Raw genomic sequence first — 56,508 nt, 5'->3', positions numbered from 1 at the left:
GGTACCACGAACCACTCACCGCTGACGATATTGTCGGCGACGCTGCCCTGGTCCTGCAGCAGGAAGGTGCCCGCCCGGCCGGCGATGGTGCCGGTGACCCGCTCGATGCCGACGAAGCTGGCGGTGCCGTCCGCATTGGCGGACTGCAGGAACTCCACCACGCCCTCACCGGAGATGTCGCCGCTGAAGCTCTCCTCGACGTGGATCCGGGTCAGCACCGGGCCCTCGGCCGGCTCCTCGTAGGCCGCCGGCTCGTACTTGTGGACGGTGATCCGGCCGGTGGCATGGGTGGTTTCGGGATTGCTCATCAATTTTCTCCTTCGTTTCTCGGAATACGGATCAGCGGTAGCCGTATTTCTGCCAGTTCGACAGCACGCGCTGCTGAATCTCTGCGGGCCAACCGTTTTCGAAGCTGCCCTTCACCGGGCGCTTGCCCTCCGGGTAGAGGTCGGCGAGCAGGCAGTTGTAGACCACCTTGCCCGCCATGAAGGTGTGCTTCTCCTCGTCGTCGAGGTACACCGGCAGGTCGTCGCTGAGCTTGTGCGGGAAATGGAATTCACCGCGCTGCACGTCGGGGTGCGACCGGGTCGCGAACGCCCACACCACCTCGTCGACGTTGGTGATGTCGACATCGTCCTCGACCAGCAGGATCTTGGGTGCGTTGACCGATGCCTTGCCGGTGAACGCCACATCGGCGACCCGCTGTACCAATTCGGCCGAGGAGATCCCGAGAGTCCGGTGCCAGTCCTGGCGCACCGACAGGGTCAGCCAGTGCATGGCGGCCTCGGGGGTGTGCCAGGCCGAGGAGATCGGCAGCCCGGCCTGACGCAGTTGGTAGAGCAGTTCCGCTCCGTGCATGGTGGCGGTGCAGGTGTGATCTTCCTCGACCGGCGGGCCCGCGGCGACCACCGGCAGGATGGCACCGTCGCGATAGGTGATCGCGGTGACATCGAAACGCGCCTTCGGAGAGGCGACAGTGGCGTTGTAGCCCGGGAATTCGTTGAACGGGCCCTCCATGACGGTTTCGTCGATCGACACGAAGCCTTCGATCACGATCTCCGCGGTCGCGGGCACCAGCAGATCGACCGTCTCGGCGGGCACCACCTCGATGCCCTCGCCGAAATAGCCGCCGATGAAGTCGCACTCGGATACGCCCTCCGGCAACGGCATTCCGCCGACGAACGGCAGTCCCGGCTCCACGCCCAGCGCCAGCACGATCGGCATCGGCTTGCCGAGCTCGGCCCACTTCGAGCGGACGATGCCCAGATGCTGCACCGGAGCGATCAGACAGGCCAGGCTCTTGCTGTCGTGGATCATCATGCGGTTGACCGACCAGTTCGTCCACGACCCGTCCGGGGTGCGGGCGATATTGATGCCCCAGGTCTCGATGTAGCGACCGCCGTCATTGCCGTGAATGCGCGGCGTCGGGAAAATCGTCAGGTCGACATCGTCACCGAGCAGGATGTTCTGCTTGCACGGAGCGCCCTCCCTGGGCACCTCCACCGGCGGAATACCCGGCTTGCTGCGGGCCTCGACCAGCGCCTCCATCAGCTCCTGGCCCTTCGCCTCGGCGGGTAGCCCGAGCGCCATCGTGATGCGCGCCAACTGATGTTCGGCGCTGCTGAATGCGCCGGGGGCGCCCAGCACCCGGAACCCGGTATCGCCGTATCCGGTGACGTTGGTGAAAAGCGGTGCGGGAGCCCGCAGATCGTAGGAGCGTCGGGTGACCGCACCGATTTCCAGATCCCAGTCGACCTCGTGATCGATGGTCTGCAGCTCGCCGATCTGCTCCAGCTCCGAGAGAAATTCGCGCAGGCTCTTCAGATGTTTCACGATGATTCCTTCGAGCAGGTGTCATTCGCCCCAGCGGGGCATATCCGGTAAATCGATGCCGAACAGATCCAGCGCCCGGCCGACGGTGTGGTCGACCAGTTCGTCGATGCTGTCGGGGCGCAGATAGAAGGCGGGCACCGGCGGCATCACGATGCCTCCGGATTCGGTGACCGCGGTCATCGCGCGCAGATGGCCCAGTGTCAGCGGGGTTTCGCGCACCATCAGCACCAGGCGGCGCCGTTCCTTGAGAGTCACGTCCGCCGCGCGGGTGAGCAGGTTGTCACCGTTGCTGTAGGCGATGGCCGACAGTGTTCGAATCGAGCACGGCGCCACCAGCATTCCCGCCGTCCGGAACGAGCCCGATGCGATGGCCGCCCCGATGTCGGCGGGACGGTAGACCACGTCGGCCATGGCCGCGAGATCCTTTGCGCTGAACCCGGTTTCGTAGGCCCGGGTCTGCTGCCCGGCGGGAGTCACCACCAGATGGGTCTGCACCCCGGCCTTGCGCGCAAGTTCCAAGGCCCGGATGCCATAGGCGATTCCGGTCGCTCCGCTGATTCCCAACACCAGCCGCCGCGGTTCCCCGGTCGTATTCTCTGACACCGCCTCAGCGTTGCCGACCACGGGCGACTCGCAGAAGGACCGTTCATGTCAGGTAGGGAACCGAACGCGTCATCCTCGACCGGCCGCCGCAGCGAAGGCGATCCACCACCGATTTCGCCGAGAGCGTGACCCGAGCGTCGGATTCCGGTCAGCGCTTACGATGACCATGTGTTCGATTCGGTGCCCGCCTATAGCGCAGTACTGGCCCGATGCGTACTGAACACAGCCGGCGAAGGAGTCGACACACGCATGCTGCTGCGTGACGCCGGCCTGCCGCAGTCGGTGCTGACCACCGAGCACGGCATGGTGTCCAGCGGCGCCTACCTGCGGCTGTGGGAGAACGCCGAATTCCGCCAGGAAGCACCGGAAGTCGGATTGCGGATCGCCACGACGTACCGGATCGGCCGGTTCGGCATCTTCGACTACCTGTTCAGCACGGCCGCCACCGTCGCCGAAGGGCTCGCCGCGGTGCGGCGCAGCAGCGCGCTGATGGCCACCACCAATCACCACTACAGGTCGGCTCCGGACTCGAGCGACAGCGAGCACACCATGGTGCTGGAGATGATCGACGGCGATGGGCGCGGCGCCGATCTGACCATCCAGGCCGCCTACGCCAGCACGCTGGCTCGCATCCGGCACGCCAGCGGGGCATCGATCACGCCGACCCGAATCACCTTGCGACAGAAACCACCTCGGGCCATGGGCGCGTTCGTCGACGCCTTCGGTACTGCGGCCATCGACTTCGACGCCCCGTTCGACAGCGTGACGCTGCGGGCCTGCGACCTGGCGTTGCCGCTGCGCACCGCCGATCCGGTACTCGCGGAAATCGTGCGTGGGCACGCGGAGTCGCTGTCGGCTCCGCTGCTCGACGAGCTCTCCTGGCCGGAGCAGGTGCAGCGGGCGCTACGGGAGATGCTCGGCGGGGACGACGTCTCACTGAACGCCGTCGCGCGATGCCTGACCGTGAGCCCGCGAACCCTGCAACGCCATCTGGCCGAATCCGGCACCACCTGGCGGCGCGAACTGGACCTCGCCCGGCAGACGGTGGCCCGGCAGGCCGCCGAGACCACCACCAAGTCGTCGCTGGCCCACCGTCTCGGCTATTCCGATGTGCGCGCACTGCGCCGCGCGGCTCGCCGCTGGGACTCCGGCGAGGAGGAGCAGCAGGCGAGCTGACAACCCGGGTTTCCGATCCACCTCACCTACCGCCCGCCCTGCCACTGATCCACACAGCCGACTCCCAGGGAACCCGCAGTGATCATGGAGATTCGCCGCTGATCATCGACAACGGCCCGCGCAGCGTGCCGCAGATTTGGGCAGGATCGCGGGGAGAACAATGCAGGGCGCACGGGTACTGACGGCTGTCGCGGCAGCCGTCGGATACGCAATGATCACAGCACACGCGAGCGCGGCCTACGCGCCGCACGAGAAAACCTATTCGACGGCAAGCGGATTCGCGTTCACCGTCGGGCAGCGGGACCTGGACGCCCGGCCGATCGCGCCCTTGAACGGCATGCCGACCAATCGAGAAGTGTTCCTGGACAGCACCTCCTACGGGACCGTGCCCGCCGGAGCCACCGGACATCTGAAGACCGGGTACTACGTGGCCTGCCAGGCGGACATCGACGCCAAGCTGCACATCGACCCGGAACTCGACCTCGATCCCACCGTCACCGCCACCGCCGGGCTCGACACCTCGCTCGGCCCGCACGCCGGCGTCGACCTCAGCGTCGGGCCCACGGTCACCGGCGGCGTCGGCGTCGACATCTCCATCGCCCCGGGCAAGATCGCCGACGTGGTCGCCGGGGAGAAGGACCTGCCGGGCAACGGCGGCACCGGGACACTGCTGATCCAGGACTTCCACCTCATGGTCGGCGACTGCGGCGGACCACTCACCATCCGGCCCTACACGCTCATCAGCGCCGACTCCGGACCCGACGGCGGCAGCGGCGCGGTGTACGGCGACCCCATCACCCTGTAGGGCCCGGGACCGCACCCATCGCCGCCGGTAGGGCACGGCTCCGGGCCGAAGTTCAGGTACCCATTCAGGGTGATCCCCGATGCGCCCGGACAACGCCGAACAGCACGATGGAAGCCATGACGAGAACGAGCGACTGGTCCAAGAGCGCCGGGCGTACCGGCTTCTCCGATCAGCTTCACGATCTGTGGCAGACCCGGCCGATGCGCTTCCCGAAGGACGGACCGCTCGCGGGCGTGGCCGTCGGCTTCGGCCGCCGCTACAACGTGGACCCCGTCCTGGTGCGGGTGGCGTTCGTGGTGTCGGCGCTGTTCGGCGGGGCGGGCATCGTGCTCTACCTGCTCGGCTGGCTGCTGCTGCCGCAGGCGGGCGACCAGTCCTCGCCGGCGGAATCGCTGTTCGGCCGCGGCCAGTCCTCGCAGAACTCGTCCCGGACCATCGTGCTCATGGTGGCGTTGGGGATCGCCGTGAGCACGATGGGACCCGTCGGCGTCGGGCTCGGCGGGTCCGGCGTCATCAGCTTCGCGCTCATGCTGGCCGGCTGGTGGCTGCTCTACCAGCGCCAAACCCAGCCGCCCGCAGCCTATTTCGACCAGACGGCCGCCGACAGCCTCCTCAACACCGGCTACCCCGGCACCACCAACCCGTACTGGACCGGCTACCCGGGCGCCAACGCCGTCACCTTCCAGACCTACGGCCCGTACACCACCCTCCCGGACCACTACGAGCCCGACCCGAACCAGCCGCCCGCGCCGGAATCCGCTGCCGCCCAGCCCATGTCGCAGCCCGGCACGGAACAGCAACCCGCCCCGAGCGGCGATGCCGACACAGCGGTACTCCGCGCCAACCCGCCCGACGCCGACACCGCCGTGCTGCACCCGGAATCACCTACCCCGCAGCACCTTCCGGACGCCGCTGTCACCGAGGTGCTCGATACGCGCTACGCTCCAGCATCCTCTGTGGCCGACACCGTGGTGATACAGAAGTCCGGCTCTCCCTCGGGCCCAGGCACTTCCGGAGAGCCGACCGACGCCGCCCGGACCGGGACCCCGGATCAGAGCGCGGCCGCGGGGAGCCAGGCGGCGGATTCCGGGCAGCCCGGCAGCGCAGCTCCGGCGGCACCGGTCGACATGAGCAAGCCCGGAGCCCCTGCCACGCCTGCCCCGGACAACCCCGCCACACCGGCCGACGACGGGAATACCGGCGGAAACGAGACGCCCGCCCTTCCCGAGATCGGCGAACCCCGTGTGCTGCACCAGATTCCGTCGGCCGCCGATCGCCCGCGGACCGGATTCGGGCCCGCGCCGATCTCCCCCGACTTCGGGCCCACCCCGCCCGGCTGGGATCCACTCGGCGTGGCCCCGCTGGCCTGGGCGCTCCCCGAGCCGGGCATGCCGCCGCAGCAGACCGCCGTGCAGGCGCCCCCGCGCCGCCCGCGCTCCCGGCTGACCGCGGTCACCATCGGCCTCGCGATCCTGGCCGCCGCCGCAGCGGGTGCCGTGGCCGCCTCGGGCGTGGACTGGATGACCCCGGCCCGGATCGGGTCCGCGGCCCTCGCGGTGATCGCGCTCGGTCTGATCATCGGCGCGTTCCTGCGCCGCGGCCACGGCCTCATGGTGCTCCTCGCGCCACTGGCCGGATTCGTCATCCTGGCCTCGCTGGTGGGTCCCATCGAATTCGATCAGGGCGCGATGGGCGACCACCGGTGGGCCGCCGCAACAGCTTCCGAGCTCCTGCCCGAGTACCACGTCACCATGGGTTCGGGCACCCTCGACCTGAGCAGGCTGCAGCTGACCGAGGACCGCGACGTCGCGGTGAAGGTACGCATGGGCGATGCCCGCGTAGTGCTGCCGCCCAACCTGCGCGTCAATACGACATGCACTGTCCGCATGGGCGATTCGAACTGCCTGAGCGGAATGTCCGGCCCGGCAACGGGTCCCGTCCTGAACCTGACCGTCGATGTGCAGATGGGAAATGCGGAGGTGAACCGTGGCTGAGAACCAGAACAAGAACCGTCGTCCCTCGTTCGGACTCCTGCTGGCCGGCCTGCTGGGCCTGGGCGTGAGCGTGTGGGCCTTCGTCGGCCCCCACTTCTGGCCCGTCTCCGGCGGCCTGTCCCTGGGCTGGATCGTGGTGATCGCCGCCATTGTCGTCGGCATCGTCCTGGTTCTCACCCCGAGAAAGAACCAGGATTGACCGACCGCGCTGCCCCTTCCCCTCGCCGGGGTAGCGCACACTCCTTCTGGGAACTGCCCTTCCGAGAAGGCCGAAGGCCCCGCACCCATCCGGGTGCGGGGCCTTCGCGTGGTCACCGGGAACTCACTCCCATTCGATGGTCCCCGGCGGCTTGCTCGTCACGTCGAGCACCACGCGGTTGACCTCCGCCACCTCATTGGTGATGCGGGTGGAGATGCGCTCCAGCACCTCGTACGGCAGGCGGGTCCAGTCGGCCGTCATGGCGTCCTCGCTGGAGACCGGGCGCAGCACGATCGGGTGGCCGTAGGTGCGGCCGTCGCCCTGCACGCCGACGCTGCGGACATCGGCCAGCAGCACCACCGGGCACTGCCAGATCGACTTGTCCAGACCGGCGGCCGTAAGCTCCTCGCGCGCAATGGCATCCGCCTGGCGCAGCAGCTCCAGCCGGTCGTGGGTCACCTCGCCGATGATGCGGATGGCCAGACCCGGACCCGGGAACGGCTGGCGCGCAACGATTTCCTCCGGCAGGCCCAGCTCGCGGCCGACGGCGCGCACCTCGTCCTTGAACAGCAGCCGCAGCGGCTCGACGAGCGCGAACTCCAGATCGTCCGGCAGACCGCCGACATTGTGGTGGCTCTTGATGTTCGCGGTGCCCGCACCGCCGCCGGATTCCACGACGTCCGGGTACAGCGTGCCCTGCACCAGGAACTCGACCTTGGTCTCGCCCTGCTCGCCGACCACCTCGGAGACCGCGTCCTCGAACGACCGGATGAACTCCCGGCCGATGATCTTGCGCTTCTCCTCCGGATCGGTGATGCCCTTCAGCTCACCCAGGAACTTCTCCACCGCGTCGACGGTGACCAGCTTGGCCCCGGTCGCGGCGACGAAATCACGCTGCACCTGCTCACGCTCACCCGCGCGCAGCAGACCGTGATCGACGAACACACAGGTGAGGCGATCACCGATGGCCCGCTGCACCAGCGCCGCCGCCACCGCGGAGTCCACGCCGCCGGACAGACCGCAGATGGCGTGCCCGTCCCCGACCTGCTCACGCACCTGGGCGATCAGCGCGTCGGCGATATTGGCGGGCGTCCACGCGCCCGGAATCTCGGCGATCTCGTGCAGGAACCGGCTCAGCACCTGCTGACCGTGCGGCGAGTGCAGCACCTCCGGGTGGTACTGCACGCCCGCCAGCTTGCGCGCCCGATCCTCGAACGCGGCAACCGGTGCGCCCGCGGAGGTCGCGGTCACCTCGAACCCGGCGGGGGCATCGGTGACGGCATCGCCGTGGCTCATCCACACCGGCTGCCGGGTCGGCAGGCCACCGTGCAGGATGCCGCCGTCCACGCTCAGCTCGGTGCGCCCGTACTCGCGAGTCCCGGTGTGCGCCACAGTCCCGCCGAGCGCCTGCGCCATGGCCTGGAATCCGTAGCAGATACCGAAGACCGGCAGTTCCAGATCGAACAGCCGCGCGTCCAGCTGCGGCGCGCCCTCGGCGTACACGCTGCTCGGCCCGCCGGAGAGAATCACCGCGAGGGGGTTCTTCTCCGCGATCTCCTCCACGGTGATCGTGTGCGGAACCACCTCGGAATACACACTCGCTTCGCGCACCCGGCGCGCGATCAACTGCGCGTACTGCGCGCCGAAGTCGACGACAAGGACTGGTCGCTGGGTTTCTGCCACGGCCACAGTCTAGTGAGCGATACACATCACATTGACCACGCCTCCCCAGGCTTCGGTATCCGCTGGGCATACCTGCGGATCGGTAGGTGACAACTGATCTTGTGAGGTGCGGGTAACCACCGGGTACGTCCGAATTCGGTTCGGCACCCAACCGCCGGCACGGGTGCGCCGGCAGTCAACGGCACTGAGCCGCCCGCTGAAGTCCCGGGGAGGCGGGATGGACCTCCACCCCGGGCCGAGGTGCGCCGCGGCAGCGGCAGCGGCGGTCCGCCCGGCCCGGAAGTGGTGGCATCGGGACGGTATTCGCGTCGGGTGGGTCACCGATAGGGACTTCCGGCCCATTCCTGACGAATCTCGGCCAGTCGCCTCGGAACACGGCCGACCCGTCGCATCGAGCGTCGCGGTGAGCAGGAAAGCTCGCCGCATTGTCACCGGTGCTGGCTATCCTCTACCTCGTGCCATTCGCCCGTGCGATCGATGCCGAGATCCACTACGAGGACAGCGGGGGCGGAGGCCCGGTGGTGCTGTTGGGGCACGAATTCCTCATGGACCGAACGATGTTCGCGTCGCAACAGGCGGCGCTGACACCCGAGTTCCGGATCGTGACCTGGGATGCGCGCGGGCACGGCCGCACTCGCGACGAGGGGCTGCCGTTCACGTACTGGACCTCCGCCCGGGACGCGCTGACCGTACTGGATCAACTCGGCGCGGAACGCGCCGTGGTGGGCGGGATTTCGCAGGGCGGCTTCATCGCCCTGCGCACCGCACTGCTGGCCCCCGGCCGCGTCGCCGCCCTCGTCCTGCTCTCCAGCGAGGCGCACGAACCCACCCCGGCCGAACTCACCAACGCCCGTAGGTTCCTCGACAAATGGTATGAGGACGGGCCCCGCCCCGCCCTCGCCGAATACCTCGCCCGCTGGCTCATCGGCGACGACGACTGGTACCGCGCCGTCTGGGTGAAACGCTGGCTCGCCCGCGACCCCACTGCCACCGAGGTGGCCGCCGGCGCCCTGCTGGGCCGGGACTCGGTCCTGGACCGACTATCCGAAATCACCTGCCCCGCTTTGGTCATCCACCCCACCCGCTCCGGCATCCCCCGTTCCCACGCCCGCGAACTCGCCGACCGCCTCCCCAATGCCCACTACCTCGAAATCGAGGGCGCCCGGCAAACGGTGAACATGACCCATCCCGTGGCCGTCAACACTGCGGTCCGAGAGTTCCTCCGCGGCATACCCGCCGCTCCGCGCCTTCAGCGCGCGGCTTGGGAGCCGTAGAAACGATTGTGGACGTACCCGACGAGATATCCGGATCGGTACGAAATCAGTTGTCACCTTTGCGAACGAAACCGCCGATCCAGGACTTCGACAGCGGCCGAAGTCAACCGGTGGCGCGGACGTCGGATACAGTTCGCGCCCTTGCACATTCGGGCGAATGCACAAGGGCGCGAGGACACGGTCTCCGCTCAGGCGCGGACGTTCAAACCGACCTTTTGGAATTCCTTGAGGTCGCTGTAGCCGGTCTTCGCCATCGAACGACGCAGGCCGCCAACCAGATTCAGCGAACCGAACGGGTCGTTGGAGGGGCCGTAGAGGACCTGGTCCAGCGGGACGCGCTCCTCGTCGACGGCGTACGGCAGCACCGCGCCGCGCGGCACCGACGGGTGCGCGGCGGCCGACGGCCAGTACCAGCCGTTGCCCGGGGTCTCCCGGGCCATGGCCAGCGGCACACCCAGCATGACCGCGTCCGCGCCACAGGCGATCGCCTTGGCGATGTGGCCCGAGGTCAGCGTCTCGCCGTCGGCGATGACGTGCACGTAGCGCCCACCGGTCTCGTCCAGGTAGTCGCGACGCGCGGCCGCGGCGTCGGCGATGGCGGTGGCCATCGGCACCCCGATACCGAGCACCTCGCCCGTGGTGGTGGCGCCCTGCATGGAGCCGTAGCCGACGATGACGCCCGCCGCGCCGGTGCGCATCAGGTGCAGCGCGGTGCGGTGATCGGACACGCCGCCCGCCACCACCGGCACGTCCAGCTCGGCGATGAAGGTCTTCATGTTCAACGGCTCACCGTCGCCCACGTGCTCGGCCGAGATGATGGTGCCGTGCACCACCAGCAGGTCGATGCCCGCCTGCACCAGCGCCGGAGTCAGCGCCCGCGCGTTCTGCGGGCTCACCCGCACCGCGGTGGTGACACCGGCCGCGCGCACCTGCGCGACCGCGGCCGCCAGCAGATCGGGCTGCATCGGCGCGGCATGCAGCTCCTGCAGCAGCGCCACCGCGGCCTCGGTGCCCTCCTTCTCGCCGACCTCGGTCAGCTGCTGGATCTTGGCGGCCACATCAGCGTGCCGAGCCCACAGGCCCTCACCGTTGATGACGCCCAGACCGCCGGCCTTACCCAGCTCGATGGCGAACTCCGGCGACACCAGCGCGTCGGTGGGATGCGCCAGGAACGGGATCTCGAAGCGGTAGGCGTCCAGCTGCCAGGCCAGCGACACCTGCTTGGACGAGCGGGTCCGACGGGACGGAACGATGTCGATATCGTCCAGTTCGTAGGTGCGCCGGGCGGTCCGGCCCATACCGATCTCGACCATATCGCGCATCGTCAGTCCTCCTGTGTCTAATTTGCCCTCCGCTTCGCTCCGGGCGGGTTCGCGGCGCTGGAAGTCTCGTTCTTCCCTCCTCCGCTCCTCCGCTTCGCTCCCCCGCTCCGTCAGTCCAGAACGAGACGCGCCGCGAACCTTGTGGGCGTTGGTATTTGCCGGCTATGTCCGGCTACGAACGGGTGGTGTAGTTGGGAGCCTCGACGGTCATCGTGATGTCGTGCGGGTGCGACTCCTTCAGGCCCGCCGCCGTGATCTGCACGAACTGCGCCGCCTGCAGATCGGTGATGCTCTGCGAACCGGTGTAGCCCATGGCCGCGCGCAGACCGCCCACCAGCTGGTGGATGACCTGATCCAGCGGGCCGCGGAACGGCACCCGGCCCTCGATGCCCTCGGGCACCAGCTTCTTCTCCGAGAGCACGTCGTCCTGGAAGTAGCGGTCCTTGGAGTACGACTTGGCCTCGCCGCGACCCTGCATGGCGCCCAGCGAACCCATACCGCGGTAGCTCTTGAACTGCTTGCCGCCCACCAGGATCAGATCGCCGGGCGATTCGGCGGTACCGGCCAGCAGCGAACCGAGCATGACGGTCGAGGCGCCGGCCGCGATGGCCTTGGCGATGTCACCGGAGTACTGCACACCACCGTCGGCGATGACCGGAACACCGTGCGGCTTGCACGCCGCCACGGCCTCCAGGATCGCGGTGATCTGCGGCGCGCCGACACCGGCGACCACGCGGGTGGTGCAGATGGAGCCGGGGCCCACACCGACCTTCACCGCGTCCACGCCCGCCTCGACCAGCGCCAGGGCGCCCGCGCGGGTGGCGACATTGCCGCCGACGATCTGCACCCGGTCGCCGACCTCGGCCTTGACCTTGGAGACCATCTGCAGCACGCCCGACTGGTGACCGTGCGCGGTGTCCACCACCAGCACGTCCACGCCGACCTCGGCCAGCGTCATGGCCCGGACCCAGGCGTCCTCGCCGACACCGACCGCGGCGCCGACCAGCAGGCGGCCGTCACGGTCCTTGGTGGCGTTCGGGTACTGCTCGGTCTTGACGAAGTCCTTCACCGTGATCAGGCCGCGCAGCTTGCCGCTGCCGTCCACGATCGGGAGCTTCTCGATCTTGTGGCGGCGCAGCAGGCCCAGCGCGGCCTCGGCGGTGACGCCCTCCTGGGCGGTGATCAGCGGCGCCTTGGTCATCACCTCGGCGACCTTGCGGTCCTGATCGACCTCGAACCGCATATCGCGGTTGGTGATGATGCCGACCAGCATGCCGCGCTCGTCCACCACCGGCAGACCGGAGATGCGGAAGCGGGCGCACATGGCGTCGACCTCGGCCAGCGTGTCATCGGGGCGACAGGTCACCGGATCGGTCACCATGCCCGCCTCGGACCGCTTCACCGTCTCGGCCTGCGCGGCCTGCGCCTCCACCGACAAATTGCGGTGCAGCACACCCATACCGCCCGCGCGCGCCATGGCGATGGCCATGCGCGCCTCGGTGACGGTGTCCATGGCCGAACTCACCAGCGGGGTGCGCAGCGAGATCTCACGCGTCAGCTTGCTCGAGGTGTCGACCGAGCTCGGAATCAGATCCGAGGCCGCGGGCAACAACAGCACGTCGTCGAAGGTGAGACCGAGCATGGCGATCTTGTCGGGATCGTCGCCGCCCGTATGGGGGCGGCCAGCGTTTCGTTCGCCCGTCACGGGACTGCTCATTCGGATCGACCCCTCCTGGACCTCGGCAACATCCACCGGACCGGGCACCGGTGAATGCGTGGATGAATGGCAATGCCGGCGTTTGCTACCCGGCCTCTGGTCAACCATGGTATCGGCTCGACAATTCCATGCCGCACCCCGCCCGACCCCGCGTCAGTGGGCCTGACAGCGCCGTATCGACGGCCACAACCGCTGCGGTTTGTCGGCCGTGCCATTACTGTGTCGGCAGCCACGACGTCACTACGCCTGCCCAGGACAACCACTGTGCCTGCCCAGGACAACACCCCGCGCCACACCGAGAGCGCACTGTGCGCCGCACCACCAGCGAAGTGAGGGCAAATCCCCTTCAGCGCTGGCGCACATGGGGTGGTTCTGCGTACCGTGGGACTGTGCGTGACCATCTACCACCTGGCTTGCCGCCGGATCCGTTCGCCGGAGACCCCTCCGACCCGTCGGCCGCGCTCGATGCCATCGAGCCGGGGGAGCCGCTGGATCCTCACGAGCGCCTAGCGGTCGAAGAGGATCTCGCCGACCTCGCGGTCTACGAGGCGCTGCTGGCCCACCGCGGCATCCGCGGTCTCGTGGTCAGCTGCGAGGACTGCCGGCAGGATCACTACCACGACTGGGACATGTTGCGCGCCAACCTCCTCCAACTACTGGTGGACGGCACGGTGCGACCGCACGAGCCCGCCTACGACCCGACGCCCGAGGCCTACGTCACCTGGGACTACTGCCGCGGTTACGCGGACGCTTCCATGAACGAGGCACTGCACGGCGACGGATTCGACGGGTTCGACGTCTGATTCACCGAAAAGGGCCTGCATCCCAAGGATGCAGGCCCTTTTCGCATGTCCCGCGAAGGCCGTTCCGCCCCGCTGACGTGAAAACCCGATCGGCGCACGACGATCGGGTGAAGCGGGTGTCCTAGTGCGTCCCCGGCAGCGGAACCGGCGGCAGCAGGCCGCCGCCGGTCGGCAGGACGATCGTGGACGGAACAGGCGCGACGGGCGAGGGCTTTTCGACCGGCGGCGGCTGCAGGCCACCACCCGTCGTACCGCCACCGGTCGTACCGCCACCCGTCGTACCGCCACCGGTATTGCCTCCGCTCGGAACCACGACCGACGTCGAGTTCCCGCCACCACCGGTCGGCGGCACCACCGGCGGTTCGGATTCCTGCGGCAGGGACGGCAGGGTGGTCACCGGCGGAACGGTCGGCACCGTCGAAACTCCGCCTCCGGTGCCCGGATTCGGGCTCGGCGCGGTTTCGATCGGCCGCGAATCGATGGTCGTCGACGGGCCGCCATCCGTCTTGGTCGGCGGATTCACCGGCGGCACCGGCTGATTCGGCGTGGTCGTCACGACCGGTACCTTGGTGGTGCTGCTGGTCGGGGCGATCGCCGCCAGCGAGCTGGCCACCTCGGGCGCCTTCTGCTGCAGCACCGCGTACAGCTGCTGCCAGCGGTCGGTCAGGTTGTCCTTCTTGCCGGAGTCGTTGACCTGGGAGGCATTGTCGGCAGCACGCTCCATCAGCGGCTTGGCCTCGTCGGCCTTGCCCTGCGCGATGAGCTGTTGCGCCTGCACCAGATCACTGTCCGCCCGCGAGACAACCGTTGACTGGGCCTGTTCGCTGAACACGACCTCCTTGACCCGCCAGAGCGGATCGCCGGGACTCGCGTTGTAGGAGAACGCCGTCAGACCTCCGATGACGAGTGCCATGGCCGCCGCCGCGCCCAGGATGGGCCGGACGAGCCTGAGTCGCCCGCGATTCGACGCGCCGATTCTGGCCTGCCGTGCGCCGATCTCCTGATTGACCGCGGCGACAATGGCATCCAGGTCCGGTCCGGCCGGCAACGGCTCGGCCATGATCTCCGCGCGCCAGTCCGCCAGCAACGCAGCGAGCTGATACTCCTCCGAAGTACCCGTCTGCACGGGGCCATCGCCGGAGATGGCGTCGATCAGTGCATCGTCGCGTCGCACCGCGGCAATGTCCACCGGCCCGGTATCACCGGACGCCTCGGCGTAGGGACCGCTGTTCTGCGATCCAGGTCGCGCCTTCCAGTCGCCCCGACCGCGCTCGCCATCCCTAGCCATACATTTCACCTGCCCTCGCCACTTGAGACTTGAGTTTCGCGAGTGCCCGGTGCTGGGCGACTCGTATAGCACCCGCCGTACTGCCCACGGCGACTGCAGTTTCTTCAGCCGACAGACCCATGACCAGGCGAAGGATCAGGATTTCTCGATGCTTTTCCGGCAAGGTCGCCAGCAGAGCGTTCATCTGCCGGCTCGTTTCGGATTCGAGAGCTCGCTGCTCCGGTCCCTGGTCGGTGGATATGACATCCGGTACTTCGGCCATGGCGTCCGCCTTGTTACGGGCGGAATTTCTGTGGGCGTCTGCGACCTTGTGCGAGGCGATGCCGTAGACGAAAGCCATGAACGGCCGACCCTGATCCTGGTACCTGGGGAGGGCGGTCATGACGGCCAGACAAACCTCCTGCGCGACGTCGTCAGCGGAGAGCTGGCCACGTTCGGCCGATCCGATGCGCGCACGGCAATACCGCACCACGAGGGGGCGGATGCTCACCAGTACCTGGGAAAGGGCCGCCCGGTCGCCCTGCGCTGCGGCAGCGACGACTGCGGGATCCAACTCCTCACCCGTGTTGTTCATCGTCAGAGCTGTTCCTGGCGTTTTCGAGAGTGGCACGGCGGCGGGAGAGCCGGTGCTTCCGCCGATGGGGGCGGAACGGTCCAACAATAGCGGCTGGCGCATTCATGCCAGCCGTTACGGGGTCCTTCTCCGGGACGACTCAGGGAAGTCCCGGGGGCCACTCAGGGATGGCCGAGAAGACCGCTGGCCGAACGCAATCGCCCGCCGCGAGCGTCCAGCAACCGCGCGCACTCGGCGGCCACGATCGCGCCGTCACCTCCGGGTTCGACTCCGGAGCGGAGCATGGCGCAGGCCCAGCGCAGCGGCAGCAGCTCATGTTCGGCGCAGGCGCGATCGACTTCGGTTGCGAGAGCCCGGGATCGGTCGAGGTCACCCGCGGCGGCACTGGCGGCGGCCAGAAGTAGCCGGGATTTCACTCGATGCCGCAGCGAGGGCGAGTTTTCCGCGAGGGCGAGGGCGGCCTCGGCGTGGGCCAGGGCGGGATCGGCCGGAGCCGGGCGACCGCCGGCCGCGAGGTCCGCCGCGGGGGCGGAGATCAAACCGGAGCCGGGGGCCGACAGCGCCGTCTCGGCAGCCACCCAGTGCAGTCGGACACGCGGGCGCCACGCACTCGCGGCATCGGTCAGATGAACGTCGAGGTATTTGCGGCAACGATCCAGCAGCCGGGCGGCAAGCGCCGGGCGGAGGGTGCCGAGAGCATCGGCGGCGAGTCCGGTCAACGCATCGCAAACCGCTTCGGCGCGCCTGATTTCCGCCGGGGTCGCGGCCGGCGCGGCCAGGAGAGCAAGATCGCCGGCGACGGCGGGCAGGGCGAGGGCGGCCGCGCGGCCGTCGGCGACGGAGGCGTCGCCGTGCCAGCCGAGCTGGCGCAGCAACGAGGCCTCGGTGCTGTGGGTGAGCGACAGCAGCGCGGGGTCGGTGGTGGCGCGGCGGGCGCGGCCGAGCTCGACGCGCGCGGCGGCGTAGTGTCCGATTCCACTGAGCGAGACTGCTCGCAACCAGGATCCGGCGGCATCGGCGGCCGCGGGCAACCCGGCAGCAGCGCGTTCTGGCGTGGCGCCGAAAGCGGCGTCGGCGAGTTCGGAGTTCACTTCGAGCACAGGCACAGCCGCACTGTAACCAGTGCCGGGGCAAGTGAGGGCAGCCGCCATACCACAGGCCCCCAGCTATCGATCAGCATTCACAAGCGCCTTTGTGTTTCCACTCCGTAAATCTGTTCTCGCTATCGTCCAGCACGCCCGTAAGGAATTCGTATAGCGTTTCGCGCTATTAACCTGACGGCCGCGAATCGGCCATCTCTACCCTACTCAGCGCGAGATGTCCAATGGCTGAGATCACTCTGATCGAGACTCTTGCATAGATCGAGTGACAGGTATCGACCCTCGAAAAGCTGCTGCTACCAGGCGTTTCGACCAGTCCGATGGGCTATCACAGGTTGGTCACGGTACTGGGCAACCGATCAGTATCACCGCAGGGAGGCGGTTTTGTAAATAGCGAGGATGTTAATTCTCTTGTATGCACGTATTCGGCTTGAGTCGAATGAAGCTATTGACTCGAATTCATTGTCCGACCTAACGTACGTCATCGCCGTCGTTGGCGTCGTGTCGAATTGCGGAGCCGACGAAGTGCGATCGCCGGGCCACGGCGATGCGGCCACCTGTTTGCCACCAGCACCGCTCGACAATGCCGACGAGCTCGCACCTTGAGGAGTTCACCATGCCTATGCCGACCCACCTCCCAGGTCCGAACGCCGATGTCTGGGATTGGCAGATGCGCGGATCCTGCCGCGGCCAGGACTCCGCGGTGTTCTTCCACCCGGACGGCGAACGCGGCCGCGCCCGGGCTCAGCGCGAGCTACGCGCCAAGGAGATCTGCAAGTCCTGCCCGGTGCTGCTGCAGTGCCGGTCGCACGCGCTGAAGGTCAGCGAGCCCTACGGCATCTGGGGCGGCATGTCCGAGACCGAGCGCGAGCTACACGCCCGCCGCAACCGCCGGCGCATCGTCGCCTGACCCACCCGTTCTGCGCTCCAGGCAAACTCGCGTGACTGGTGTTCACCAGCGGTATCGCTGAGGCCGGCGACCGAGTGGGCTCGAGATTCCTCCCATCCGACAGCGATGGCGTGCCGAATGTCTAGCAAACACCCGGCACCGCTCGAGAGGGTCGGCGACGACCGGCGTCACGTCATGTCTCGAATGTCATGTATGCGACGTTCGGCGCAACTGGAAAGCCACTCTGCCACAGTCTCTTTGCCGATACCCCCACGCGAGAGGAGGTTATAGCGGCACGCTACCCTCGTGGCCGATGACACAGAACGGAGCGTTGTGACAGCGCGGCCGCCTGCCGCAGAGGGCAACTCGTTCCAGAGCTCGAGGGACGGAGGGGCGGAAACGCCCAGCGTTGACTCTGCGGTGACGGCGCGCGCAGCCGAAAGTCTGGAACTAGCCGCACTCCTCGAGCGTTGCGGGCAGTCGGATCAGCAGGCGTTCGCCGAGCTGTACGACCGCACCAGCGCGAGAGTGTTCGGGCTGGTCCTACGCGTGCTACATGATCCGGGCTATGCGGAGGAGACCACGCAGGAGGTCTATCTCCAGATCTGGCGCACGGCAGCCAACTTCGACCCGTCCAAGGGTTCGGCCGTTACCTGGTTGATGACGCTGGCCCATCGGCGCGCGGTCGACCGGGTTCGGGCCGAGCAGGCGCACGCCCTGCGCGAGGTCGCGTACGGCACCAGCACCCTCGGCAACGAATTCGACGAAGTCACCGAGGAGGTCGGGCGCCGGCTGGAACAGCAGGCGGTGCTCGCCGGCCTGGCGACGTTGACGGAGACGCAGCGGGAAGCCATCTCCCTCGCGTACTTCGGCGGACGCACGTACGCCGAGGTCGCAGCCCATCTGGGCGTGGGGTTGCCGACCGTTAAGTCCCGTATACGGGATGGATTGACACGACTCAAGAAAAGTTTGGGAGTGACGTGAGATGAAAGAAAGCCAGATCGATCTCGCGCACACTGTCGCGCTCGGATCGATCGGCGACGAAGATCAGCGCGCAGTGGCGGACCTTTTGGATACCGACGATGCTGTACTGCGCGCCGCCTTCACCCAGGAAGTGCAGCAGACCCGAGAAGCCATCATGCTGGCCGCGTCCGCGGTGGCCGTACCGCCACCGCCCGCGCTCCGCGATCGCCTTCTCGCCGCGATAGCCACAGACCAGGCACCGCCGAACACGATCCACCGCTCCCACCACGGTCTCCACCACGGAAACGGCCGCTCCCCCAGTCCGATCCACGACTGAGAGCTCATTTCCCGAAGTAAGAGGTCCAGAACCCGTCACGCCCGCGAGGCCAGTTTGCATGCCGCCAATTCAGGTCGCCTGACCGGTTTCGGCTGCATGCTTTGCCGGTAAAGACCGATTCGTATGCGACTCCTCAGCATCTTCATTCGCTCCTACCGCCGCGGCCTCGCGGGACTGGCCGCTGTCACCCTGGTCATCGGGGGCCTCTACGCCTTCACCGACTCCCATTCGGGGGATCTCCGGGACCCATCCCCCGCCATCCCGCTCCCGCCCTTCTCCGGGCCACTGGGCCCGAATTGGCTGACGCCGTCACCGACCGACCCGTACCCCGGGCCCACGCCGACGATCTCCCCGGCGCGCTGACTCCCGCGCGGATTCGAAAACCGCTGCGGGCCCGTATACCCGGACCGATACCTCGCGGCGATCGGATTCGGTTCGGGCATTGGAACTTTCATGGAACGAGGCCGGCACCGTGGACAGGGCGCGGGCGGCCCGAAAATGACAGTGGCGCAATGCAGTCCGGGCAAGACCACGGCAACCCGGGCATCACCATGGCAGTGGGCGGGACCATGGCGGTGCGGGCGTCACCATGGCGGTGCGGGGCGTGGCGCAGTCGCGCCGACGGCCGGATCGCGCCGGAGGAAGTCGGGTCGCGCGGTTGGGGTTCGGAGACGGCGAGGCCCCCGGACAGCGGGCTGTCCGGGGGCTGAGCTGACGTCAGCGGGGCTGGGTCAGTGGGCGTGGCCGTGGTGCGCGTCGGCCGGTTCGTCGACCGGCTTCTCGACGATCGCGGCCTCCGTGGTGAGCACCATGCGGGCCACCGAGGTGGCGTTCTCCACCGCGGAACGGGTGACCTTCACCGGGTCGATGACGCCCTCGGCGACCAGGTCGCCGTAGGTGAGGGTGGCGGCGTTGAAGCCGTCCTTGCCATCGGTCACCTTGGACACGACAACCGCGCCGTCGACGCCGGCATTGCTGGCGATCCAGAACAGCGGCGACAGCAGGGCCTGACGCACGACCTCGACGCCGGCCGCCTCGTCACCGGACAGCGAGTCGCGCAGGGCGTTGAGCGTGGACGCGGCCTGCACCAGGGCGGTGCCACCACCGGGGACGATGCCCTCGGCGACCGCGGCCTTGGCGGACGCGACGGCGTCCTCGACGCGGTACTTGCGCTCCTTGAGCTCGGTCTCGGTGGCCGCGCCGACCTTGATGACGGCGACGCCGCCGGCCAGCTTGGCCAGGCGCTCTTCCAGCTTCTCGCGGTCCCAGTCGGAGTCGGTGTTCTCGATCTCCTTGCGCAACTGGGCAACTCGCCCGTCGATGTCGGCCTGCGAGCCGGCACCCTCGACGATGGTGGTCTCGTCCTTGGTGACCACGACGCGGCGGGCCTTGCCCAGCACGTCCAGGCCGGCCTCACGCAGGGTGATGCCCAGGTCGGGGTTGACCACGGTGCCGCCGGTGACGATGGCCAGGTCGTCCAGGAACGCCTTGCGGCGGTCACCGAAGAACGGGGCCTTCACGGCGACGACCTTGAGGGTCTTGCGAATCGCGTTGACCACCAGGGTGGACAGCGCCTCGCCGTCGACGTCCTCGGCGACGATGACGACCGGCTTGCCCGACTCCGCGATCTTCTCCAGCAGCGGCAGCAGGTCCGGCAGGGAGCTGATCTTCTCGCGGTTCAGCAGGATCCACACGTCCTCGTAGACCGCCTGCATGGTCTCCGGGTCGGTGACGAAGTACGGGGACAGGTAGCCCTTGTCGAACTGCACGCCCTCGGTGATGGCGACCTCGGTCTGCAGACCCGAGGACTCCTCGATGGTGACGACGCCGTCCTTGCCGACCTTGGTCAGCGCCTCGGCGACCAGCGCGCCGATCTCCTCGTCCCGCGAGGACACGGTGGCGACCTGCGCGATGGCCTTCTCGCCGTTGACCGGGGTGGCGGCGGCCTGCAGGGCGGCGGTCACCGCGTCGGCGGCCTTGCTCATGCCCTTGCCCAAGGTCATCGGGTTGGCGCCTGCGGCAATGTTCTTCAGGCCGCCCTTGATGAGGGCCTGCGCCAGCACGGTGGCGGTGGTGGTGCCGTCGCCGGCGACGTCGTTGGTCTTGGTGGCGACGCTCTTGACCAGCTGCGCGCCCAGGTTCTCGAACGGGTCCTCGAGGTCGATGTCGCGGGCGATGGTCACGCCGTCGTTGGTGACCGTCGGGCCGCCGAACGCCTTGGCGAGCACCACGTGCCGGCCGCGCGGGCCCAGGGTGACCTTGACGGCGTCGGCGAGCTTGTCGACGCCGCGCTCCATCGCCCGACGAGCCTGCTCGTCGAACTCGATCTGCTTTGCCATGTACCTACTCCTGAAATGAGTTGGGTCGGAACGCACTCCGCCCCGGGCCGGTTGCTGTATTGGCAGCTGCGACTCCGGGGCGGTGTCTCTCGATGGGGTTTCAGGGGGAAGCCCCTGAGAGCCCCGAGAGTTGGAGCGTTCTTACTTGGTGACGACGGCCAGCAGGTCGCGAGCCGACAGGATCAGGTACTCCGCACCGTTGTACTTGATCTCGGTGCCGCCGTACTTGCTGTAGATGACGACGTCGCCTTCCTTGACGTCCAGCGGAATCCGCTTCTCGCCGTCCTCGTCCCAGCGACCCGGGCCCACGGCGATGACGGTGCCCTCCTGGGGCTTCTCCTTCGCCGTGTCGGGGATGACCAGGCCGGAGGCGGTCGTCGTCTCGGCCTCGTTGGCCTGGACGAGGATCTTGTCCTCGAGCGGCTTGATGTTCACGCTCGCCACGTTGAGCCCTCCACTTTCAGGGGATTCGTCGCGTCCGGGGCTGTTCCCCGGACTCACGGTTTCGGTCATGTGTGACCCCTGCGCAATCAGCCCCGTCGTCGCGGGTGCCGGGACCCCTGCTCAGTAGTCATCAGCTGGCACCTCAGCACTAACCCAGTGCCAACTAGCACTCTATACACGGGAGTGCCAGCGCTCAAGGCCGGGCACTGCTACTCGGTGCCCGGGGTTACCTGTAACCCCGCTGGACAGCACGGCAACACCGCTGGACAGCGCGACTCGCCGACACGACGGCCCGGGAATCTGAGGTCTTCCAAAGAAATCCGAAAATCTGTAACGTTCGGATAACGGATTGTGACACCATTGACGTCGGCCACGCGACGAGACCGAATCGGTCCCGCCACGTGCACCGTCGAGAGTTTCACAACTGCTTCACCCCGCTAACCGCGCGGCAACCCCTGCGCGCGGGCTCGAGAAGAGAGCTAGACCGCAAGTGATCAGTGGCAGGTCCGGATGCCCCATCGGACAAGGGCCCGCTGCGATCCGAAGCTCGGCGACGTCCGCTACCCATTGGGCGCGTCCGGAGTCCGTTCGAGATGGTCGTCTCCACCCGGACCATCCGCTCGAAGGGAGGTGAACATGCGAACATCCCTCGGCATCTCCGCCGGGAGCGAGGTGGTGTGCTCGGCGACGGTCGCCACCGCGCCCAACGGCGCCCAGAACTTCGACTACCGCGTCGTGACGGCCGATACCGCCCACTCCGACCTCGGTGATCTGGTGGCCTCCTCGATCGAATTGATGACCACCCAGATTCCGCGCGACAGCGTATATCCGGTCGGCGCCCATCCGGTCGCCCGCGGCAACGGCCACCGCGAGCCCGACTCGGCCCCGCCCGGTGACATCGCGGTCGCCTACCGGGACCGGGAGCAGGCCCAGATCATCCGCTCGGCGATCGGCCGGCAGCGGCACGGCGTCCAGCTCATCCCGGAGAGCACCGCGGCCCTGGCCTATCTGCGGCACACCGGTCTGCTGGACCGCTGGAACACGGTGGCACTCATCGACATCGGGGCCACCGGCACCACGGTCACCGTGGCCGACCACGCCGACGACACCGTGCTGCGCACCGAGCGCACCAACGCCATCAGCGGCAACGCCATCGACGAGCTGATCCTGCAGCATCTGCTGGACTGCCACCTGTCCCGCCGCGGCATCCGCCCCAACCGGGGCATCCTGCTCAACCGCAGCCGCGCCGCCAAGGAGCACCTGTCGGTGGTTCCCGCGGTCACCATCGACCACGTGGCCGGGCAGCCGCTCAAGCTGACCCGGGTGGACTTCGAGGAGATCGTCGCCGACCTGCTGCGCGAGCTGGCGGTGTTCTCCCGTGCCGTGTTCGCGCGCGCCCCGAAGTTTCCGGAGGCGGTCGCCGTGATCGGCGGCGGCGCCAATGTGCCGATCATGGTGGTGGGGCTGGAGCGCGAGCTCGACGTGCCGGTCGTCACCGTGCCGGAGCCGGAGGCCGCGATCGCGAAAGGCGCGGCGCTGGTGGCGGATTCGACCACGCCGAGCAGCACCTTCCCGGTGATCGGCCTGGGCTCGGACGCGCCGATCGGCACCTTCACCAAGCTCGCGGGCACGCTGGCGGGCGCGATCGTGGTGGTCGGACTGATCGTCGGGTACGGGGTCAAGGAATTCGTGGTGCCCGAGCCGCAGAACACCCACTACTCGCCGTCCACGACCGGCCCGCAGCAGCCGGTCCCGCAGACCACGCCGACGGGTCCTTCGGGCGGCTCCACCAGCACCACGACCCCCCAGCGCCGCACCACGGCCGCGGCTCCGACGCCCCTGACCGGTTCGGCCGGCGGCGCGCCCATCGCGCCCAGTAGCACCGCCCAGCCGCCGCTGCGCCCGGATCCCGACCTACCCCAGATCCCGTTCCCCGCGGATCTCCCCCGCCTGCTCGGGCCGCTGCTGGGCACCTCGCTGCCGCCAGCCGAGCCAGAGTCGCATATCTCGGTCACGGCCGGCACGCCCACTGATTCGGACTCCGCGAACGGCGGTGGCACGCTCCCCCGCCTCCCCGAGACTTCAGCGGCCGGCTGAGAGCCGTCGACGGTCGCGTACCCGTGCCGGCGGTTGGGTGCCGAACCGAGTTCGGACGTACCCGATGAGTTACCCCGAACGTCACGAAATCAGTTGTCGCCTCGGCATTCGCCAACCCACCCACGACCTGTTGCAGGCGGCGTTTACAGGTGGCTGGTGGAGACGGGGAGGCCGGGGTCGGTGGCGACGGTGAGTTCGGAAGGCTCTGCGCCGCCGGCGATCACGTGGGCGCCGAGGGTGGCGATCATGACGCCGTTGTCGGTGCACAGGCGCGGCTTGGGGACGCGCAGGGTGATACCGGCTGCGGTGCAGCGTTCTTCGGCCATCGAGCGGATGCGGGAGTTGGCGGTCGCACCGCCGCCCAGCACCAGGGTGTCGACGCCGGTGTCCTGGACCGCGCGCACCGCCTTCATGGTGAGCACATCCGCCACGGCCTCCTGGAAGGACGCCGCGATATCCGGGATGGGCAGCTCGCGGCCTTCCCGTTGCGCCGCTTCGACATAGCGCGCGACGGCGGTCTTCAGTCCGGAGAAGGAGAAGTCGTAGCGCGGGTCGCGGGGGCCGGTCATGCCGCGCGGGAAGGCGATGGCGCTCGGATCGCCCTCGGTGGCAATGGAATCCAGCACCGGCCCGCCCGGGTAGCCGAGGCCGAGCAGACGGGCCACCTTGTCGAAGGCCTCGCCCGCGGCGTCGTCGACCGTGCTGCCCAATTCGGTGATGGGGTGGGCGAGATCGGTAACCTGCAGCAGGTGGGTGTGCCCGCCGGACACCAGCAGCGCGACCGCCGGAGGCATGGGACCGTGTTCGAGGGTGTCCACGGCCACGTGCCCGCCCAGGTGGTTGAGCGCGTAGAACGGGATATCCCAGGCCGCCGCATAGGCTTTCGCCGCCGCGACGCCCACCAGCAGCGCGCCCGCGAGTCCGGGGCCGATGGTGACGGCGAGGGCGTCGGGCTTGCTGATGCCGGCCGTGGCCAGCGCCCGGCGCATGGCGGGCACGATGGCCTCGAGGTGTGCGCGGGAGGCGATCTCGGGCACCACGCCGCCGAATCGGGCGTGCTGGTCCACGCTGGAGGCGACCTCGTCGGCGAGCAGTTCGCAGCTGCCGTCGGGCAGTCGGCGCACGATGCCGACTCCCGTTTCGTCGCAGGAGCTTTCGATACCCATGACGATCATGACGAGACCTCGGCGTCGGTGGTGAATCCGTCCTGCGGGAAGCCGGCCATGGCGGGTCGCCGCATGGTGTACGCGTCGGCCCCGCTGGGCTGGTAGTAGTTCTTGCGCAATCCGATGATGTGGAAGCCGTGCTTCTCGTAGAGCGTGATGGCGGGCGCGTTGTCGGTGCGGACCTCGAGGAACACCGGCCCGCCGCGGCGCCCGGCCTCCACCAGCAGCGCCTCCAGCAGCAGGGTGCCGATGCCGCGCCGGTGCTCGGCGGGATCGACGCCGATGGTGTGGACCTCGGCCTCGGGATGTTCGGCGGTGCCGAGCAGCGCGATGCCCGCGTAGCCGATCATGCGGCCGTCGGCGTCGCGCGCGGTGATGTAGCGGTTGTGCGGTCCGGCCAGCTCCGACAGGAACGAAACCTCGTGCCAGGGATCGTCCTCCGGGAACAGCACCTGCTCGAGTTCGGCACAGCGGGTGACGTCGGCAGGCCGCATCGGTTCGATGCGGATGGTCATCGGCCCACCTGCGCGTAACTCTTCTCGACGGCATCGGGGCGGCGCAGGTACAGCGGCACCAGCGGCGCGGGCACGACGCCGGCCAGGATCTCGGCGGCGGCGCAGCGCACCAGACCCGCCGGGGACGGCGTCTCGACCGGCAGCACCGGCAGATCGAAATAGTCGACGTGCGAAGCGGATCCGGCGATCACGGTGGCGGCGGCCTGATCCAGATCGGCGGGCTTGCTCACCTCGGGCCCCTCGGACCGCGTCAGGATGCGGCCCCCGGCCGCGGTGCGGTAGCGCGCCCAGTACACCTCGCGGCGGCGGGCGTCGGTGACGACCAGCAGCTCGATCGGGTCGGCGCTCTCACGCAGATAGCTCTCGGTGTCGGCGGCGATGGCGTCCAGGCTGCACACCCCGTGCACCGGAACGCCCAGTGCGTCACCGAAGGCGGCCGCGGTGGCCATGCCGACGCGCAGTCCGGTGAACGGCCCGGGCCCGACACCGGCCACGACCGCGGCGATATCGGCACGGGAGCGGCCGGATTCGGCGAGGCAGGCCAGGATCTGCGGGGTCAGCACCTCGTTGTGCGCGCGAGCGTCCACGGTCACCTTGGCGGTGATCGTGGTGATCTGCGGTGCGTTCGACCCGGGTTGCGCCGGTTCCAGTTCCACCAGTCCCGCTGTGACGGCGGGGGTCGCGGTGTCGACAGCCAATATCAGCATGATTGTCTTTACGATACCGGGTGGTACAGCCCACTCGGCGTGGTGTCTGCCTGCGGGAACTTACCGGCGTATCCGGGACTTTTCCGGTCCGGTTTCAATTCGCGGCGACCCACTCCCATTCGGCGGTGCGCACATCGGACTCGGGTTCGCGGCGCAGCTGCACGCGCAGATGGCGATCGGACAGGTGTTCGGCCACGCCCAGCCCCCATTCGACCACCACCACGGCGTGGTCGAGATCGGTGTCCAGGTCGAGGGCGTCGAGTTCGTCGAGGTCGCCGCCGAGCCGGTAGGCGTCCACGTGCACGAGCGCCACCGCACCCGGGTGGGTTCCGGCGCGGTGCTGGCGGGCGATGATGAAAGTCGGTGAGCTGACCCGTCCTTCGACACCCAGCCCGGCGGCGATGCCGCGGGTGAGCGCGGTCTTGCCCGCGCCCAGCGGGCCGTCGAGGATCACCAGATCCCCGGCATGCAGTTGTTCGGCGAGCTCGCGGCCCAGCGCCTCGGTGTCCTCGACGGTGGCGAGCATGCGGTGATCGGTCACCGGTCACCGCCGACGTGGGTACGGACCACGCGGCCGCGGGGGTAGCAGACGATCTCGTAGTTGATGGTGCCGAGCGTGTCGGCCCACTCCTGGGCGTGCGGGTGACCGGACTCACCGCCGAACAGCACCGCGGTGTCACCCGCCCGGACCCCGGCTTCGTTCTCGCCCAGGTCCACCACGATCTGATCCATGCAGACCCGGCCGATCTGCGGGTAGCGGACGCCGCCCAGCGCCACCGAGAATCGGCCGCCCAGCAGGCGCGGCACGCCGTCGGCGTAGCCGGCCGGAACGAGGGCGACCGTGGTGTCGCGGTCGGCGGTCCACTCGTGGCCGTAGGACACGCCCTCCCCCGCCGCGACCCGCTTCACCCGGAGCACCCGGGCGCGGAAGGTCATGGCCGGGCGCAGGCCGAAATCGGACAGCTCCGGGATCGGTGACAGGCCGTACACGGCGATGCCGGGGCGCACCATGTCGAAGGCGAGGTCCGGACGGGTCAGTGCGGCAGCGGAATTCGCCAGGTGCACCAGTTCCGGCTGCAGGCCGTGCTCCTTGGCGGTGGCGATGAACTCCAGGAACCGTTCGCGCTGCATGTCATTGACCGGATGCTGCGGTTCGTCGGCGAGCGCGAGGTGGGAGAAGATGGCGCGGAAGCGCACTGTCTCCTCGGCCACCAGCCGCCCGAGCAGGTCGAGCACCTCGGGGAATTCGGCGGTGGGGATGCCGTTGCGGTTGAGCCCGGTGTCCACCTTGAGACTCACGGTGGCGGTCCGGCCGAGCTGCCGCGCCGCCTGCGCCACGCCCGCGAGCTGTGTGAGCGCGGAGACGCCGATTTCGATATCGGCGGCGATGGCGCTCGCGTAGTCGGTGTCGGAGGTGTTGAGCCAGCACAGGATCGGTGCGGTGATCCCCGCGGCCCGCAGCCCCACCGCCTCGGCGACCGTGGTGGTGCCGAGTTCCCGCGCGCCCGCCGCCAGGGCCGCCCGCGCCACCTCGGCCGCACCGTGGTTGTACCCGTCCGCCTTGACCACGACCATGACCGCGGCGTCTCCGGCGTGCTCGGCCAGGATTCGCACATTGTGGGCAATGGCATCCAGGTCGACGACGATCTCCACCTGTGGGTCTGGCTTATTCTCCACCTGTGGGTCTGGCTTGTTCACGCCCTCGATACTGCCATTACGACCGCGGCGATTCGGATCACACCCGAATCCCGGCGGGCTGGCCGGGCAGGGCGGCCAGGGCCGTGGCGAGCGCCTCGCGGCTTGCCGGGAGCAGCGGCAGCCGGACGGCCGGGGTGGGGATGCGGCCCTGGGCGGCCAGAACCGCCTTCACGACAACGGGATTGGGTTCGGTGAACAGGGCGGCGGCCAGCGGAGCCAGGCGGTTGCCGAGTTCGCGGCCGGATTCCAGTTCGCCCCGGCGCCAGGCGGCGATCAGGTCGGCGTAGGCGGCGGGGGCGACATTGGCGCAGGCGAGAATCGCGCCCGACGCGCCCAGGGCCAGCAGCGGGGCGGCGTACAGATCGTCGCCCGCGAGCACCGAGGTGTGGTCGGGCACCCGGGACATGAAGCCGATCGTGGTGTCGTCGATGCCGCCCGCGGTGTATTTGAAGCCCGCGACATTCGGCAGTTCGGCCAGCCGGAGCAGGGTGTCGGCGCTGAGGGACAGGGCCGTGCGGTACGGGATGTGGTAGATCAGCAGCGGCACGGGGCTGGCGGCGGCGAGGGTCCGGAAATGTTCCACCACACCGGCTTCCGACGGACGCAAGTAGTAGGGGACGACCGCGAGGGCGGCGGTGGCGCGCGGGTCGAGGGCGGCGAGGGCGCGCGCTGAGTCGAGGGTCGTGTTGGAGCCCGCACCGACGATGAGGGTGGCGGCGCGCTCGCGGCAGACGTTCGCGCAGATGTCGATGACCCGGGCCTGCTCGGCCGCGGTCAGGGTGGCGGGTTCGCCGGTGGTGCCGAGCGCGACCAGGCCCGCCGCGCCCGCGTCGAGGACCTCGTGGGCGAGCGCTTCCAGGGCGTCGGCAGCCAGGTCGCCGTCGGCGGTGAAGGGCGTGACCAGGGGCACGTACAGGCCGGTGAATGTCATGTGACCAGGGTGATCGATGCCGGGCTTCAGGTCTATTTCACGTTTCTTCGCCCGAGCATAAGATCAGCTGATGCTGGATGTCCGCCGTCTGCGCCTGCTCCGCGAGCTCGCGCACCGCAAGACCATCGCCGCGGTCGCCGAAGCCCTGACCTACACGCCCTCGGCGGTGTCCCAGCAGCTCACCGCGCTGGAACGGGAGGCCGGGGTGCCGCTGCTGGAACGCACCGGGCGCAGCGTCACCCTCACGCCGGCGGCACTGCGGCTGGTCGAGCACACCGAGACCATCCTGTCCGTGCTGGAACAGGCCACCGCCGAACTCGCCTCCGCCCGGAACGAACTCACCGGCACCCTGCGCATCGGCGCGTTCCCGACCGCCGTGCACACCATCGTCTCCCCCGCGCTGGTGTCGCTGAGCCGCGACCATCCGCGGCTGGAACTGCTTGTCACCGAACTGGATCCGGCCGCCGCCCCAGCCGCCCTGCGGGCCGAGACCCTGGATATCGCGCTGCTGCAGGAGTACGACTACGTTCCCCTCGCACCCGAACCCGGGCTCGACACCGAGCCGCTGTTCGAGGAAACCATCCACCTGGCCGCCCGCGAGCCCGGACCGCTTGCCGCACAGTCCGATTCGCCGTGGATCGCGGGCACGCCCGGCACCCTCTGCCACGAGATGACGGTCCGCGCCTGTCTCGCCGCGGGATTCACCCCGCGCATCCGCCACCACGCCGATGACTTCGGCACCGTGCTGGCGCTCGTCGCCGCGGGCCAGGGCGTAGCACTCGTCCCCGACCTGGGCGCCCGCTCGACGCCCCCGGGCGTCACCCTCACCGCATTACCGGCCCGCCGCCGCACCCACCTCGCCTACCGCCGCGGCACCGGCGCCCATCCGATCGTCACGGCCGCGCGGACTGCCCTGCGGGCCGCCGCTACCGGTACGGCTGCGTGAAGTCGTCGGGATGGACGTCGCATACGGAATGGACTTCACCGCAAGGTCTTCCATGGCCGGAGGATCAGGCGGCGAGCTCCCGGAGGGTGCCGATGGCCTCGCGGACGTGGGAGAGCAACGGGGAGGCGGAGATCGGGGCTCCCGCGGACGTGGCTGCGTGGGCGGCGAGATTCGCGGCCAGGGAGTGGGCGCGGGCCGCGGCCGCGGCGGCCCAGGACGGGTGGAGGCCGCGGGCCAGCAGAGCGCCGACGATGCCGGACAGGACGTCACCGGAACCGGCGGTGGCGGCCCACGAGCCACCCGCCTCATTGACGAAGACCGGGACGCCCGGGCCCGCGATCAGGGTGGCGCGGCCCTTCAAAAGTACTGTCACCTGCCAGGATTCGGCGAGCTTGCGCACGGCGGCGACACGGTCGGGGCCGGGTTCGGCACCGGTCAGGCGGACGAATTCGCCGGCGTGCGGCGTGAGGACGGTCGGGGCGGCACGGCCGGTGACCAGACCGGGTTCGGCGGCGAGCAGGGTGAGGCCGTCGGCGTCCACCACCACGGGCAGGTCGGTGGCCAGGATCTCGGCCAGCCGATCGCGGGCGGCGGCGTCGGTGCCCGCGCCCGGGCCGAAGACCCAGGACTGGACCCGGCCGGTCGCGGAAATGGTCTCGGCGGCAATCACTTCCGGGAAGTGGGCGAGGACCTGTTCCGCGCCGGTGCCCGCGTAGCGCACCATGCCCGAGGTGGCAGCGATCGCGCCACCCGTGCTCAGCACGGCGGCGCCCGGATAGGTGCCGCTGCCCGCGCAGACGCCGGTGACACCCTGGGTGTACTTGTCGTCCGAGGGGCCCGGGACCGGCCAGCCCGCGCCGACCGCCCGCGGTTCCAGCGCGATGAGATTCGCCTCGGGCAGTCGTAATCCGATGGGCACCAGCTCGATTCGGCCGCAGTGCGGTGCGGCGAGCGCGTGCACCGGCTTGCGAGCGCCGAAGGTGACGGTGACGTCCGCGCGGACGGCCGGACCGGTCACGGCTCCGGTATCGGGATCGACGCCGGAGGGGAGGTCGGCGGCGATGATCGGACAGCGCACGCCCGCAACCAGTTCGGCCGCCACCGGGCGTAGCGGGCCACGACCGGAGATGCCGACGATGCCGTCCACCACCAGATCCGGCGCGCCCAGCAGCTGACCGACCCGATAGGGCACGGAGGTGCCGGTGTCGACGTGTTGGAGCAGCCCGAGCCGGGGCGGATCCGTTTCCCGCAGTTCCTCGGCGGTGGCGGAGACGGCGAGAATCCGCCCGCCCGCCCGGCGCAGGGCCGCCAGGCCCGCCGGGTGGGCGCGCTCCGGTACCAGCAGGACCGCCCGCACCGCGACCCCGCGCCGCCGCAGGAACGAGCCCGCCCACAGCGCGTCGCCGCCATTGTCGCCCGACCCGACCAGCAGGGTCACCGCGCGACCGGCGACGCCCCCGGTGCGTTCACGCAGCTCCCGCGCCACCACGTCGGCGAGGCCGAAGGCGGCCCGCCGCATGGGCATTCCCTCGGGAACCCTGGTGAACAGCTCGGCCTCCGCGGCCCGGACCTCGTCGGCCGTGTAGTACCCGCGCACCGCCGGTGCGGTCATGATCGCCTCCCGGATGTGATTGCCTGCGCTTCAGGAGACTACGCCTGGGGAGCCGCGGCGCAGGTCAGCGCGGTGCCCGCGAATGGCGCGCTATCGCCGGGTACTAACCTGGCTGGCATGTCGATCCGTCGCCAGTCGTCTTCGCGTGTCCTGCTTCTCGTCGCCGTCGTGGCCGGAGCGCTGGTGGCCGGGGGCTGCTCGTCGGAAAGCTCGAAGAGCGCGGCCACCTCGACCACGCCAGCTCCGGCCGCCTCCGCGACGGCCACCTCCACCGGTCCGGCGGTTGCCGCCGCGGTGACCGTCGAGGTGAAGGACATGAAGTTCTCCCCGGCCGACATCACCGTCAAGGCCGGGGACACCGTGACCTGGAAGTTCGACGACCGCGCCCCGCACGCCGTGCAGGGCATCGGCGATGTCGCGCTCGGGATCAACAGCCCGATCATCCACAAGGGCGAGTGGAGCCACACCTTCACCACGCCCGGCACCTACCGCTACCTGTGCCCGCTGCACCCGGACATGAAGGGCACGGTCACCGTCCAGTAGCCGGCTATTCGACCGTGACGGACTTGGCCAGGTTGCGCGGCTTGTCGACGTCGTAGCCGCGGGCCTGCGCCACCTCGGCGGCGAAGATCTGCAGTGGAACCGTGGACAGCAGCGGCTGGTACAGCGTTGGGGCCGACGGGATTTCGATCAGGTGGTCGGCGAACGGGCGCACGGTGTCGTCGCCCTCCTCGGCGATCACGATGGTGCGCGCACCGCGCGCCTGGATCTCCCGGATATTGCTGAGCAGCTTGGAGTGCAGCACCGCGCGGCCCTTCGGGGAGGGCATGACCACGAAGACCGGCAGCCCGTCCTCGATGAGGGCGATCGGGCCGTGCTTGAGCTCGCCCGCCGCGAAACCCTCGGCGTGCATGTAGGCCAGTTCCTTGAGCTTCAGCGCGCCCTCCAGGGCGACCGGGTAGCCGACATGGCGGCCCAGGAACAGCACGGTCGGGACGTGCGCGAACTGGCGGGCGATCTCCCGCACCCGGTCGGCCGACTCCAGCACCTGGGCAACGAGTTTCGGCATGGACTCCAGTTCGGCGAACTCGCGCGCCACCTCGTCCGGATACTTGGTGCCCCGCGCCTGCGCCAACGCCAGGCCGACCAGATAGTTGGCGGTGATCTGGGCCAGGAACGCCTTGGTCGAGGCCACGCCGATCTCCGGGCCGGTGCGGGTGTAGAGCACGGCGTCGGACTCGCGCGGGATCTGCGCGCCATTGGTATTGCAGATGGCCAGGACTCGCGCCTTCTGCTCCTTGGCGTGACGCACGGCCTCCAGCGTGTCGGCGGTCTCGCCGGACTGCGAGATGGCGACCACCAGGGTGGAGCGGTCCAGAACCGGGTCGCGGTAACGGAATTCGCTGGCCAGCTCGACCTCCACGGGCAGCCGGGTCCAGTGCTCGATGGCGTACTTGGCCAGCAGGCCCGCGTGATACGAACTGCCGCAGGCGACCACGAAGACCTTGTCGAACTCGCGCAGCTCCTGATCGGCCAGCCGCTGCTCGTCCAGAATGATCCGGCCGCCCGCGTAGTGGCCGATGAGAGTGTCGGCGACGCCGGCGGGCTGCTCCTGGATCTCCTTGAGCATGAAGTAGTCGTGGCCGCCCTTCTCGGCGGCGGCCAGATCCCAGTCGATGGTGAACGGGCGGAACCGGACACCGTCGGTCGCGCCGGTGAAGTCGGTGACCCGGTAGCCGTCGGCGGTGATGACCACGGCCTGGTCCTGGCCGAGTTCGACTGCCTCCCGGGTGTGTTCGATGAAGGCGGTCACGTCCGACGCGATGAACATCTCGCCCTGGCCGACACCCACCACCAGCGGGGTCGAGCGGCGGGCGGCCACGATGGTGCCCGGGTGGTCGGCGTGCGAGAAGACCAGGGTGAACGCGCCCTCCAGGCGGCGCACCACCGCGAGCGCGGAGGCGACGAAATCACCGGCGGTGTCCCCGGCCGCGTAGGCGCGGGCCACCAGGTGCACCGCCACCTCGGTGTCGGTGTCGCTGCCCAGCTCGACGCCCGCCGCCTCCAGCTCGCGGCGCAGCGGGGCGAAGTTCTCGATGATGCCGTTGTGCACCACAGCGACCCGGCCCGTGCCATCGCGATGCGGGTGGGCATTGCGATCGGTCGGCGCGCCGTGCGTGGCCCAGCGGGTGTGACCCATGCCGGTCGATCCGGCGAATCGGTCCCGGCCGGTCTCGGCGAGCTCCGCCTCCAGATTGGCCAGGCGCCCGGCCTTGCGCTCCACCGCGAGGCCGCCCGCGCCGTTCAGGATCGCCACTCCCGCGGAGTCGTAACCTCGATATTCCATGCGGCGCAACGCATCGACCACCACGCCGAGCGCATCCCGGTACCCCACATACCCCACGATTCCGCACATGGCCCCCTAGCCTAATGGGGTAGCCGCGCCGGACATATCCGAGTCGATGTCCGACCGGGCGAAACGCCCCAAGCCCGCCGCCATCGGATAGGTTCTAGACCGTGTCGGCGTCTGTGAAATCGCTCCTGAGCACTCTGACCCTGCGTGGCCCGCACGAGGTGCTGCGCGGGAATCTCGGCATCGCCGGGCTGCCCGGCGTGGTGTACACGCCCGGGAAGGGACTCAACCTGCCCGCGGTGGCGTTCGGGCACGGGTGGCTGACCGGGGTCGGCAACTACCGCCGACTGCTGGAGCACCTGGCCTCCTGGGGTTATGTCGCCGCGGCGCCCGACACCGAGCGCGGACCCATCCCCTCGCACCTGAACCTCGCGACGGATCTGCTGACCACCCTCGACATCTGCGCCGGGGTGCGGCTGGGCGCGGGCAATGTCAGCGTGGATCCGAAGCGGCTGACCCTGGCCGGGCACGGCATGGGTGCGGGCGCGGCCGTCATCGCCGCCTCCCAGCGCGACGTCGCCGCCGTCGCGGCTCTGTACCCGTCCCCCACCGCGCCCTCCGCCGAGGCCCTGGCCCCCAAGATCGACGCTCCGGCCCTGATCCTGGCCGGCGCCACCGATATCGACTCGGTCAGCTCCGACGCCATCCCGCTGGCCGCCGCCTGGGGCGAGGGCGCGATCCTGCGCTCGCTCGACAAGGCCGGCCACAACGGCATGATCGAGGGCCGCCGCGCTCTGGCCGCCCTCGGCGCCGGCAAACACGAACCCAAAACCGAACGCCTCACCCGAGCCCTCCTGGTCGGCTATCTCAACTACACCGTCCTCGGCGACAAGAAGTACAAGCCCTTCGCCGACCCCGAAGCCGCCCTCCCCCACACCCAGCTCGTGGACCCCAACGCCATCGAGGAAGAGACCGAGCAGCCCCAGAAACTCCCGGTCCTCCAACTTATCCAGGCCCTCCGCAAGTAACCCGGGGCGGTCGGCGCACGCTCGGCTCGAGCGATTCTGCGGGCGGCCTCGAGCGATTCTGGGGGCGGCACAGCCGGTTCCCGCGCTGGGGCGCTCGACGCCTCCCTCGGCACTCTCCGCCAGTCTGTCCGGACTCCCCAGCGCGGGAACCGGATTCACGGGCGCGCCGAGCGACCGGGTCCCCGCTTACGGCAGCGCAGGGTGCCGGGACCGGTGCTCGCGCGGAGTCCATACAGCACCGGCCGGACGACGATTACGGCGCGAGAGGTTCGGTGGTCTCGGGTATTTCGAGACCTCCCTCCGGGATCTCCAGCGGCGTGTGCGGCTCCGCTGACCAGGGCGTGGCTTCGGCGAGTGGCGCGTCGGATCCGGGTGGACCCGTAGCTGTTGGCGGCACGGGGTTTTCGAGCAGGTGCGCGCGCCCGGGCGGCTGGTCGGTTGACACGGGCGGGGTCGGCGGCGCGCAACCGCCCGCAGTCTGGTCCGGAGTGGGATCGGGGGTGGGCGGCTGGGTGCAGCCCGGCGGCGCACCGTCCCCGGCGGTGGGTGTAGGCGGAACCTCTGGCGGCGCAGACTGATTCGGGGTGGGGTCGGGGCAGGGATTCGGTGGAGCGATCGGCGGGTCAGGAACTGGGCAGGTGCGGGGTACGCAGTCTGGACCGGGCGTTACGCCGCCATCTGTCGTGGGTGGCGCGTCCGCCTGGGTGGGTGGGGTCGGGTCCGGGTGGGCATCACTGGCGGGTGCGGTGGGGGTGTGGGCCGGGTCGCCGGTGGTGAGGACGGGGGTGCCGTTCTGATCGAAAGACAGTGTGTAGGTGTTGGTTCGGCCCGATTCATCGGTCACGGCGAGGGTCAGGTCGCCGGTGGGGGTGCGTTCGAGGACGAAATGCTTACCGGACAGGTCGAATTCGAGCGGGCCAGACGGGAGTGCTTGGTTCTCCGAGTGATCCGGCTCGGGCTTGGGATCGGTTGCTGCCTCGGGTTCACCGGGCGATGGTGACGTCCGGCCCGTGAGGGAGTCGAGCTTCTCGATGGCGGCGGAAATGCCCTGCTGGAGGCCCTTTTCGAGTTGGGTGAGAGTGTCTTTCAAAGTCCGGCCGAACTGGTCGGACCGCTGCTCGCCCAGGTCCGGGACTGCTGCGGTACCAGTGTCTGCCGAGCCCGCGGAACCGTCGGGCTCCGCACCGCTGAGGTCCGCAGCGCCGGCCGGTTGTGTCTCGGCGGCCGGTGCAGTGGAACCCGCTCGGCCAGGCAGGGATTCCGGTGGGACGGTATACGGCTGGGCTCGATCCGGAGACTGCGGCTGGGCCGGGTCGGGTGTGGTTGCCCCACCCGATGACGGCGGGTATCCAGGCGGGACGACCGGTTGCGACGGCTGGGGGTGCAATGTTGGCGGCGTTGTCGCTGGGTACGACTGCGACGCTGGAAGAGGCTGGGTCGTGGGAATACTCGGGGCCGGGTTCTCCTCGGGCCGGGGCAGCAGGGCTTGGGCAGGTTGCGGATAGGGATGGTCGATGACCTGGGCCAGGGCCGTGGCGATGGTGCGGTAGTGGGATTCGAAGGTCTCGTTGGTGGCGGCGCAGGCGGCGCTGAAGGCCGCGAGTTTGTGATCGACGTCGGCACGGAACGTTCCGGTGAGCCAGGGGTCGGTGGTGTCGAGGGCTTCGATGTCGTCCGGGGTTCTGCCGTCGATGGCGAGGCGGCCCTCGCCGTCCGGAGTGGGTTCGAGCAGGGCGAGGGTGTGTTCGGCCTTGGTGAGGACCGAGTCGCGGAGGGGGTCCAGGGCTGCGGCGATGGCGGTGGAGGCGGTGCGGATGGTATCGAGATCGTCGCGGGCCTGGCGCAGTTGGGAATTCACGATGGTGAGTGCCTCGGTGCCGGTGGCGCCGGTCCAGGCGGTCGGCAGGGTTTGCGCGATGGCCCGGTGCGACGACCAACGCGACTCCGCATCCGTGAGCGCTCTGTCCAGTTCGGTTCGGGCGGTGTCGAATTCGATGAGATCCGCGCCTCGCTGCTCGTCGTAGCGGGCATAGAGGTCGGCGAGGCCGAGCCCCTCCGGTGCGCCGAATACCTTGGTGTACAGGGGCAGAAAGTATTCCCAGTACTGGAGGCCGGGCGCACCGTAGTCGAGAATCTGGTCGACGCTCTTGCCGGTGGGGTCGAGGCTCATCGACCCACCCGCGTGAGTGCGGTGGCGTATTCACGGTCCAGGCGCGCGTATTCGGTGGCGGCGCGGTCGAATACCTCGGCGGTGGCGGAGGCCGCCGCGCCCCAGTACCGCAGGCAGGCGGCCGCGCGCTCGAAGCCCTGGTGCACGGCAATGCCCTGCGCGGAATAGTTCCGCCCGGCTTCGTCCCTGCCGATGCCGAAGGCATGTTCGCCGACCGTACGGGCATGCTGCCCCAGGGCCGCCGCATTGTCGCGCAAGGTGGTGGCCCCGTCGCGCAGGGCCGCGATGCGCACGCCGAAATCGCCGGATTCACTCATTGCTCCCCCTCGAATCCCGATGCCGTAAAAACCCCCGCCGCCCCGGCTATGTGCCGCCGAGGTGTCCTACGTCCATCCGCACCCACTCGGTGGTGCCGTCCGGATTGTGGTGGAACTCCCAGGCCGAGAAGTCCCCGCCGCTGTCCACCACGGTCACATGATCGGCGTAGCCGTCGTGATCCAGATCCGTCCACACCTGCATGGCGTGATCGGTGCTGGTGGTCACGGTGTCCAGCAGGCCGTCACCATCGAGATCCTGCGTGGGGTGCGATAACTCGACCGCGCCGAGCCCGCCGAGCTCCGTATGCGCGTCGAGATCCGGCAGCTCCAATCCGGGCAGATCACCCGATGTGACCATAATGTGCACTCCTCCGCTGTGACGTGGCTCTCATCCTGTCACTTTGCCGAGGCACCCGCATCACCCTCGATCACGAATGTGGACAACTCGCGGCCTGTGGACAACTCACTGCTTCGGGATCACGATCCACAGCGCGATGTAGATGAGGAACTGCGGCCCGGGCAGCAGGCAGGACGCCACGAACAGGGCGCGAACGAGGTTGGCGTTCCAGCCGAAGTACTGGGCGAGGCCGCCGCACACGCCGCCGATCCACTTGTCGTTGGCGGAGCGGGTCAGTCGCTTGGGGGCCGGAGTCGGAAACTGTGTCGTCATGTCTCCCACTGTGCCCAGTTCGATCTCGGCCCACATCGGTCGCGCGCCCCAATACGACCCTGAACTTTCCGAGGGCCGGAGTCAGGGTGCCACCCCGAACACGGCAGAATCGCCCTGGTGAGCACCACTCTGCATGCGCGCGGCCTGGCCGCCGGACACGGTGAGCGGATTCTGTTCTCCGACCTGGACCTGATCCTCGCCCCGGGCGACGTGATCGGGCTGGTCGGGGTGAACGGCGCCGGGAAGTCCACCCTGCTGCGCACGCTCGCCGACGGTCGCGCCCACGAGGGCGAGATCGTGCTGAGCCCGCCCGACGCCACCGTCGGCTACCTGGCCCAGGAACCCGAGCGCCTGGCCGGGGAGACCGTGCTCGAATTCCTGCGCCGCCGTACCGGTGTGGCCGCCGCCCAGCAGCTCATGGACGCCGCCGCCGAACGCCTCGCCGACGGCGGCGACGACGAGTACTCCCCCGCCCTGGAGCGCTGGCTCGCCCTCGGCGGCGCGGACCTGGAACAGCGCGCCGAGGAGGTGGCCGCCGATCTCGGCCTGGCCGAGAGCCTCCCGCACGGCCTCGACACCCCCATGACCGTGCTCTCCGGCGGTCAGGCCGCACGCGCCGGGCTGGCCTCGGTCCTGTTGTCGCGCTTCGACATCCTGCTGCTCGACGAGCCGACCAATGATCTGGATCTCGACGGCCTGGCCCGGCTCGAGCAGTTCGTGACCGGCGTCCGCGAGCCCCTCATGGTGATCAGCCACGACCGGGAGTTCCTGGCGCGCACCGTGAATCGCATCGTGGAACTGGATCTGGCCCAGCAGCAGGTCGGCGTCTACGACGGCAGTTACGAGTCCTACCTGGAGGAGCGGGCGATCGCGCGCCGGCACGCGCGCGAGGCCTACGACGAGTACGCCGACACCAGATCCGGTCTGGAAGCGCGCGCCAACATGCAGCGCAACTGGATGGAACACGGCGTCCGCAATGCCCGCCGCAAGTCGAAGGTGGACTCCGACAAGATGGGTCGCAAGGCCCGCGCGGAATCCACCGAGAAGCAGGCCGCCAAGGTCAAGCAGACTCTCAAACGCATCGAACGCCTGGACACGGTGGAGGAACCGCGCAAGGAGTGGGAGCTGCGCATGTCCATCGCCGCCGCCCCGCGCAGCGGCTCGGTGGTGGCGACCGTGTCGGGCGCCACCGTGAACCGCGGCGACTTCACCCTCGGACCGGTGACGGTCCAGGTGGATTGGGGCGACCGCATCGTGCTGACGGGCGCCAACGGTTCCGGCAAGTCCACGCTGCTGTCCCTGCTGCTCGGAAAGACGAAGCCGGACGGCGGATCCGCCGCCCTCGGCTCGGGCGTCGCGATCGGCGAGGTCGATCAGGCGCGCGGCCTGTTCCGCGGAACCGCCACCCTGGCCGACACTTTCAGCGCCCAGGTGCCCGACCGGAACGAGTCCGACGTCCGCACCCTGCTCGCCAAGTTCGGCCTGCGCGGCCCACATGTGCTGCGCCCCAACGACACTCTCTCCCCCGGCGAGCGCACCCGCGCCGCACTGGCCCTGCTCCAGGCCCGCGGCGTGAACCTGCTCGTCCTGGACGAGCCCACCAACCATCTGGACCTGCCCGCCATCGAGCAGCTGGAGCAGGCCGTCGAATCCTTCGAGGGCACAGTCCTCCTGGTCACCCACGACCGTCGCATGCTCGACAATGTCCGGGCCACCCGCCGCTGGCACATGGACGGCGGACAGCTCACCGAAACGCACTGACCCCGCGCTCCCGGCATGCGATTCGGCATGCCGGGGCGACCGGGGCTACTCAGACTGCGGCGACCAGCTTGGCGAGGTTGTCGGCCAGGTCATGCGCCTGGGTGGGGTCGGTCGCCTCCACCATGACACGGACCAGCTGTTCGGTTCCGCTGGGGCGCAACAGGATTCGGCCGGTATCGCCCAGCAGGCGCTCGGCTTCGGCGACGGCTTCCAACACCGACGGCGCGGCCGCGACCGCCGCCTTGTCGGTGACCGGGACGTTCACCAGCACCTGCGGGACGGTCTGCACGATGCTCGCCAATTCCGCCAGGCCACGGCCGGTTTCGGCCATGCGGGCCATCAGCTTCAGGCCGGTCAGGACGCCGTCGCCGGTGGTGCCGAAGCGAGGGAAGACCACGTGACCGGACTGCTCGCCGCCCAGGGTGTAGCCGCCCGCGCGCAGGTCCTCGAGGACATAGCGGTCGCCGACGGCGGTGGTGCGCATGGCGATTCCGGCCTCGCGCATGGCGATGTGCAGGCCGAGATTGCTCATGACGGTGGCGACCAGGGTGTTCTGCACCAGGTCACCGGAGTCCCGCATGGCCAGGGCGAGGATGGCCATGATGGCGTCGCCGTCGACGACCGCGCCGGTGGCGTCCACGGCCAGGCAGCGGTCGGCGTCGCCGTCGTGCGCGAGGCCGAGGTCCGCGCCGTGCTCGCGGACGGCGCGCTGGACCTGCTCCAGATGCGTGGAGCCACAGCCGTCATTGATGTTCAGGCCGTCGGGCTCGGCATTGATGGCGATGACCGTGGCGCCCGCCTCGCGGTAGGCGGTGGGCCCGACCTCGGAGGCCGCGCCGTTCGCGCAGTCCACCACGACGGTGAGCCCGCGCAGATCGCGGCCGGTGGCCTGGACCAGGTGCTCGACGTAGCGCTCGTGGGTGCCTTCCAGGCTGAAGCGGTCGTGCACGTCGTAGACGTGCCCACCGAGTCCGGGACGGCCGAGCACCCGTCCGATCGCGGCCCCGGTGGGGCGGGTGAAGGTGCCCGCGGCGATGAGCGCCTCGATGCGGTCCTCGATGGCGTCGTCCAGCTTGTGGCCACCCGCGGCGAAGATCTTGATGCCGTTGTCCGGCATGGGGTTGTGCGAGGCGGAGATCATGACGCCCAGGCAGGCGTCGTACAGGCCGGTCAGATAGGCGACGGCGGGTGTCGGCAGCACGCCGACCGACAGCACGTCCACACCGGCGGCGGTGAGGCCCGCGGTGACGGCGGCCTCCAGCATCTCGCCGCTGGCGCGCGGGTCGCGGCCGACAACGGCCAGCGCGCGCTTCTTCCCCCGACTCAGAACCTGGGCGGCGGCAGCCGAAACCTGCAGCGCCAGTTCCGGACTCAAAGACTCATTGGCGAGCCCGCGCACACCGTCGGTGCCGAACAAACGTCCCATTACCTCAACACCCCTGCTGGTTCGGTCGATACAGCACGAGAGCAGGCTTCCGGCCCTCTCCCGGACTCTCGCACTCGGCCGCGTTCCGCGGCGGAGTGTGTCCAGGAAATAAGGGGCAACAGTTGTGAAAACCGTTGCGGGGAGCCTGCTCTCGTACAGGTTGCCGTGTAGACCGTACCGTGCCCGGCCCCCGGAAGGACTGGGCACGGTAGAGCCCGACGGCGCAATATCAGCGCTTCGAGTACTGAGGCGCCTTGCGGGCCTTCTTGAGGCCGTACTTCTTACGCTCGGTGGCACGCGGGTCACGGGTCAGGAAGCCGGCACGCTTGAGGGCGGGACGGTCCTCCGGGGTGACCTCGATGAGGGCACGCGCGATGGCGAGGCGCAGGGCGCCGGCCTGACCGGACGGGCCGCCGCCGACCAGGCGGGCGTGCACGTCGAAGGTCTCGGTGCGCTCGACGGTGACCAGCGGGGACTTCACCAGCTGCTGGTGCACCTTGTTCGGGAAGTAATCCTCGATGGTGCGGCCGTTCAGCACGAAGTTGCCGGAACCCGGCACCAGGCGCACGCGGACCACGGCCTCCTTGCGGCGGCCGACGGTCTGCACCGGGCGGTCGATGACGACCGGGGCGGAGAAGGTCTCGGCGTACTCGGCCTCGGCCTCGTAACCGTCACCCTCCTCGACGACCTCCACAGCGGTGTCCTCGACGACGTAGTCGTCGTTGAATTCCTCAGGAGCGGTCACTGGGCCACCTGCTTGATCTCGAAGGGGATGGGCTGCTGGGCGGCGTGCGGGTGGTTCGGGCCCGCGTAGACCTTCAGCTTGCGAATGATCTGGTTGCCCAGCTTGTTCTTCGGGATCATGCCCTTGACGGCGCGCTCGACCAGACGGTCGGGGCGGGTGTCCAGGATCTGGCCCACGGTACGACCCTTCAGACCACCGGGGTGGCCGGAGTGGGTGTAGAGGACCTTGTCCTCACGCTTGTTGCCGGAGACGGCGACCTTGTCCGCGTTGATGATGATGACGAAATCGCCACCATCCACGTTCGGGGCGTAGGTCGGCTTGGTCTTGCCGCGCAGCAGGTTGGCAGCCTGCACGGAAAGACGGCCGAGCACTACGTCAGTGGCGTCGATGACGTACCACTTGCGGGTCACGTCACCGCCCTTGGGGCTGTACGTAGGCACAGTGCATCCCTGTCTGTCGTAGGTTTTGCCAGCCAAGCGTGAGGTCGAGCTGATTCCCGGCGGCCGGTGGAGACCCGGGGCTCGTACGACAACCGGTTACCCGGCCGTACCGCACGCCAACGAGCCACCTTACCAGCGGGGGTGGCCGTCTCCCGAATCGGTCCCGGCGGGAAGGGAACACCCGAACAAAGAGTGATCCATCTCACAGACTAAGCGGAATGAGCTCCTCCGGTACGGGCATTGTAAGGAGAACGGGAACCATCGCGACGGTTGGTCCAGCCGTCCTGCCAATGGAGGCCGCCATGGCGATCAGCACCCAGCCGACCCATTCGCGCGCAGCAGCGACGCCTCACCCGCATGCGGCCGCCATGCGCCGGATCCTGCTGACCGTGGTGACCGGCAGTCTGGTCTTCCTGATCCCCTGGATCGCGTACCTCTCGGTCAGCCTGCCCTCCGAACGGCAGGTGAGCCAGTGGGACATCGCGTGGGTGGGCTTCGATTTCGCACTGGTCGGCGCGATCGGCATGACCGCCTGGCACGCCTGGCGGCGCCGGCAGGTCTTCATTCCGTGGGCGATGATCACCGGGACGCTGCTGATCTGCGATGCCTGGTTCGACATCGTGCTCGACTGGAACAGCCCGGATCTGTGGTTCGCTCTGCTCTCCGCCGGCATCGGCGAACTGCCGCTGGCCGCGCTGCTGTTCTACGCGGCCCGGCGGCTGCTGCGACTCACCATCGAACGCGCCTGGGCGCTGACCGGTCACGCCGGACCCGCGCCCCGGGTCTCCCGGGTCGAGCTGCTGACCGCCACCAACTGGCTGCGGCTCGACGATCTCGCGGCGTACGGATCAGATGTGCAGGGGCGGGCCCGGATCGGCGCCGCGCGCGGGTCCGGGAATGGTGTAGCGCAGCGTGTCGATGCCGAAGCGTAGACAGTCCTGATCCCTGGGATCACCGACGGTGGCGATGCCCGCATGCGGGAGGCCGGACACGAACGGGGTCACGGCGCAGGATTCGTTGACCGGGTGCACGGTCCCGCCACCGACCCGAATCACGGTGTCGGCGGGCGTGGTTGACGCGACCGGGTCGGACCGCTGGTCGGAGTGCGCGCCCAGGAGTGACAACGCTGCCGCGCCGACAATGATCGGAGCGCCGAAGGGCTTGCGCATCTTGTTCCACAGCTTGCCCTTGCGCTGCTTGCGGTCGGCCTCGGAGCCGGATTCCGAATCCGACTGCCCAGCCGCATCTTCCGGCGTTTGCGGATTCGCCCCGCGCGCCCCCGTCGACATCGACCCACCGTACATCCCGCCGGACTGGCCAGGAGCGTTTCCACCGGATCCAGCAAAACTCCCGCGACCCGAACCGGACGTATCCCCCTCGGGCACATAGGGACCGACCGGGTAGCCGCCGGTGTTGTACCCACCCTGCTGCCCATAGCCGCCCGAGCCGTATCCGCCCTGACCGTACTGCCCGGCGGCACCCTGCTGCGGGGCGTACTGGCCACCCGCATTCGGCTGCGCGCCGCCCGGACCGTAGCCGCCCTGGGCGGCCGCATCGGAGCCCGGGGCATTCGCCGAACCGTAGCCCGCACCGGCCGGGTAGCCGGAAGACCCGGCGCCCGGTCCGGATTGACCGGAACCGTAGGAACCACCGGGTCCGTACTGGCCCGGAGGTTGCCCACCGGACTGGCCGTAGCCCGGCTGCCCGGCCGCCTGGCCGTAGCCGCCGGCCGGCCCGTAACCGCCGGAGCCGTACGGTCCGGCGGGCGCACCGCCCGAACCCTGTTGCGCGCCTGCACCCGAGCCCGGCCCGGCATCGGCGGCGGGCGTGCCCGGCTGACCGAATCCCTGCTGGCCCGCCCCGGCGCCGCCCTGGCCCATGACCGTGGTCAGCTGATCATCGGCCGGCGATCCGGGCGGCCGCATGAACCGGCCACCCACGCCCTCCAGCCCGGCCGGCAGCGTGCCGCGGCCGCCGGCCACCGGCTGCGGCCCGGTGCTCGGATTCTCGGTGCCACGGGGAACCCCTTGGCCCGCATCGCCACTCGGCGACTGCCCCGCCGGAGCCTCGTGCCGCCCGTGACCGCCCGCCGCCTGCGCAGTGCCGCCCGCCGCCTGCGCGGAGCCGCCCGCCGCCTGCGCGGTGAGCCGCGCGACCTCCTCGGCCGTCATCCGCTGGGTCAGGCCGCCGGGTCCGGTCGGCGTGCCCGCACCGCCGCTCTGAGATGCAGCCTCCTGCGCGGTGATTCGCCTGGTGAGTCCTGCTGCGGCGGGATCGGCGACGGCCTGTGGGCCGGTCCCCGCTGCCTGCTTCGCCTGGGCGGCGGCGGTGATGGCCGCGGCCTCCTCGGCAGTGAGGCGGACGGTCGCACCCGCCGGGTCGGCACCCGAGTGATCCGGCGCGGCGGGATCGGCCGCGGGCTGCGGGCCGGTGCCGCGCGCGGAATCCGGTCGCTGCGCACCGGATTCGGGTGCGGGCGGTGAATCCATGTGCCGGGGAATCAATTCCGGCTGGTGGGCCAGCGGCTCGGGCTGACGCTGCAGTGGCTGCCCGGCGGCCGGGCCGCCGGTGACATGACGCGGGCCCTGTTCGATCGGGCGCGCATCGGCGCCCGCCGGCTGCTGCGCGGCGGCCGCGGGCCGGTCGTAGGCCGGGTCGCCCTCGCTGTCGGCGACCAGCAGATGGGTCGCGCCCAGGACCAGGGCGTGCATCGGGTGGTCGGCGACCTGGAAGCGGTGGCCGAGATGGTTCTGAAAGGCCAGGCGCAGTGCGTCGTTGAAGCACACATTGCCGGTGAGCAGCACCGTCGAGGTGTCGGCATTGATGGCGCGGGCCGCGGCCATCACCTCGATGACCACATTGTCGGCGGCATGGGCCTCGTGCAGCGCCTCGGCGGTGATGGCGACGCTGACCGACTCGGTGGGCTGATCGTCATTGCCGTGGACGGCGACGACCAGGCATTCACGGCCGTCGGAGTAGACGCCGACCGCGCCGACCGCCGGACCGCGACCGGGTGCGCGCACCAGACCGAGCGCGCGGACATAGCCGGAGAGCGCGACCGATTCGGGCAGCGGCTCGGCGGGCACGCCGAGTTGCTCTACCAGGCGCACGAATTCGTCGACCTTGGGGTCGGGCCATTCATCGGGGAAGGGCAGCGCGAGCACATCCGGCGCACCGCCCAGGTGCTCGACGATGGACGCGAGCGGATTGTGCATGCGGGCCCGGAAGACCAGCTCGGCCGGCCAGGTCGCCCCGGCCACCACGATCTGCGGGTGCCCGATGATGTCGCGCACATCGGAGATGGCGATGCCGACGTCGGGACGCCGGTCCACGCCGGCGGTGTGCAGCCGGCCGGACGAATCCGCCAGCAGGTATGCGGGCGGTGTGTATGAGCTTTCGACCTGGACCGGGCGAATGGGCGAACCGCCGCCACCGGCGGCCACCGACACCACGTCCCAGCCGAGATGCACTGCCCCAACTCGAGCCGTCACAGTCATCAGTCTGCCTGCTCGCTTCGCAGCGCGCGCGACCGAATCCACACTTCGCACCCCCGCCTGCGCGAATGGCCGATCACGCAGCCGACTTCTTCAAGCGCAGGCGCGACCAGGTGAACAGGGCGAGCAGCACGGCGATCACGGCGAGCACGGAGACATCCAGTGCCCACGCGCCCACGGTGTGCTTCCAGAAGTGGTCCTGCTGCGCCGCCGCCGAGGCCGACAGATTGGGCAGATCGACCGTGGACGCCCCCGCGGAATAGCCCCAGCGCGAGGGGAACAGCCAGGAAAGCTGGTCCAGCACAACGCGGCCCGTCACCGGGATCATGCCGCCCGCCATCACCAGCTGCGCCATGATGATCACCACCAGCAGCGGCATCACCTGCTCGTTGGACTTGGCCAGCGCGGACAGCGCCAGACCCAGCACCACACAGGTCACCGCGGTGAGGGCGACATCGAGATAGAGCTCCGCCGGGCCATAGGGAATCACCGCGCCCTTGCTCGGCGGCTTCTTCACCGCCAGCACGATTCCGATCATCACGGCCGACTGCAGCAGTGCCGCAAGGCTGAAGACCACGACCTTCGACATCAGGTATGCGCCGGAACGCAATCCGACCGCACGTTCCCGGTAGTAGATCGCCCGCTCGCCGACCAGGTCACGCACCGTGAGTGTGGCGCCCATGAAGCAGGCGCCGAGGATGAGCACCACCAGCAGCTGCTGGGCCTCGCCATTGTTGGCGCGCACGAAACTGCCGTCGGGCGCCTGCACGAAGCCGACGGACTCGAATCCGCTCTTGCCCTGCACGACCAGGGACAGGCCGCCCAGCACGAACGGCAGGATCGCGAGGAACGCCAGATAGCCGCGGTCGGCGAAGATGAGCCGCAGCTGCCGCCGCGACAGTGTGGAGAACTGTTTGAGCGGACTGGATTTCGGCGCCTTCGCCCGTTCGACCGGTTTGACCGGCGCGGGCGGCTCCGCGAACGCCTGGCGGGAGCGGAAATTCGCGAAGGCCCCGTCCGGATCGGCGGCGACACGGCCGAAGATCTCGGCCCAGTCGCTGGTGCCCATGACGTGGCCGACGCTGCCCGGGTGCCCGCAGAAGGCGGTCTTGCCGCCGGGCGCGAGCAGCAGCACCTGATCGCACATGTCCAGACAGGCCACCGAGTGGGTGACCACGATGACGGTGCGCCCGGCATCGGCCAGTTCCCGCAGCATGGTCATGACCTGCCGGTCCAGCGCCGGGTCCAGGCCCGAGGTGGGCTCGTCCAGGATCAGCAGCGAGGGACCGGTGAGCAGCTCCATCGCCACCGAGGCGCGTTTGCGCTGACCGCCGGAGAGCCGGTCCACACGGGTGTCGGCGTGCTGGGTGAGCGAAAGTTCCTTCAGCACATCGGCGATCACCTGCTGGCGATCGGCCTTGCTGGTGTCCGGGGGCAGGCGCAGCTGAGCGGCGAAGTTGAGCGCCTGCTTGACCGTCAGCTGCCGGTGCAGCACGTCGTCCTGCGGCACCATGCCGATACGAGAGCGCAGCGCCTCGTACTCGGCGTGCAGGTTGCGGCCCTCGAAGGTGACCACGCCCGCGGACGGATGCGTCGTTCCCGCAATGAGTTTCGACAGGGTCGACTTGCCCGCGCCGGAGGGGCCGATCATCGCGGTCAGCGAGCCGCGCCCGGCCTGCATGTTCACGTCGATGAGCAGCTGCTTGTTGCCCTCGACGGTGAACGAGACGCCGTGCACGTGCAGGCCCTGCTCGGCGACCGGCCGCTGGCGATGGACCAGCGTGCCCTCCTGCACGACGAAGTCGACGTTACCGATGGTGACGATGTCACGTTCACGCAGCAGCGCCCGCTGTTCGCGGCGGCCGTTGACGAAGGTGCCGTTGGCCGAGCCCAGGTCCTCGATGGCCAGGCCCTGCCGGTCCGGCACCAGGCGGGCGTGCCGGCGCGAGGCCATCGGGTCGTTGACCACGATCTGGTTGTCGCTGGTACGGCCGATGTTCAGGCCGTCGCGCGGAATCCGGTCGGCGCGCGCGATGGCCGCGGTGGAGGCGCGGGCGCGGATCGGCGGCAGCGCGGAGGTGTCCGCCTTGGTGGTCATATTGATGTTGTCGGCGGCGACCGGAGGCGGCGTATTCACCGGCGGGCGCGGCACATTCGGCGTCGCCGAGGTGCTAGAAGGCGGAGTCTGCCGCTGCTGCAGGGGATTCGGCTGCTGGTGCTGTACCGGGTGCGGCAGTTGATGCTGCGGCCCGGACGCGGGCCGGTTCACCGGCGGCCGCTGCGCGAGATTCGGGTTGGCCTGGGCCGGGTTGGGCCAGGCCTGCTGCGGATTGGGCCGCTGCTGCACCGGCGGGCGCTGCGCGAAGGGCTGCACCGGCGGCTGCTGGGCCTGCTGCGGCTGACCCGCCTGCGGCATCGGCCGCGACGGCGGCCGGTTCGGCGGCGGCATCATGCCCGGGCGCTGCTGCTGCGGCGGCGTACCACCGCCCCGGCTGGTCTGCGGCAGCAGGTGCAGCAGCGGCCCGGTGATGGCATCGCCGAGCCGCACCTGGGTGGGCCGGTTGATGACCAGTGGCGTGGTCAGGCGGCGGGCGTCCACGAAGACGCCGTTGGTGCTGCCATTGTCGCTGAGCATCCACGACCCGGCCTCGTAGCTGAGGGTCGCGTGCACCCGGGACACCAGCGGGCTGTCGACGAACAGCATCACCTCCGGCGCCCTGCCCATGGTGATCTGCTGGGTCGCGTCGAAGACCCGTTCGGTTCCTTCATGACGCACGGTGATCTGCTGCGCCCCCGGTGAAGACATGGCTGGATAATAGGCGAAGCCCCCGGAGTCCGGCGTTGCGCTCATCGGCCGCAGGCCCGATAACGGGACAGAGATCGAATCAGCCTGCGAGGGAGTGCACGTGGCGAAACGCCAGGGGGAGGCGGTGCGCACGCGCCGGTCCGGGGGGATTCGCCGCGTGGTCGTGGTGGCGGGGGTACTGGTGCTCGCGGTCGCGCTCTTGTCCGGATGTACACGAACTGTTCACGGTCGCGCGGTTTCCATCTACGACGACCCGTTCAAAGTGGCCGGTCTGCCCACCACCAGCGGCCCCAGCGGTCCGCGCGCGGGCGCCCCGGATTCGACGCTGACCGCGCAGGATTCCGACGGCGGCCAGGTCGACCACCTGGTTCTCAACGCGCTCGACGATATCCAGACCTATTGGCAGGGCGAGTTCCCGCTGGAGTTCGGCGGCGTCTTCAGCCCGGTCGGCAAGTTCATCTCGTGGAGCGCCAAGACGCCGCGCTCGCAGGCCGGGCAGTTCTGCGGGGAGTCCAGCTACCGGCTCGTCAATGCCGCCTACTGCCGCCTGGACGGATCCGTCGGCTGGGATCGCGGGGTGCTGCTGCCCGCGGTGGCCGACGAGTTCGGGAAGATGTCGGTGGTGATGGTGCTGGCCCACGAGTACGGGCACGCGATCCAGGAGATGGCCAAGCTCGTCGGCCGCCGCACCCCGACCATCGTCAAGGAGCAGCAGGCGGACTGCTTCGCGGGGGCGTTCATCCGGAATGTGGCCGAGGGGAAGGCCAAGCACTTCACCATCAACACCTCCGACGGGTTGAACGCGGTGCTGGCCGCCACCGTCGCCTTCCGCGACGCGGACCCGGACGATCCGCAGAACGTGCACGGTTCGGCGTTCGAGCGGGTGACCGCGGTGCAGATCGGTTTCACCGACGGGCCCAAGGGCTGCAAGGCCATCGACCAGAACGAGATCGACCGCCGCCGCGGCGATCTGCCGCAGACCCTGGGCAACGACTCCGGCCACGGCCAGTCCGACGTGAACAAGGCCAACCTCCAGGAACTGGCCAAGGCCATGGCCGCCATCATGCCGATCCCGGACGAGCCCGAATACAGCTACGACTCGGCCAAACTGAACTGCCGCAACGGCGCCGACACCGTCCCGGTCACCTACTGCCCCACCACCAACCTGATCGGCACCGACGTGCCCGCGCTGCACGATCGCGGCGTCTCCAACGCCGACGACCAGGACGCCCTGCCCGCTGATGTGACCGGCGATTTCACCGCCTACATCGTCTTCATCTCGCGCTACACCCTGGCCGTGCAGCATGCCGCGGGACTTGCGCTGAAGGGGGCGAAGACCGGTCTGCGCGCGGCCTGCCTGTCGGGCGTGATCTCCGGAAAGCTGGCCGACCCCAACCGAAGCAAGTCCCAGGGCGACATCTCGCTGTCAGCGGGCGATCTCGACGAGGCGGTCTCCGGCCTGCTCTCCGACGGCCTGGCCGCCAGCGACACCGACGGCAAGACCGTCCCCAGCGGCTTCTCCCGAGTCGACGCCTTCCGCGCCGGCGTCCTCGGCACCCAGGACACCTGCTACTCCCGCTACACCTGATCGCGCCTCATCCGAAGGGCGGGGGTGCGACCGGCTCCAGCCGCAGCACCCGGTTGCCGAGCATGATTTCGGTGCCGGCGGCGAGGGTGAAGGGCTGATTCGGTTGCAGCCGAATCCAATCCCGGTAGCCCTGCGGGCGGACCCGGGTGCCGTTGGTGGAGCCGTGGTCGACGATGGTGATGTCCCAGTTCACCAGGTGGATCTCGGCGTGGACGCGGGACATGCCGCCGGAGTTGTCGTCGATTCGCAAGGGCAGCAGGCCCGCTCGCACCGGATCGGAGTGCTCGGGGTCGCGGCCGACCACGGCGTCGGCGGCCACCATGTAGGTCATGCCGTCGTCGAGCACCAGCATGCCCAGCGGCGGCCGGATCACCTCGGCGGGCTGCTGGGTCTGATCCACGGGCATGCCGCACACGGTGCAGAAGGCCGCCCGCGGATCGCTGGGATGCGCACGTGCGCACTTGAATCCGAGCACCTTCACGGTGAGCGCGGTGGCCTTGGCGGTGGCCTCCAGGCGGCGCTGCAGATCCGGGTCGGGTTTGGGCGCGGGGTTGGTGCCGTTCGCCTCCCGGGCGCCGCCCATCTCGGTCGGCGCGCGGTGCAGGTCGATGCCCTCGGTGTCCGGATCATCCTGGGCGGGTCCGGGCTCCGGGTCCAGGCTCGCCGGAATGCGATTGGAGGTACGGGTCGGAATCAGGTTGGGGTCCAGGGGAATCGCTTCCGGCTGCGGATCCCGCTCCGCATCGAACGCCGCGGTCGGCGGCGGCGGTTCCACGGCCCGCTGCCGCGCCCCGGCCGGGCGCCCGGGCCGTCGCGACACCACCTGCTCGCCCTCGAACCACACCACCGCGCCCGCCGCTGGCGCGAGACCCTCGATGAGCGAACCGATTCCGCGCCCGGGTAGCTCCGGCGGCCGGTTTCCGTCGATGAACAGGGCGGCGGCCCGCGCGGGCCGTTCGGCCACCCGGTCCACGGTGAAGGCGGCATCACTGCCGCGGTAGTACTCGACCACAAACCCGGCCAGCAGCGCCGTCACCGATCCGTGCAGGAAGATCGCCAGGCCACCGGTGTCGGCCTCGGTCAGGATGCCGAATTCGATGGGCGCGCCGGGCGAAATGCGCTCGGCCTCTTTCATCAGCCAGCGGGTGGCGTGCCGCGCGACCAGCCGGCCCGGCCCGTCCGGGGCCTGATCCGTCGCGTCCGCGACCAGCTCGCCCAGCGCCCGCGCCGCCACCACGGCCCGCGATCCGGGCGTGAGCGCCCCCGGCTCCCGATGCGCCACCAGGATGACCGCACCCGCCACCCGGCTCACCACATGGCCGCCCGCGACCACCTCGACCTGCCGATCCATCAAGGGAACCGACCCCCGAGGAGCACACGGCAGGGATTGTTCAGCACAGCACCCAGGTTACTCAGCGGCCTTTCCGAGTCGCGTAGCGGCGGTGGGAGCCCGGTATGCTCCGGCAGGTACGGCCTGCCCCACCGAATCATCCAGGAGTCCCGGCAATGGCGATGAGCCCAGGCACCATCGTCGGCGGGTATCGGATCGTCCGCGTGCTCGGATCGGGCGGTATGGGGACGGTCTACCTGGCCAAACATCCCGAACTGCCGCGCATGGACGCACTCAAGGTGCTCTCCTCCGATCTGACCACCAACGAGGAGTTCCGCGGCCGCTTCGAACGCGAGGCGAATGTGGTTGCGGGCATGGACCACCCGAATATCGTCTCGGTCCACAATCGCGGTGAGGAGGACGGCCGGCTGTGGATCGCCATGCAATATGTCGAGGGCACCGACGCCTCGGCCGAGCTCAAGCGTGATCCGGCCGCGGTGCCGCCGCTGCGCGCGCTGTCCATCGTCACCCAGATCGGCCGCGGCCTGGACTACGCGCACCGCCGCGGCCTGCTGCACCGCGACGTGAAGCCCGCCAACTTCCTGCTCTCCAGCGTCGACGGCGAGGACGAGCGCGCCCTGCTCGCCGACTTCGGCGTCGCCAAGTCCACCGAGGACACCACCGAGCTCACCCAGACCGGCAGCTTCGTGGCCACCATCGCCTACGCACCGCCGGAACAGCTGTCCGGCCGGCCGCTGGACCACCGCGCCGACATCTACAGCCTCGGCTGCTCCTTCTTCAAGCTGCTGACCGGCCGGAACCCTTATCCCGCAACGCAACCGGCGCTGGTCATGATGGGCCACCTGCACGAGCCGCCGCCGCGCGCCACCGACGTCGACCCACACCTGCCCGCGACGCTGGACGAGGTCTTCGCGCGGGTCATGGCGAAGAACCCGGCCGAGCGTTTCAACTCCTGCCGCGAGTTCACCGACGCCGCCACGGCCGCACTGGTGCCCGGCTACAACCCGGTGTCGACCACCACGTCGCCGACCTATCCGATCCAGGTCGCGCCGCCGGGCATGCTGCTATCCGGCGGCGAAACCACAGGCGGCATACCGCTTTCCGCATCCGAGCCGACCGAGACGGGGCAGGCCCCCCGCAACCGCAACCGGCTCTACATCGGGATCGGCGCGGCGGTGGTGGCGGTCGCGCTGGCCGTGGGCATTGGGATCGTGGCCACCGGCGGCGAGACAAGCTCCGCCACAACGGCTTCCAGCGTCAACCCCGCCGCAACCACCATGGTGGATCCCAATCTGGGCCCGGCGGACAAGGCGCGCAAGGACAATCCCGCCTTCGCGGGCAAGACCGTCACCATGGTCGACGTGACCGGTGCGCAGTTCAACACCAAATACAGCATCTACCTGGCCGGCACCCCGCAGGCGAAGTTCCTGGAGAGCCTCGGCTTCGTCTACAACAACGAGTACCAGCCCAAGGGCGACGAATCCTCTCCCCGCCCCTCCGATGGCTACGGGTCGCTGACCGTGCCCGACGATTCCTACATCATCGCGGTGCGCAGCGACGAAAAGGCCGGTGGCGGTGGGCTGCTCGGCCTGCCGAACGAGATCACCAGCTCGCGCGCCATCGTCGTCCCGCTCGACGATCCGGCCGCGGTGGCCGCGCTGCGCGGCTGGACCCCGGATTCCACGCAGACCCTGGTCAACAAGCTGGTTCCGGTGCTGCACAACAGAATCAAGTAGGGTTGCGACCGATAGTTCGTTTTCCGGGGGGACCATGCGCAAGCTCGCACGCGCCGTCGTGTCCGTAGTTGTCGCCGCGACGATGGCGTGCACCGCCGCACTGATCCGGAGCTCACTCAACTGGCCGATCTGGTGCAGACGCGCGCGGCCGCCCAGTACGCGCTCATGGCGAACAGCACCTGGTAGCCGTTAGGGTGTTGCCCGATTGTTTGCTGATGGAGGGGGAAGCATGCGCACGATGAGACGGGCGGCCGTGGCCGTCGCCCTGGTGTTATCGGCGGTGGTGACAGGCGCCTGCGGCTCGGGTACCGAAGCGGCCCCGGCGACGCCCGCCGAACCGGCGATCGACCTGAGCAAGCTCGACACCGGCAATCTGCCCACCCAGCCCAAGCACTACGACAAGGCGACCGATCCCGACCTGGCGCGGGCCGTGCAGGCCGAGCGGCTGGCCAACTACATTCCGCTGCCTTCCGAGGTGAATCCACAGGTCCGGTACCCGGCAGCCGCAGTGAACGGCGCCATCCGCCCGTTCATCGATTTCGGTTCAGGCGCCATGAAATTGCGCACCAACGCCAAAGCCGATGCGCTGAAGGCCGCGGCCCCGGGGTTCATTTCGGGCTTCGTCACCACCGGCGACTCCGACAAACAGAACACCCTGGCCTACGAGTACTCGAACGTCGTGCTGACGTTCACCGACGACGCCGCGGCGAGCGCCGCCGCTCGAGCCTTGGGCCAGGCCGACTTCGATGCCGTCCCGGGCAGCCAGCGCCTGCGGATCGACAAGTATCCGGACGCGTTCGTCTACCTCGACACCCAGTACAACTTCAATGCCACCGTCCGATCCTGGTATGCCACAGGCAGATTCGTCCTCTTCACCTACGTCTGGGACGACGTGATGGCCGAGACCGGGGTGAGCGATCCGGCCAAGCTCACCGCCCGGGCGCAGCTCGGCCTCGACGCCATCCCGCCCGCCCTCGCCAAGTTCCCGGTCGTTCCCCAGGACCAGCTGACCGCACAGCCCGTCGATATGGACGGAGTCCTCGGGCGCACGCTGCCGACCGTGTACGACGATCAATCCGAGCGCGGCATTCCCGGCGTCTACGATCGGCACGGCGGACTGCAGCTGTTCCCCGGCGACGACAACGCGGCGCTGTTCGACAAAGCGGGTGTCGACCGGGTGGCGTTCAACGGCGGCACCGTCTTCCGCGCCCGCGACGCCGCGGGCGCCGACGCGATCGTCGCCGCGCGCAGCGAGACCTCACGCACCTTCCGGCCTGCCGAATCTCCGGCGAACTTGCCGAATGCCCAGTGCCGCAAGTACACCGGACCCGATAAGTTCGCGACCTCCTACTACTGCTACGTCAGGCACGGTCGGTTCGCCGCCGAGGTTTCGGCGAATCAGCTCCTCGATGCCCAGCAGCGCATCTCGGCGCAGTACGCCCTGCTGGTCAACGCGGAACACTGAGGGGGAACGGAAAACCATGCTCTCGCACAAACTTCGAATGACCGCCCTGCTCACGCTGACCGTCGCCGCGGTGGCGGGGTGTGGCCCGACCGTCCAGGGCAGCGCCCGCCCCGGGGAAATCGACGTCCGCACACTGGATGTCGGCAAGTACTCCACCGATCCGCTGGAGTTGCGCTACGACTACTACCCCGACATGGCCAAGGGTTTCGAACTGGCCGAGCAGCGGCTGGCCGACCACGTGGTCGATGCGGCGGACGTCGATCCGGAATTCAAGTACAGCACCGGTATTCAGCCCTTCAAGGATTCCGACGGCGCCACCGCCGTACTGGCCAAGGTCACCGCGCCGATCCTCGACGCCGGCAAGATGATGTTCGGTGTCGCGGTGGGGCACAGCGTGAAACAGCCGGACAAGTACGGCAAGGCCCCCGACGACAGCGCGTTCACCACGGTGACGGTGATGCAATTCCCCGATGCCGCGGCGGCATCGAAGGCTGCCGCGGACTTGGAGAATGCCGATTTCGGGGTGGCGGCCGAGGTGAATCAGCACGTGGCGCTCTCGAAATACCCTGACGCCCACAGCCATTGGCGTCCCGGCGTGGCCAGCATCGGGTCGACCCTGGCGCACGGCAGCTATGTCGTGGACACCTATCTCGGGGTGAACGATCCGGACCTGTCGAAATTGACGGCCCTCGCCGAAAAGGTCTACGACGCCCAACTGCCACTGCTGGATTCGCTGCCGCCCCTGGACCGCGAGGGCGTCCTGCGACTGCCCTTCGACGCGGACGGAATGCTGCGGCGGACTCTCGCCACACAGGTCTATTTGGCACCCGACTTCGCCAACCAGGCGGTCGCCGAACCGCGTGGATTCCTGAATCGGGTGAGCGACCAGGACTTCTGGGGGCGGCTGGTCGCCGACAGCGGCATGGATCGATTCACCACCTCCGGTGCGTCCTACGACGGCGTCAGCATGCTCTTCCGCGCGCGGGACGCGCAGGCCGCCGAGCGTCTGTCCGCCGCCATTCTCGCGCACGGCTATTCCGGCGTCGCGGATGCGCCCGCCGGGGTGCCGAACGCGAAATGCGGAGAGACCAGCGACCAGAACCAGAACAGTGGCGCCAAGCGCTTTCGGTGCATGGTCAGCTACCGCCGCTACACGGGTGCGGTCGAGTCGAATCAACTTGCCGACGCCCATCAGCGGGCGGCCGCCCAGTACGCCTTGCTGGCGAACAGCACCTGGTAGTCGGTTTGGTGGCGAGCTGAGCCGGGTGGAACCGGCGGGTCGTGACCTACGTCCAATAGCACTGAGAGGTCGTCCGCCCGCGAATCGAGAGGAGACACCGTGGCCGGTGCATTCGAAGCCAGCAATGAGCTCATTCAGGCCAAGGCCCAGGAGTTCCAGCAGACCCACGACATGCTGATGCATGCCATCGCCGATCTGAAGCGCGATGAGGACGGCATGGTCGCCGGTGCGAATTGGCGGGGCGGTGCGGCCGACGCCTTCAATGCGTTCATGCAGCGGTACTACTTCCAGGCCGACAAGCTCAACGACAAGCTGGTGCACACCGCAGAGACCCTGATCAAGGTCGGCTCCAACTACGAAGAGCACGACAAGGATTACGAATCCAAGGTCAACGCGCAGATCTCCAGCCTGGACCTCCCGGCTGTCTAGCCGATTCGGCCTCCCGCTCTTTTCGGACCAGTGGCAAAGGAATTCACCATGGCAGCAGTAGACGGCCGGATCATCTCCGCCCATTTCGAGGGCGTCGCCGACGGCGCGAACTCGATCATCCGCCGCGCGGAGGTCATCCGCGACCAGCTCGAGGCCTTCCACCGCAGCGTGGAGGAGTTCGTCCAGAACAACTGGAAGGGTGACGCCAACGACGCGTTCGCCGACCTCCAGCGCACGTGGAACCAGCACGTCCTCCAGCTCAACACCACCCTCAACGGCGCGGCCACCCTGGTCCGCACCGGCAACGCCGAACTCCAGGCCAAGGACACCGCCCTGGCCGGCCTGTTCTGACCCGCCTTTGGTTTCCGGGTTGTGGGCAGGGCAGTCGGCCCGCGCCGCGGGCCGACTGCCGGGTTGTACCGTGTGGCCAAAGAACCCCATGTGACCCGGGGGTGGTTAAACAGAAACGACATT

At 69.2% G+C, this 56,508-nt stretch carries 52 protein-coding genes (1 of these 52 only partly in view); 23 read left to right on the top strand and 29 right to left on the bottom strand.

The window, feature by feature from the left end; all coding sequences use genetic code 11:
- The 3 genes in view from ACFXIV_RS35750 to ACFXIV_RS35740 are tightly spaced (at most 31 nt apart) and all read right to left on the bottom strand, a layout consistent with a single transcriptional unit that may run on beyond the window.
- Positions 1-308 carry the 5' portion of a DUF3224 domain-containing protein gene (locus ACFXIV_RS35750; protein ID WP_379394741.1) on the bottom strand. Its footprint begins 103 nt before the window's first position, so 308 of the gene's 411 nt are visible here — the first part of the coding sequence; the start codon lies at positions 306-308; the stop codon falls past the left edge of the window.
- A gap of 31 nt (positions 309-339) precedes the next feature.
- A complete protein-coding gene (locus ACFXIV_RS35745; RefSeq protein ID WP_379394739.1) occupies positions 340-1,833 on the bottom strand; it encodes a UbiD family decarboxylase in 1,494 nt (497 codons plus the stop codon).
- A gap of 21 nt (positions 1,834-1,854) precedes the next feature.
- The gene (locus ACFXIV_RS35740) at positions 1,855-2,436 is read right to left on the bottom strand and encodes a UbiX family flavin prenyltransferase (protein ID WP_379394737.1); all 582 of its coding nucleotides are present in this window, start codon (positions 2,434-2,436) and stop codon (positions 1,855-1,857) included.
- Between the two features lie 168 nt (positions 2,437-2,604).
- On the opposite strand from ACFXIV_RS35740, the gene ACFXIV_RS35735 reads away from it, so the two are divergent.
- The 4 genes from ACFXIV_RS35735 (at position 2,605) to ACFXIV_RS35720 (ending at position 6,610) form a co-directional block, all read left to right on the top strand.
- Entirely contained in the window at positions 2,605-3,612 is a 1,008-nt protein-coding gene (locus ACFXIV_RS35735) for an AraC family transcriptional regulator ligand-binding domain-containing protein (RefSeq protein ID WP_379394735.1), read from the top strand.
- Positions 3,613-3,823: 211 nt separating this feature from the next.
- Complete coding sequence (locus ACFXIV_RS35730; protein WP_379394733.1) at positions 3,824-4,417, top strand: MspA family porin; 594 nt, start codon at positions 3,824-3,826, stop codon at positions 4,415-4,417.
- Between the two features lie 116 nt (positions 4,418-4,533).
- Complete coding sequence (locus ACFXIV_RS35725; RefSeq protein WP_379394731.1) at positions 4,534-6,411, top strand: PspC domain-containing protein; 1,878 nt, start codon at positions 4,534-4,536, stop codon at positions 6,409-6,411.
- Positions 6,404-6,610, top strand: coding sequence for a hypothetical protein (locus ACFXIV_RS35720; protein ID WP_379394729.1), 207 nt, complete (start codon positions 6,404-6,406; stop codon positions 6,608-6,610). Before ACFXIV_RS35725 ends, ACFXIV_RS35720 begins: the two co-directional genes overlap by 8 nt.
- Before the next feature lie 123 nt (positions 6,611-6,733).
- Here the strand turns inward: ACFXIV_RS35720 and guaA are convergent, their stop codons facing one another.
- Positions 6,734-8,299 (bottom strand): glutamine-hydrolyzing GMP synthase, encoded by a 1,566-nt coding sequence (gene guaA / locus ACFXIV_RS35715; RefSeq protein WP_354830306.1) that lies wholly within the window; start codon positions 8,297-8,299, stop codon positions 6,734-6,736.
- Between the two features lie 449 nt (positions 8,300-8,748).
- On the opposite strand from guaA, the gene ACFXIV_RS35710 reads away from it, so the two are divergent.
- Entirely contained in the window at positions 8,749-9,567 is an 819-nt protein-coding gene (locus tag ACFXIV_RS35710) for an alpha/beta fold hydrolase (RefSeq protein WP_379394727.1), read from the top strand.
- Between the two features lie 188 nt (positions 9,568-9,755).
- Here ACFXIV_RS35710 and ACFXIV_RS35705 read toward each other — a convergent pair whose 3' ends face one another.
- The gene (locus tag ACFXIV_RS35705) at positions 9,756-10,889 is read right to left on the bottom strand and encodes a GuaB3 family IMP dehydrogenase-related protein (protein WP_379394725.1); all 1,134 of its coding nucleotides are present in this window, start codon (positions 10,887-10,889) and stop codon (positions 9,756-9,758) included.
- Between the two features lie 172 nt (positions 10,890-11,061).
- Positions 11,062-12,606 carry an IMP dehydrogenase gene (gene guaB, locus ACFXIV_RS35700; protein WP_379381801.1) on the bottom strand — a complete coding sequence of 515 codons (1,545 nt, stop codon included), beginning with the start codon at positions 12,604-12,606 and terminating at the stop codon, positions 11,062-11,064.
- 389 nt (positions 12,607-12,995) lie between these two features.
- On the opposite strand from guaB, the gene ACFXIV_RS35695 reads away from it, so the two are divergent.
- Entirely contained in the window at positions 12,996-13,409 is a 414-nt protein-coding gene (locus ACFXIV_RS35695) for a DUF5319 domain-containing protein (protein WP_029923780.1), read from the top strand.
- A 121-nt stretch (positions 13,410-13,530) separates the two neighbouring features.
- On the opposite strand, the gene ACFXIV_RS35690 is transcribed toward ACFXIV_RS35695, so the two are convergent.
- From ACFXIV_RS35690 to ACFXIV_RS35680, 3 genes are all read right to left on the bottom strand, one after another.
- Entirely contained in the window at positions 13,531-14,697 is a 1,167-nt protein-coding gene (locus tag ACFXIV_RS35690) for an anti-sigma-D factor RsdA (protein WP_379394723.1), read from the bottom strand.
- A complete protein-coding gene (locus tag ACFXIV_RS35685) occupies positions 14,690-15,271 on the bottom strand; it encodes a sigma-70 family RNA polymerase sigma factor (protein WP_213557917.1) in 582 nt (193 codons plus the stop codon). Before ACFXIV_RS35685 ends, ACFXIV_RS35690 begins: the two co-directional genes overlap by 8 nt.
- 161 nt (positions 15,272-15,432) lie before the next feature.
- On the bottom strand, positions 15,433-16,377 hold the full coding sequence (locus ACFXIV_RS35680; RefSeq protein WP_379394721.1) for a hypothetical protein: 945 nt from the start codon (positions 16,375-16,377) through the stop codon (positions 15,433-15,435).
- Positions 16,378-16,987: 610 nt separating this feature from the next.
- On the opposite strand from ACFXIV_RS35680, the gene ACFXIV_RS35675 reads away from it, so the two are divergent.
- The 5 genes from ACFXIV_RS35675 (at position 16,988) to ACFXIV_RS35655 (ending at position 19,270) form a co-directional block, all read left to right on the top strand.
- Positions 16,988-17,281, top strand: coding sequence for a WhiB family transcriptional regulator (locus ACFXIV_RS35675; protein ID WP_040855647.1), 294 nt, complete (start codon positions 16,988-16,990; stop codon positions 17,279-17,281).
- A 399-nt stretch (positions 17,282-17,680) separates the two neighbouring features.
- The gene (locus ACFXIV_RS35670; protein ID WP_379394719.1) at positions 17,681-18,244 is read left to right on the top strand and encodes a sigma-70 family RNA polymerase sigma factor; all 564 of its coding nucleotides are present in this window, start codon (positions 17,681-17,683) and stop codon (positions 18,242-18,244) included.
- 1 nt (position 18,245) lies between these two features.
- A complete protein-coding gene (locus ACFXIV_RS35665; protein ID WP_379394717.1) occupies positions 18,246-18,560 on the top strand; it encodes a hypothetical protein in 315 nt (104 codons plus the stop codon).
- 123 nt (positions 18,561-18,683) lie between these two features.
- On the top strand, positions 18,684-18,923 hold the full coding sequence (locus tag ACFXIV_RS35660; protein WP_379394716.1) for a hypothetical protein: 240 nt from the start codon (positions 18,684-18,686) through the stop codon (positions 18,921-18,923).
- A gap of 149 nt (positions 18,924-19,072) precedes the next feature.
- Positions 19,073-19,270 carry a hypothetical protein gene (locus ACFXIV_RS35655; protein ID WP_379394714.1) on the top strand — a complete coding sequence of 66 codons (198 nt, stop codon included), beginning with the start codon at positions 19,073-19,075 and terminating at the stop codon, positions 19,268-19,270.
- Between the two features lie 21 nt (positions 19,271-19,291).
- Here ACFXIV_RS35655 and groL read toward each other — a convergent pair whose 3' ends face one another.
- Both groL and groES read right to left on the bottom strand, forming a co-directional pair.
- Positions 19,292-20,899, bottom strand: coding sequence for a chaperonin GroEL (groL, locus tag ACFXIV_RS35650; protein ID WP_379394712.1), 1,608 nt, complete (start codon positions 20,897-20,899; stop codon positions 19,292-19,294).
- A gap of 141 nt (positions 20,900-21,040) precedes the next feature.
- Positions 21,041-21,343, bottom strand: a complete 303-nt coding sequence (groES, locus tag ACFXIV_RS35645; protein WP_040855536.1) for a co-chaperone GroES — start codon at positions 21,341-21,343, stop codon at positions 21,041-21,043.
- Between the two features lie 636 nt (positions 21,344-21,979).
- Between groES and ACFXIV_RS35640 the strand changes: the two genes are divergently transcribed.
- The gene (locus ACFXIV_RS35640) at positions 21,980-23,440 is read left to right on the top strand and encodes an Hsp70 family protein (protein ID WP_379394710.1); all 1,461 of its coding nucleotides are present in this window, start codon (positions 21,980-21,982) and stop codon (positions 23,438-23,440) included.
- Between the two features lie 143 nt (positions 23,441-23,583).
- Here ACFXIV_RS35640 and tsaD read toward each other — a convergent pair whose 3' ends face one another.
- The 6 genes from tsaD to dapA all read right to left on the bottom strand — a co-directional run bounded on the left by tsaD (position 23,584) and on the right by dapA (position 28,457).
- The gene (gene tsaD / locus ACFXIV_RS35635) at positions 23,584-24,615 is read right to left on the bottom strand and encodes a tRNA (adenosine(37)-N6)-threonylcarbamoyltransferase complex transferase subunit TsaD (RefSeq protein ID WP_379394708.1); all 1,032 of its coding nucleotides are present in this window, start codon (positions 24,613-24,615) and stop codon (positions 23,584-23,586) included.
- Positions 24,612-25,121: a ribosomal protein S18-alanine N-acetyltransferase gene (gene rimI, locus ACFXIV_RS35630; RefSeq protein ID WP_379394706.1), complete on the bottom strand. Its 510-nt coding sequence runs from the start codon at positions 25,119-25,121 to the stop codon at positions 24,612-24,614. The genes tsaD and rimI overlap by 4 nt, the downstream gene beginning before the upstream one ends.
- Positions 25,118-25,828, bottom strand: a complete 711-nt coding sequence (gene tsaB, locus ACFXIV_RS35625; protein WP_379394704.1) for a tRNA (adenosine(37)-N6)-threonylcarbamoyltransferase complex dimerization subunit type 1 TsaB — start codon at positions 25,826-25,828, stop codon at positions 25,118-25,120. Before tsaB ends, rimI begins: the two co-directional genes overlap by 4 nt.
- Positions 25,829-25,922: 94 nt before the next feature.
- Positions 25,923-26,354, bottom strand: coding sequence for a tRNA (adenosine(37)-N6)-threonylcarbamoyltransferase complex ATPase subunit type 1 TsaE (gene tsaE, locus ACFXIV_RS35620; RefSeq protein ID WP_354831590.1), 432 nt, complete (start codon positions 26,352-26,354; stop codon positions 25,923-25,925).
- Positions 26,355-26,365: 11 nt separating this feature from the next.
- The gene (alr, locus tag ACFXIV_RS35615) at positions 26,366-27,535 is read right to left on the bottom strand and encodes an alanine racemase (protein WP_379394966.1); all 1,170 of its coding nucleotides are present in this window, start codon (positions 27,533-27,535) and stop codon (positions 26,366-26,368) included.
- A 28-nt stretch (positions 27,536-27,563) separates the two neighbouring features.
- The gene (gene dapA / locus ACFXIV_RS35610) at positions 27,564-28,457 is read right to left on the bottom strand and encodes a 4-hydroxy-tetrahydrodipicolinate synthase (RefSeq protein ID WP_379394702.1); all 894 of its coding nucleotides are present in this window, start codon (positions 28,455-28,457) and stop codon (positions 27,564-27,566) included.
- Positions 28,458-28,527: 70 nt separating this feature from the next.
- Here dapA and ACFXIV_RS35605 point away from each other — a divergent pair, with 70 nt between their 5' ends.
- Positions 28,528-29,403 carry a LysR family transcriptional regulator gene (locus ACFXIV_RS35605; protein ID WP_379394700.1) on the top strand — a complete coding sequence of 292 codons (876 nt, stop codon included), beginning with the start codon at positions 28,528-28,530 and terminating at the stop codon, positions 29,401-29,403.
- Positions 29,404-29,467: 64 nt separating this feature from the next.
- On the opposite strand, the gene ACFXIV_RS35600 is transcribed toward ACFXIV_RS35605, so the two are convergent.
- Positions 29,468-31,015: an NAD(P)H-hydrate dehydratase gene (locus ACFXIV_RS35600; RefSeq protein ID WP_379394698.1), complete on the bottom strand. Its 1,548-nt coding sequence runs from the start codon at positions 31,013-31,015 to the stop codon at positions 29,468-29,470.
- A 117-nt stretch (positions 31,016-31,132) separates the two neighbouring features.
- On the opposite strand from ACFXIV_RS35600, the gene ACFXIV_RS35595 reads away from it, so the two are divergent.
- Positions 31,133-31,558: a plastocyanin/azurin family copper-binding protein gene (locus ACFXIV_RS35595; RefSeq protein WP_379394696.1), complete on the top strand. Its 426-nt coding sequence runs from the start codon at positions 31,133-31,135 to the stop codon at positions 31,556-31,558.
- Between the two features lie 4 nt (positions 31,559-31,562).
- Here ACFXIV_RS35595 and glmS read toward each other — a convergent pair whose 3' ends face one another.
- A complete protein-coding gene (gene glmS / locus ACFXIV_RS35590) occupies positions 31,563-33,431 on the bottom strand; it encodes a glutamine--fructose-6-phosphate transaminase (isomerizing) (protein ID WP_379394694.1) in 1,869 nt (622 codons plus the stop codon).
- 101 nt (positions 33,432-33,532) lie between these two features.
- Here glmS and ACFXIV_RS35585 point away from each other — a divergent pair, with 101 nt between their 5' ends.
- Positions 33,533-34,396 carry a dienelactone hydrolase family protein gene (locus ACFXIV_RS35585; protein ID WP_379394692.1) on the top strand — a complete coding sequence of 288 codons (864 nt, stop codon included), beginning with the start codon at positions 33,533-33,535 and terminating at the stop codon, positions 34,394-34,396.
- Between the two features lie 253 nt (positions 34,397-34,649).
- Here ACFXIV_RS35585 and ACFXIV_RS35580 read toward each other — a convergent pair whose 3' ends face one another.
- The 4 genes from ACFXIV_RS35580 to ACFXIV_RS35565 all read right to left on the bottom strand — a co-directional run bounded on the left by ACFXIV_RS35580 (position 34,650) and on the right by ACFXIV_RS35565 (position 37,553).
- Positions 34,650-36,566: a hypothetical protein gene (locus tag ACFXIV_RS35580; protein WP_379394690.1), complete on the bottom strand. Its 1,917-nt coding sequence runs from the start codon at positions 36,564-36,566 to the stop codon at positions 34,650-34,652.
- Positions 36,563-36,883 carry a hypothetical protein gene (locus tag ACFXIV_RS35575; protein WP_379394688.1) on the bottom strand — a complete coding sequence of 107 codons (321 nt, stop codon included), beginning with the start codon at positions 36,881-36,883 and terminating at the stop codon, positions 36,563-36,565. The genes ACFXIV_RS35580 and ACFXIV_RS35575 overlap by 4 nt, the downstream gene beginning before the upstream one ends.
- Positions 36,884-36,929: 46 nt before the next feature.
- Positions 36,930-37,241 (bottom strand): DUF6802 family protein, encoded by a 312-nt coding sequence (locus ACFXIV_RS35570; RefSeq protein ID WP_364605403.1) that lies wholly within the window; start codon positions 37,239-37,241, stop codon positions 36,930-36,932.
- A 105-nt stretch (positions 37,242-37,346) separates the two neighbouring features.
- On the bottom strand, positions 37,347-37,553 hold the full coding sequence (locus ACFXIV_RS35565; protein ID WP_354830341.1) for a PspC domain-containing protein: 207 nt from the start codon (positions 37,551-37,553) through the stop codon (positions 37,347-37,349).
- Between the two features lie 117 nt (positions 37,554-37,670).
- On the opposite strand from ACFXIV_RS35565, the gene ACFXIV_RS35560 reads away from it, so the two are divergent.
- On the top strand, positions 37,671-39,314 hold the full coding sequence (locus ACFXIV_RS35560) for an ABC-F family ATP-binding cassette domain-containing protein (protein ID WP_379394686.1): 1,644 nt from the start codon (positions 37,671-37,673) through the stop codon (positions 39,312-39,314).
- 49 nt (positions 39,315-39,363) lie between these two features.
- Here ACFXIV_RS35560 and glmM read toward each other — a convergent pair whose 3' ends face one another.
- The 3 genes from glmM to rplM form a co-directional block, all read right to left on the bottom strand.
- Positions 39,364-40,740: a phosphoglucosamine mutase gene (gene glmM / locus ACFXIV_RS35555; protein ID WP_379394684.1), complete on the bottom strand. Its 1,377-nt coding sequence runs from the start codon at positions 40,738-40,740 to the stop codon at positions 39,364-39,366.
- A 229-nt stretch (positions 40,741-40,969) separates the two neighbouring features.
- Positions 40,970-41,485: a 30S ribosomal protein S9 gene (rpsI, locus tag ACFXIV_RS35550; RefSeq protein ID WP_379394682.1), complete on the bottom strand. Its 516-nt coding sequence runs from the start codon at positions 41,483-41,485 to the stop codon at positions 40,970-40,972.
- Positions 41,482-41,925 (bottom strand): 50S ribosomal protein L13, encoded by a 444-nt coding sequence (gene rplM / locus ACFXIV_RS35545; RefSeq protein WP_326309446.1) that lies wholly within the window; start codon positions 41,923-41,925, stop codon positions 41,482-41,484. The genes rpsI and rplM overlap by 4 nt, the downstream gene beginning before the upstream one ends.
- A 302-nt stretch (positions 41,926-42,227) precedes the next feature.
- On the opposite strand from rplM, the gene ACFXIV_RS35540 reads away from it, so the two are divergent.
- Positions 42,228-42,857, top strand: coding sequence for a hypothetical protein (locus ACFXIV_RS35540; protein WP_379394680.1), 630 nt, complete (start codon positions 42,228-42,230; stop codon positions 42,855-42,857).
- Here the strand turns inward: ACFXIV_RS35540 and ACFXIV_RS35535 are convergent.
- Both ACFXIV_RS35535 and ACFXIV_RS35530 read right to left on the bottom strand, forming a co-directional pair.
- Complete coding sequence (locus tag ACFXIV_RS35535) at positions 42,774-45,416, bottom strand: hypothetical protein (RefSeq protein ID WP_379394678.1); 2,643 nt, start codon at positions 45,414-45,416, stop codon at positions 42,774-42,776. The genes ACFXIV_RS35540 and ACFXIV_RS35535 overlap by 84 nt on opposite strands.
- A 79-nt stretch (positions 45,417-45,495) precedes the next feature.
- Entirely contained in the window at positions 45,496-48,225 is a 2,730-nt protein-coding gene (locus ACFXIV_RS35530) for an ATP-binding cassette domain-containing protein (protein ID WP_379394676.1), read from the bottom strand.
- 100 nt (positions 48,226-48,325) lie between these two features.
- Here ACFXIV_RS35530 and ACFXIV_RS35525 point away from each other — a divergent pair, with 100 nt between their 5' ends.
- Positions 48,326-49,813, top strand: a complete 1,488-nt coding sequence (locus tag ACFXIV_RS35525) for a metallopeptidase (RefSeq protein WP_379394674.1) — start codon at positions 48,326-48,328, stop codon at positions 49,811-49,813.
- Between the two features lie 7 nt (positions 49,814-49,820).
- On the opposite strand, the gene ACFXIV_RS35520 is transcribed toward ACFXIV_RS35525, so the two are convergent.
- Positions 49,821-51,164: an FHA domain-containing protein gene (locus tag ACFXIV_RS35520; RefSeq protein WP_379394672.1), complete on the bottom strand. Its 1,344-nt coding sequence runs from the start codon at positions 51,162-51,164 to the stop codon at positions 49,821-49,823.
- A 155-nt stretch (positions 51,165-51,319) separates the two neighbouring features.
- Here ACFXIV_RS35520 and ACFXIV_RS35515 point away from each other — a divergent pair, with 155 nt between their 5' ends.
- The 5 genes from ACFXIV_RS35515 to ACFXIV_RS35495 all read left to right on the top strand — a co-directional run bounded on the left by ACFXIV_RS35515 (position 51,320) and on the right by ACFXIV_RS35495 (position 56,385).
- The gene (locus ACFXIV_RS35515; protein WP_379394670.1) at positions 51,320-52,900 is read left to right on the top strand and encodes a serine/threonine-protein kinase; all 1,581 of its coding nucleotides are present in this window, start codon (positions 51,320-51,322) and stop codon (positions 52,898-52,900) included.
- A gap of 229 nt (positions 52,901-53,129) precedes the next feature.
- Positions 53,130-54,365, top strand: a complete 1,236-nt coding sequence (locus ACFXIV_RS35510; RefSeq protein WP_379394668.1) for a hypothetical protein — start codon at positions 53,130-53,132, stop codon at positions 54,363-54,365.
- Between the two features lie 37 nt (positions 54,366-54,402).
- Positions 54,403-55,605: a hypothetical protein gene (locus tag ACFXIV_RS35505; RefSeq protein ID WP_379394666.1), complete on the top strand. Its 1,203-nt coding sequence runs from the start codon at positions 54,403-54,405 to the stop codon at positions 55,603-55,605.
- 99 nt (positions 55,606-55,704) lie between these two features.
- A complete protein-coding gene (locus tag ACFXIV_RS35500; protein WP_354830358.1) occupies positions 55,705-56,034 on the top strand; it encodes a WXG100 family type VII secretion target in 330 nt (109 codons plus the stop codon).
- A 48-nt stretch (positions 56,035-56,082) separates the two neighbouring features.
- Complete coding sequence (locus ACFXIV_RS35495) at positions 56,083-56,385, top strand: WXG100 family type VII secretion target (RefSeq protein WP_354830360.1); 303 nt, start codon at positions 56,083-56,085, stop codon at positions 56,383-56,385.
- Positions 56,386-56,508: the final 123 nt, after the last annotated feature.

The organism is Nocardia sp. NPDC059236, from assembly GCF_042754085.1.
Classification (GTDB): Bacteria; Actinomycetota; Actinomycetes; order Mycobacteriales; family Mycobacteriaceae; genus Nocardia.
Note: the sequence above shows the minus strand (reverse complement) of the source record. Positions and strands in the feature narration are given on the sequence as shown.

What these genes read in the sequence shown, in the direction of transcription:
- ACFXIV_RS35565 (WP_354830341.1), bottom strand. Translation starts at nt 37,553, where the DNA reads ATGACGACACAGTTTCCGACTCCGGCCCCCAAGCGACTGACCCGCTCC.
- tsaE (WP_354831590.1), bottom strand. Translation starts at nt 26,354, where the DNA reads ATGCTCGCCACCGTCGAGGACACCGAGGCGCTGGGCCGCGAGCTCGCC.
- ACFXIV_RS35730 (WP_379394733.1), top strand. Translation starts at nt 3,824, where the DNA reads ATGATCACAGCACACGCGAGCGCGGCCTACGCGCCGCACGAGAAAACC.
- ACFXIV_RS35515 (WP_379394670.1), top strand. Translation starts at nt 51,320, where the DNA reads ATGGCGATGAGCCCAGGCACCATCGTCGGCGGGTATCGGATCGTCCGC.
- ACFXIV_RS35530 (WP_379394676.1), bottom strand. Translation starts at nt 48,225, where the DNA reads ATGTCTTCACCGGGGGCGCAGCAGATCACCGTGCGTCATGAAGGAACC.
- tsaD (WP_379394708.1), bottom strand. Translation starts at nt 24,615, where the DNA reads ATGATCGTCATGGGTATCGAAAGCTCCTGCGACGAAACGGGAGTCGGC.
- glmS (WP_379394694.1), bottom strand. Translation starts at nt 33,431, where the DNA reads ATGTGCGGAATCGTGGGGTATGTGGGGTACCGGGATGCGCTCGGCGTG.
- ACFXIV_RS35505 (WP_379394666.1), top strand. Translation starts at nt 54,403, where the DNA reads ATGACCGCCCTGCTCACGCTGACCGTCGCCGCGGTGGCGGGGTGTGGC.
- glmM (WP_379394684.1), bottom strand. Translation starts at nt 40,740, where the DNA reads ATGGGACGTTTGTTCGGCACCGACGGTGTGCGCGGGCTCGCCAATGAG.
- ACFXIV_RS35655 (WP_379394714.1), top strand. Translation starts at nt 19,073, where the DNA reads ATGCAGTCCGGGCAAGACCACGGCAACCCGGGCATCACCATGGCAGTG.
- groL (WP_379394712.1), bottom strand. Translation starts at nt 20,899, where the DNA reads ATGGCAAAGCAGATCGAGTTCGACGAGCAGGCTCGTCGGGCGATGGAG.
- ACFXIV_RS35675 (WP_040855647.1), top strand. Translation starts at nt 16,988, where the DNA reads ATGCCTATGCCGACCCACCTCCCAGGTCCGAACGCCGATGTCTGGGAT.
- ACFXIV_RS35540 (WP_379394680.1), top strand. Translation starts at nt 42,228, where the DNA reads ATGGCGATCAGCACCCAGCCGACCCATTCGCGCGCAGCAGCGACGCCT.
- ACFXIV_RS35660 (WP_379394716.1), top strand. Translation starts at nt 18,684, where the DNA reads ATGCGACTCCTCAGCATCTTCATTCGCTCCTACCGCCGCGGCCTCGCG.
- ACFXIV_RS35725 (WP_379394731.1), top strand. Translation starts at nt 4,534, where the DNA reads ATGACGAGAACGAGCGACTGGTCCAAGAGCGCCGGGCGTACCGGCTTC.
- tsaB (WP_379394704.1), bottom strand. Translation starts at nt 25,828, where the DNA reads ATGCTGATATTGGCTGTCGACACCGCGACCCCCGCCGTCACAGCGGGA.
- rimI (WP_379394706.1), bottom strand. Translation starts at nt 25,121, where the DNA reads ATGACCATCCGCATCGAACCGATGCGGCCTGCCGACGTCACCCGCTGT.
- ACFXIV_RS35685 (WP_213557917.1), bottom strand. Translation starts at nt 15,271, where the DNA reads ATGAACAACACGGGTGAGGAGTTGGATCCCGCAGTCGTCGCTGCCGCA.
- ACFXIV_RS35570 (WP_364605403.1), bottom strand. Translation starts at nt 37,241, where the DNA reads ATGGTCACATCGGGTGATCTGCCCGGATTGGAGCTGCCGGATCTCGAC.
- ACFXIV_RS35575 (WP_379394688.1), bottom strand. Translation starts at nt 36,883, where the DNA reads ATGAGTGAATCCGGCGATTTCGGCGTGCGCATCGCGGCCCTGCGCGAC.
- ACFXIV_RS35495 (WP_354830360.1), top strand. Translation starts at nt 56,083, where the DNA reads ATGGCAGCAGTAGACGGCCGGATCATCTCCGCCCATTTCGAGGGCGTC.
- ACFXIV_RS35600 (WP_379394698.1), bottom strand. Translation starts at nt 31,015, where the DNA reads ATGACCGCACCGGCGGTGCGCGGGTACTACACGGCCGACGAGGTCCGG.
- dapA (WP_379394702.1), bottom strand. Translation starts at nt 28,457, where the DNA reads ATGACATTCACCGGCCTGTACGTGCCCCTGGTCACGCCCTTCACCGCC.
- ACFXIV_RS35640 (WP_379394710.1), top strand. Translation starts at nt 21,980, where the DNA reads ATGCGAACATCCCTCGGCATCTCCGCCGGGAGCGAGGTGGTGTGCTCG.
- ACFXIV_RS35665 (WP_379394717.1), top strand. Translation starts at nt 18,246, where the DNA reads ATGAAAGAAAGCCAGATCGATCTCGCGCACACTGTCGCGCTCGGATCG.
- ACFXIV_RS35690 (WP_379394723.1), bottom strand. Translation starts at nt 14,697, where the DNA reads ATGGCTAGGGATGGCGAGCGCGGTCGGGGCGACTGGAAGGCGCGACCT.
- ACFXIV_RS35705 (WP_379394725.1), bottom strand. Translation starts at nt 10,889, where the DNA reads ATGCGCGATATGGTCGAGATCGGTATGGGCCGGACCGCCCGGCGCACC.
- ACFXIV_RS35595 (WP_379394696.1), top strand. Translation starts at nt 31,133, where the DNA reads ATGTCGATCCGTCGCCAGTCGTCTTCGCGTGTCCTGCTTCTCGTCGCC.
- guaB (WP_379381801.1), bottom strand. Translation starts at nt 12,606, where the DNA reads ATGAGCAGTCCCGTGACGGGCGAACGAAACGCTGGCCGCCCCCATACG.
- ACFXIV_RS35510 (WP_379394668.1), top strand. Translation starts at nt 53,130, where the DNA reads ATGCGCACGATGAGACGGGCGGCCGTGGCCGTCGCCCTGGTGTTATCG.
- ACFXIV_RS35605 (WP_379394700.1), top strand. Translation starts at nt 28,528, where the DNA reads ATGCTGGATGTCCGCCGTCTGCGCCTGCTCCGCGAGCTCGCGCACCGC.
- ACFXIV_RS35580 (WP_379394690.1), bottom strand. Translation starts at nt 36,566, where the DNA reads ATGAGCCTCGACCCCACCGGCAAGAGCGTCGACCAGATTCTCGACTAC.
- ACFXIV_RS35520 (WP_379394672.1), bottom strand. Translation starts at nt 51,164, where the DNA reads ATGGATCGGCAGGTCGAGGTGGTCGCGGGCGGCCATGTGGTGAGCCGG.